Below are 57,671 nucleotides of genomic sequence, written 5' to 3'. Positions count from 1 at the left end.
TTCTCCTTTCGTTGATGGGTCTAATTTGCTACTGACCAAGCTGTCAGTAAGCTTTTGAACACATTACTAAGTCCTTTACTTCTATTATACTTGATTTCTAGTAAAATTCCGCTTATTTTATCATTAAATAAAAAAAGCTGATTGCCTTATTTCGATTGAGAAACATTACATTTTCATAACAACTTTTTTGATAGCGCTCTAATCCTTTACTTAACTTAGTGTTAAGTTTTTTACTTATGTCAGCAAAAAACCATGTAACAAGCTTTCATGACCTTCCTTTTTAGAAAGAAAAAGTTGAATATGTTTTTCTGTCATTTTGTTACGCTAAAAAAACTTAATGATAATTAAAAATAATTTTTTCAAAATGAAAACGCCAGACATTTTAAAAAAATTTTCACCAAATAGCTCTAAAAAATAGGTTTTTTCTACTCTATTTTAAAACACTTTCTGAGGAAGAATTATAGGTGTAACATATTTCTAATTTTTAAGCCAGTAAAACGACTTCGTGCCAGTAAAAACCTTGCTTTTTCCCCTTAATTTTTTCAAAAATTTGAAACCAAAAACCCATTTGACGTCAAAAGTTTTTTACATTATAATTGACGAGCTGTTGTTTCCGAATGTCTTTTTTTAGACCAATACAGCAATAAAAAAATTTATAGAACAGGAAAGGTATAATGACAGTGCTAGTTTTAGCTGGAACAATTGGAGCGGGCAAAAGCTCGCTTACAGAAATGTTGGCGGAAGAATTAAACACGCAAGCTTTTTATGAAAGTGTCGATGACAATAAAGTCTTGCCCTTATTCTACGAGAATCCTCAAAAATATGCCTTCTTATTACAAATATATTTTCTTAACAAACGCTTTGATTCTATCAAAAAAGCGTTATCCCATAATAACAATGTCTTGGATCGTTCCATCTACGAAGACAGTCTTCTCTTTCATCTGAATGCGGACTTAGGTCGAGCCGATGAAACTGAGGTTGAAGTTTACGATGATCTCCTCCAAAACATGCTCGAAGAAATCGATAGTCTTTCTTTCAAAAAAAGACCTGATCTCTTAATCCACGTCAAAGTTTCCTTTGATAAAATGCTTGAGCGCATACAAAAACGTGGCCGTGTCTACGAACAACTGGACTATGACCCCAGTCTCTATGACTATTATAAAGAACTCAACAGCAGATACGACAAATGGTTTGAAACATTTAATATTTGTCCCAAAATCCAGATAGATGGCGACCGGTATGATTTTGTTGAAGATCCTACCGCCCGAACAGAAGTTTTACGCCAAATCAAGGAAAAATTAAAAGAAATAGAAGGAGAAAGAGCTTAATGAATGTCACAGTATTTTTGTCGTCCCGCGATGGAAAAAATCCCCTCTACAAAAAAGCAAGCTCCCACTTAGGCGCACGCCTTGCCCAAAGCGGGCATACTTTAGTGTATGGAGGATCTAAAGAAGGTTGTATGGGCGCTATTTCTGATGCAGCACTCTTACATCATGGACGCGTGATTGCCGTTTACCCTGATGGCTTTCTCCCTCTTGAACCGCCCCGTCAAAATGCTAGTCAGCTTTATCTGACTAAAAGTATGGATGAGCGCAAACGCAAGTTGATCGATCTTGGCGATGCGTTCGTAGTAATGCCCGGCGGTTTTGGAACAATGGAAGAAGCTTTTCAACTTCTTACCGAAATGGCTATCAACCAAACACGCATACGCCCTGTCATCTTTGTCGGAAAAACTTTTTATTCTTCCCTCTCTCATTTTATTCAACTTCAACTTAAGGAGGGGATGCTTTCTTCGGAGGTAGCCTCAGCCATGCACTTCGTAGATAATATTGAAGAAACTATAAATCTATTAGGAGAAAATCATCTTGAACAAGCAATTTAGCCAACCTGTCAAAGTTTACCTTGCCGCTCCCTTTTTCAGTGCTCAACAAATCCAAAAAGTAGAGCAACTAGAACAAGCATTAGAAAAAAACCAAACCGTTGAAAGCTTTTTTAGCCCCATGCGGTGCCAACATCCAGAAGGCTTAGCTCCTGATGTTGCACAATATACTCCTGCATGGGCAAAAGCAACCATGGAAAATGATGTCAAAGAAGTCGATAAAGCAGATGTTATTGTCGCTATCACAGATTTTGATGGTCAAGATACAGATTCAGGAACAGCTTGGGAACTCGGCTATGCGATTGGTACAGGTAAACCAACTTATTTGCTCCGCTATATTGAGGATCTTCCTACCAACATCATGCTTACCGAACGCAATACAGCTTTCTTCACCCATCCCGAGCAAGTCGAACGTTATGATTTTCTCACTTCTCCATCTATCCCTTATGACGGAAAATATCAATAACCATTTATTTTTTATAGACCGGTTTCACCCAAGTCTTTATTCCCTTTATTAAATCGTCTTAAATTTGAAATTTAAGTTAATTTGTATTATACTGGACTCGGATATAAAAATAATGGAAAGAAGCGTAAATATGAAACTTATTGTGACACTTTTCTGGTCTCTTGCACTGGGGCAAGTCGTTGGTTATGTGGCAACTGCCCTTGCTGGCGTTCCAGACCCTGAACTTTGGACAACCATCGTTTCACTTGTCTTCGGTCTTTTTGTCTACCTTTTCCAAGCAGTAGCTATCGAAAAAGAAGCTAAAGCCAACTAAAAATACGACATTCATACGTATTAAAAACAGAAAAGAAAGTTTCTTCCCATAGAAGGAACTTTCTTTTTTTACATTATGGCTTGCAAATCTGAGAAAAAGCTTTATAATTTAATGTGGAACAAAATTCCGCTTAAAATAAACTTAACGAAAGGAGAGCGCTCAAGCTTTGAAAGGTCGACCCAAACCCGCATTAATAATTGCTTATTTTGTCAAATTGACCAAGTCTGGCGCTCTTCTTGCGCCGACTTTCTCTAAAAACAGTTAAACACTTGATCTATTTTACAAAACAAGATTTTATCGTTCAACTGAAGCTTGAACCATGCTATTAAATGGCTCCAACTCCAATAAATAAAAACAAAGTTGTTTGTCTCGTTAACGGACGGATTCACCGTGTATCAGGTGGTGACTTTCTCGAGAACCTCGATCCAAGTCTACAAACAGTTATCATGCGGGATTATCCCGAAGCAACACCTCATGATTTTATCTGTAATGAACACCAGGTTAAATTTCGTCTGGAGGTCTTAGACACCCTATTTCACCTTGATCTTCAAAAGAATTTCACGGTAAACGATCAACTTAATGAAGAACTCATGAAGGCTAATTTTGAGATTCATGACGTTGAAGAACAGCTTCAGACCCAAGAAACCATCGGTGAACGTGTCGCTGATAAAGTTACTGAATTCGTTGGCTCTTGGGCTTTCATTATCACTTATCTCGCTATCCTCGTTGTATGGATGTTCGTGAATGTTACAGGACTTTTTGGAGTAGAATGGGATAAATATCCTTTTATCTTACTCAATCTTTTCCTATCAATCACCGCAGCCATGCAGGCCCCACTCATTATGATGAGTCAAAATCGTGCTGCTCACCACGACCGTCTTTCAGCTAAGAATGACTTCCAAGTCAATGTCAAATCTGAAAAAGGAGTCGCAGCACTTCATGAAAAGCTAGATCACTTAATGATGGATGACCAAGCCTCTAATATGCAAATCCAAAAAATCCAAACTGAAATGCTTGGGGATATCCAGATTTTGCTTAATGAAGTTTATCAACAAAATCAAGATATTCGTGAGCGTCTAGATGACGTCGAAGATCAACTTGATGATTTTGAAGAAACGCTTGACAACATTGAGGAAAACACTGATGATGAGGAAGAAGAAAATCTCAATACGAATTAAAAAATACTGCCTTTGCAGTATTTTTTATTACTCTCTAATAAAAAAACCTGACTTTCCGTCAGGTTTTAATTTCTCCTAATTCTCAACAGCAGCTTTTACAAATGCTGCATACAGTTCTTCTGCATGATTAGGACGAGATTGAAGCTCTGGATGATACTGAGCAGCCACAAAGAATTTATTTTCTGGGATTTCGACGATTTCAACCAAACGGTTATCAGGCGAAACTCCTGAGAATACAAAACCGGCTGCTTCGTATTGTTCACGATATTTATTGTTAAATTCATAACGATGACGATGGCGGCGTTGAATTACTTCCGCACCATTGTATGCTTCTTGTGCTTTAGAACCTTTTTTGAGTTTTGCAGGATACAGACCTAAGCGAAGGGTTCCACCCATCTCTTCCACATCCACTTGATCACGCATAATATCAATAACAGGGTATGGTGTTTCAGGGTCTAACTCAAAAGAATTAGCCTTTTCTAGACCGAGCACGTGACGTCCAAACTCCACGCAGGCCATTTGCATACCAAGACAGACTCCCAAAAATGGCACATCATTTTCACGAGCAAATTTGATAGCCGCAATCTTACCTTCCGTACCGCGATGACCAAAACCTCCTGGCACAATCACACCTGAGGCATCTTTCAACCGCATTGCCACGTTTTCATCGGTCAACTCATTCGCGTTAACCCAGTCTACATGCACTTCTGTGTCAAGTGGAAAGCCACTGTGTTTTAAGGCTTCAACCACAGAGATATACGCATCTGGCACCTCAATGTATTTACCAACCATCGCAATATTAACTTTTTTCTTCAAGTTCATAACTTTATCAACCATTGCTGACCATTCTGTCATATCGGCAGCTGGTGCAGTGAGGTTTAAGTGATCACAAACGACTTGATCCATATTTTGCTCTTGTAGATTAAGTGGGATTTGGTAAAGATGTTCCACATCTAATGATTCAATAATCGCTTCAGGTGCAACATCACAGAACATGGCAACTTTGTTTTTCATCTCAGTTGTTATTGGAACTTCGGTACGCAAAACAAGCATGTTAGCCTGAATTCCCATTTCTCGTAAAGTTTTAGTAGCATTTTGAGCGACTTTAGTCTTCAACTCTCCTGCTGCGCGCAAATTGAGGATAGGAACGGTATGAATGTACATCACATTATCAGCACCCATATCATTTTTCATCTGGCGAATCGCCTCAATCATAGGCATTCCTTCCATATCTCCAACAGTTCCGCCTACTTCTGTGATAATTACGTCTGCATCACTCGTGGTTGCAGCGCGCATGATTTTATCTTTAATCATATCGGTAACGTGTGGAACCATTTGAACTGTTGCACCAAGATATTCACCGCGGCGTTCTTTTTGAAGGATTTCATTATAAACTTTACCAGAAGATACAGAAGAATACTTGTTCAAATTAATATCGATAAAGCGTTCATAATGTCCCAAATCAAGGTCTGTTTCAGCTCCGTCATTTGTAACAAAAACTTCTCCATGTTGGTAAGGGCTCATTGTCCCTGGGTCAATATTAAGGTAAGGGTCAAATTTTTGGACTGCAATTTTAAGTCCACGATTTTTGAGTAAGCGACCAAGTGAAGCAGCGACAATACCTTTACCCATTGACGAAGTCCCACCACCAGTGACGAAAATATACTTTGTTGACATCTAAATCTCCTCTTATCTTTATACACAACAGAAATAACTGGGAAAAACAAAAACAGCTCCCCAGAGGGGAGCCTACCGTTACTGATTTTTTATAATAAAAAACCAGTGCCCGAAAATAATTATATCTGAATTTTTGTTTTTTGTCAAAAGGCAGTTTTTATCTTTTTTAGAAACCTGCCTTTTAGAGGCCAACAAGTCACTCCTTACTTCACCCTTGGGCGTGATAGGCATCTAAAAAATCTTCTTGTAAGTTATTTTTAAATGTCATACCCAAATCTTCTAAAACTTTTTGAAGCGCATATAGACTGTAAGCTACTTTATTGGGTCTCGCATTTTCTCCCATGTGCCCAATTCTTAAAACTTTACCTGCCAAATGATCAAATGATCCTGTGATCATTACTCGGTAATTCTCACGCATTTTTCTTAAGATTTCTTGGTCATTCAGACCTTCTGGCACTTTAATAACAGAAACGGTGTTTGAATAGCCATTCTGCAAATAAAGTTCCAAAGGAGAATTTTCAATGGCTTGTCTTGTCGCATGACCAATCATCGCATGACGTTTCAAAATTTCTTGGTCAGTAAGAAGATTATCTATCGCTTGGTCTAATCCATAGAGGTCAGAAATTGGCATGGTATATGGAAACCATTTTTTTTCATAATAATCTTTAAAAGTAAGGAGATTACAATAAAAACTTGCGATAGGGCTTTTTCTCTCTGTCATCGCTTGATAAGCCGCTGTTGAAATTGATGCAATTGTTAAGCCTGGTGGAGCTGAAATCACTTTTTGAGAGCCACCAAGAGCGATGTCAATTTGCCACTTATCAACTTGTAACTCTTCACCACCCATAGCCGCAACCGAATCAACAACGGTTAGAATGCCATATTTTTTTAAGAGAGGACAAATGCTTGAGAGGTCATTTAAGACGCCTGAGGGTGTATCACAATGAACGACTGTTGCATATTTAAAGTCATGATCTTTTTCTAAAAATTTTTCTAGAATTTCTAAGGAAAATGCTTCTTTTTGTGAACTTTGAAGTAAGACAGCTTCTCCACCGTAAAGCTCAATGAAATCACTAAAGCCATGACCAAAAATACCATTATCAAGCACAAGTACGCGGTCACCTTTTTCGGTTAACGAAGCACAAGCCGCTTCCAATCCTAAAATTCCCTCACCAGCTAAAACTCTGACATCGTTTTTGGTTTTTAAAAATTGAGCAAGTTTACTACAAGTTTTTTTGTAAAAGTCATAAAAGGCTAAATCAATATCCGGATTCGTTGTTGCCTTTGCTCTTGCTAATCGAACATTTTCAGCCACCTCAGTCGGACCTGGGGTCATGATGAGCATTTCTTTCATTTATTTGTACCTCGCACGTTCTCCACCAATGAGTTTAGGACGTGATTTAAGGGCAGTGACGTGTGCACCTCCAAGCTCCTTTAAAACTGGACGGACGGGAATTTGGACATGTTTTACGTGCATTCCAATACTCGTGTCTCCGATATCCAATCCTGCTTGGGCAACAATACGTTCTACCTCAACTGGAGATTTAAAGAGTTGGTAGGCGGCAACTTGACCACTTCCACCAGCGTGGAGTTGCGGAATCACAGAAACAATTTCCCAGTCTTTTTTTTCGGCTAATTCTTCTTCAATGAGCAAGGCCCGGTTAAGATGTTCACAGGCTTGGACCGCCAGATAAATTCCTTTGTCTGACAAGGTCTTGTGTATGACAGAAACAATGACCTGACCGATTTCGCTAGAACTGGCATGGCCAATTAAACCACCATTTACTTCTGATGAAGATAAACCAAGAACAAAGACTTGACCAGCTTTAATTTCTGTTTGTTTGATGACATCATCGATAATGGCTTGTGTGTCTTTTTTAAGCTTTTTTAAATCCATTTAAAATACCTGTCCTTTCAATGAGCGGGCTTAAGACTTTTGCTAAAACAAAGCCAACCACAACTTGAATAATATTTACCCAAAGTCCCGCAATGGCTGAACCCCAGCCATACATTAATCCACCAACAATAAAATATCCTCCAACCATAAAGACAAGACTGAGCAAAAAGTTAAGCCATTTGTATCTTGTCAATCCTGCAAGATAGCCTTGCCCGCCATGAATAATTAAGCTGAAAAACATGTAGTTACTGTAGCCTGCAGTCAAATCAAGTAGAAAGGCTGCAAAGCCCCCAATTATTGCCGCCTCTCGTTTACCAAACAGAAAGACTGCTGTATAAACTCCGACATCCAAAAGGGTTAAGATATTACCTGCTGAACCTGGAATAGGGAAGGTAAATAGGCGACCTAGAACAAAAGTGACTGCTGTCCAAATCGCAAGTAAAGTTAATTTTTTGATATTGCTGTTGTCCATGAGTTTCATCTCCTACTTTTCCTAGAAGTTTGGTTTACTTTTGGAAATTTATTTTTTATTTTGAAAAACACCATATTCATTTGCATTTTGAATGGCTTGATAAACGAAGTCTTTTGCATTCTTGACTGAATCTTTAAAGGGGTGATTATAAGCCATATTGGCCACAATTGATGAAGCAAAGGTACAACCTGCTCCGTTGTTATTATTTTCTATAATCGGGCTTGATAATTCATAAAAAGCTTTTCCATCATAAGCAAGGTCAATGGCTTGTTTTTGGTCAAAGCGATTTCCTCCTTTGATGACGACATTTTTTGCTCCAAAATCATGCAAAAGTTTGGCTGCTTCTTTCATCTCTGATTTACTTCTTACTGACAGCCCTGTCAGTATTTCTGCTTCTTTGAGATTCGGGGTAATTACAGTCGCCAAAGGAAAAAGTTGGCTGATGAAAAGGTCACGCATTTCATTGACCGAATAGTCAGCATTTTCTTTAAAAACAATGACGGGGTCTAATATAATTGGAGTATCAGATTTTACTGACAGAGCTGTCAGCCAGTTTTTGGTCAGTTCAAGTAGTTCTTTATTGGGTAATAGACCTATTTTTATGGCTGAAAAGTCCACATCGCTTAAACTTTCCAACTCTTCTTGAAAGAGTTCTTTTTCTACTGGATGAACAAAAAATTTATCTTCTTTGACAGTTACAATGCTTGTTAAGGCACAAAAGCCATAAAGTCCATTGGCTGCAAAAGTCGCTAAATCAGCTTGCATCCCGCCTCCGGATAGGATATCTGAACCTGCAATTGTTAGAATTTTTTTGCTTTCATTTAAATTCTTTGGCATCTTCTCTCCATTAATTTTACTGACAGTAGCTTTTAGATGTCAGTATTTTCCGCATATTTGACTTCTTTCAAATATAAACCTTCAGGTGCTGCTGTTGGTCCTGCAAAATCTCTATTTTTAGAGGTCAATATTTTATCTATTTGGCTGACAGGCATTCGGTCATTACCAATTTTAATGACTGTTCCAACCATGTTTCGCACTTGTTTATACAAAAAGCCATTGCCACGAAAAATAAATTTGAAATTTTCTTCGTCAAGACGGATAATTTCTGCCTGATAAATCGTTCTTACTTTGTCATCAACTGATGAACCCGATGCTGTAAAACCTGTAAAATCATGTTCTCCAACCAACTTTGACATGGCTTCTTGCATCCGCTCAAAATTAAGTGGATAGCGAAAATAGGCTTTAGAATGTCTTTGAAATGGACTTCGTGTAATTGAATTTTCGAGATAATACTCATAAGTTTTTTCATGCTTTTGATATCTTGCATGCCAATCATCTGGGACAAGTTCCACTTTTTTTACTGCAATATCTGCTGGAGTTTGCGTGTCTAAACCAAATCGCAAACGTTCCAAATCACGAACTTTACCCTTTAAATCAAAATGAATGACTTGGCCAAAAGCATGAACTCCAGAATCTGTTCGGCCTGAGCCTTGTAAAATAACTGGCTCAAAAGAATTTAACTTCGTCAGTACTTTTTCAATTTCTTCTTGAACGGTTCTTTGATTTGTTTGGCTTTGAAAACCTGCAAAATCTGTGCCATCATAGGCTATTGTGGCTTTGTATCTTGTCATTTTTCTATTATAGCACAATTTTTATTAGGACTTTATGTTGTTTTTTTAAGTCGGCTGTTCCTTTTTGATAAGAAAGTTATAATTTATTTAATACAAGATAAGAGGATAAAAAAATACCCCACTACGAAGGTGGGGCGAGGTTTGGCACCATGATCCGAGGGGGATTCGAACCCTCGACCGTTCGCTTAGAAGGCGAATGCTCTATCCAGCTGAGCTATCGGACCAAATCTTGTATCCGTAAGTTACTGACCAAATGGTCAGCACCGACAGAAACAAGTTTATCATATTCTTACTTTTTTTTCAATTATTGACCGGTGTAAGTACTGTAACCATTATTATACGTAGATGCACCATTATCACTTGTGTTGCCATAAGTTGACGTTGCACCACCATTTTGACTTTGGTCCTGATAAGTCGAATAATCAGTTGACCCCTCATTATAGGTTCCTTGTTGATTGGTCGTCGTATCCGAAGTGCTCTGGGTGGTAGAATCACTTTGGGTCGTATCATTAGCTGTGTTAGAAGTTTCTGAGCTCTCTGATGTGTCATTTGAAGATTGGACAGAACCCCCACTTGTTGAAACATACTTTCCAGAGTTGCTAGAATCAAGTTTCACCAAAGCTCCTTTGGTATCAATCCCATAAACCACTGCATCTTTTCCTTTTTCAGTCACGGTAGCAGAAGGCATGTAATAAAAAGGTGTTGAACTAGAGCCAAACATGGTCTCGTAAGTAATCAAATTACTTGGTAAAGAGGTAACCGTATCTTCACCAAGCGATTTTTTCATTGCATTTTGCATCGCCAGATAAATATTTGTTGGCATAAATTGGTAGGAACCACCATTGACCATCTCTCCAACACCCTCGTATTGGATAGAGACAATCTTATCAAAACAGCTCTTATAACCTAGCAATGAAGTAATGGTTGCTGTATTGATAGGTATATTTGTCCGAAAGTCTTTCGAAACTTCATTCAAAAACTGCTCATAACGCGTAATGTTGTCAAGCGCAAGAATTTTTTTCATCAGAGCAGCAATGACTTCACGTTGATGAGCCGCCCGACCATAGTCGCCGTTCGGAAGATGATGACGATCCCGGGTATAAACTAGCGCTTGGTCTCCATTGATATGTTGCTTACCTGGTTCCACAGTAGCGGTGTATTCTGGCTCCGTATCAGAGATGTAGAGGGTTTGTCCTGTCGTGTTATTGATATCAATCCCACCAACATTATCCACCATATTGACCAATCCATCAAAATTGACTGTCGCAAAATTATCAATTTTAATCCCAGTCTGCTCCCCAATCGTGGTCATCGCATAACTTACTGCATTCTTTAAGCCATCGCTGTCAGATCCTGAGTTATAGCCAAGCGGGTAGGCTGCATTCATTTTTTCGGTCGAGACAACTTTCCCATTGCTATCTAAAATATTGGTCATGGTATCTCGCTCAAGCGAGACCATCGTGGTCGTATGAGTTTTAGGGTTCAGCGTCATCAAAATTTGAGAATCTGAATTTCCGTTCCATGAGTCTGAGGTGCCTCGTCCAGCACCCCCGGTATCTACACCCATCAAGAGGATAGTCAGCGGTTCTGTTGCCTGTATAGCTTGCTGGGTGTTCTTATCACCAACTTGAGTATAGGTTGTTTTGAAGGCCTTCGTCGTACTGTTAAGGACAGTCATTGTATAACCTCCCGCAGCAATCGCCGTTACCAAAATGATACTCCCTAACATAAGGAGTGTTTTTATCCATAGCTTCATATTAGCATTATATCAAAATTCTGATTTTTCTCAACAAAAAAACAAAAAAGTGCTTCCTTTTTTATTAAAAAATAACTGACAGAGCGGTCAGTTATTTCGAGCTCAAAACAGCATTATTGAATAAAAAGCACGTATTCACAGACATCTATCAATTCGCCCTGTTCATCACGAGCGCCCCATTTGCGGATGCTTTCTAATTGAAAACCAAATTTTTCATAAAGGTGTCTTGCGCCCGCATTGCGTGCCTGCACAGTCAATTCTAAACGTTTAATGATTCCATTTTTCTTGAGCCAGGCCAGTACATGTTCAAAGAGCACCGAAGCCACACCTTGCCCTTGAAAGTTTCCCCCAACTGCCACAAAAAGCTCTCCAATATGTCGAATGCGGTAATGAAAATCAGCACTGACCTGAATCACTCCAGCAATCTCATCATTAATTCGAGCTATAAAATAAACTGTATTTAATGTTTGAGCTTGCTGCACCAAAAAGTGAGCCATTTCTGACTCTGTCATCAAAATTCCTGCTTCATCCATCGTCAAAAAATGACTCTCTTTTCCGACCTGATTTAAAAACGTGATTAAAGCACGACTATCTAAAGGACGTGCAATGCCAACCTCTATCTTGCTCATAATTGACTGATCAACTCCTCATACCTTTTGCCATGCGGGATCAACCGTATAGCTCGCGTTTCCTCGTTAACCAGCTCAGGCGCATACTTATCAAAAACGACCTCTAAATAATGCTCTGGCAAGTCAGCTCCTAAAAGCTCTCCCCATTCAATCACTGACACGCCATCTCCAAAAAGATAATCATCCAAATCAAAACTATCTGGATCATCACCTACTCTGTAGACATCCATATGATGTAAAGTCAGTCGCCCTTCTAGACTTCTGACAATCGTGTAAGTAGGACTTTTTACCATTTGGTGAATATCTAAGCCCAAAGCCAATCCTTTTGTAAAAGTCGTTTTTCCCGCACCGAGCTCTCCTGTCAGTACAATGACATCCTGAGCTTGCAACAAACGCCCCAATTTTTCTGCAAACTGTAACATTTCTTCTTCGTTATATTTCATGCTTTTATTATAGCACAAGTTCTTTCTTGCCTACAGCTTCATTTACTGCTCCAAGCATTTTACTCTAAAGAGAAAAACCATAATGAAAAAAACCGTAAAATCACGGTTTTATCTTCTTCTACGACTGAAACTTTTTTCTTTTTTATACTTCTTAAGCACTGCATCCGCTTGCATATTAAGCTGAGAAGTTTCAGAAAGCGGCTGTGTGGCCCCTGTAGTAGATGGCTCTGATTGACCGGAAGTTACTGACGATGCCGTCAGCGAATCCTCCGAACGGTTTTTGACCGCTGTAGAAGCTTTTGCTGGATTTGAACGGTTTTTTTGTTTTCCTTTTGTTGCCCCTTTACCTTTACCCTTTTTTCTAAGATGGCGCACAAAGGCAGTAACCCCTCCAATGATAGTAAAGGTTGCTGACGTACCTGTCAGTGTCATTAAAAGAGCATTGGTTCCTTTAGAGTTGTTATTGACTGTTTCATTAATGATTGTTGTTGAATTTTTTGTGCCACTTTCGCTTGAAGAAGCTTTCGTATGTGAAGTTTCAGTATTTCCTACAGCAGGGGCAGTCTGGGTTTGATTTTGTTCAACATTATTCGTATCGTTTTGTGTGGTCGTGCTACTTTTTGTTTCAGTTTGACTATCCGTTTGATTGGTAGTAGCTGTATCTTGTGATGACTCTGAGGTTTGCGTTGCACTACTCTCACTTGTATTTGATGAGCTAGACTCGGCTGACGAAGAACTTGATGCAGCAGTCTGCGACGAACTTTGAGCTGTCGTGTCTGCTACTGCTGCTGAAGTTCCTGTCGCTGTCTCGGCATAAGCAGGTCCACTAAAGCCAAGCAATAAAACTGCTCCAACACTATAAATAATTTTCTTCATGTTTAAAATTTTATGATAGTTTCCTTAACCTAACTTAAAACTTTCCTGAAAGAAAGCTAAGCCTGCTTCCAATATTAATTTTTGGTACAATGAAATCATGGAAATCCAAAAACACGTCATCAATGAGACTGCCTGGGTGGAACTCTATCATCAAAACTCCCCCGCTCTTTCTCAAGATAATCCTCTCCCCGCTCTAATCATCTGTCCTGGCGGAAGTTATGAACACATTTCTGAGCGCGAATCAGAACCTTTAGCTTTTGCCTTCCTTGCTCAAGGCTACCAAGTATTTATTCTCAACTATACTGTGATGAATAAAGGAACTCATCATAACTTCCTCAACCAAAATTTACAAGAAGTGCGTGCTGTTTTTGAACTCATCAACAAACATCATCGTACATGGAACATTGATCCACAAAAGGTTTTTTTACTTGGCTGCTCTGCAGGTGGACATTTAGCCGCCTCGTACTGTACGAGTCACCCTTTTTATCAAGCCAAGGGCCTCTTACTTTGCTATCCTGTGACATCATTTTCCTTGGGCTGGCCCAAAGAACATCCACATTTCAATTTTCCCCTAGAGGATTGCTCAATCTATGATAGCAACTTAGCAATCAGCGCACACACGCCTCCTACCTTTATCTGGCACACGGGTAGTGATTTAACCGTCCCTATTGCTAATAGTTTAGTTTTCTGTGAACATTTAGCTAAAGTTCAAGTTCCATTTGAAGCACATTTCTTTGAAAAAGGTCCTCATGGATTGGGGCTTGCCAATCGCGCAACGGCTCCAACTGAACGTCACTTCGTTCCTGATGTGCAACGGTGGTTTCCTTGGGCACTTAACTGGCTAGAACGTCATTTAAAAAAATAAAAAACACCATCAACCCATGGTGTTTTTTATAGCTTTCAAGCATGTGACTTTTCCCAAACTGTCTTTAAAAAATCCAAAGTATACGCAGATGTATCAGGAACAACTACAATATCATCTCCTAGGTCTTCCACTCGCCCCACCCCAATAGGTAGAGCTCCTGCCGCCTTAATTGCCTGGATGCCTGCTAGCGAATCTTCAAGTCCAATTGCATCAACGGGATTAACTCCGACCGCTTCAGCAGCCGCTATAAAAATATCAGGCGCTGGCTTTGAAGCAGTTACTGTAGCTGGATCTGCAATTGCATCAAAAGCTGAGGTCAATCCCATTTTTTCTAGGAGAAAAGGCCCATTCTTAGAAGCAGATGCCAAAGCAATTTTTATACCCTCTTCTCTGAGATCAGTCAATAAATTGCTTATCCCAGGGTAAATATCATCTGGCGTCACTTCTTGAATCATTTGCACATAGTTCTCATTTTTTCGAGCAGCTAATGCTTTAAACTCTGTCGCAGAAACATCTTTATTTCCTAGAGCCAAGATTTTTTTAAGGGATTCTTCACGCGATACCCCTTTTAGTTTCTCATTGAAAGCTCGATTGACCCCTTTAATCCCGATTTCTTCGGCTAGTGCCCGCCACGCACGATAGTGGTATTCGGCAGTATCGGTAATTACCCCATCCAAATCAAATAAAACAGCTTTAAACATCTTTTCACCTCTCAGTAGGCGCTTGATTCTTTTTTTGAAAACGCCTTCGTTTTAATCATTTTAGCAAACCTTATCCACTAATGCAAGCGTTTGCGCTATTTTATCTTTTTCCAAAGTTTTTTACACTATTTCACTTTTTTGTTGCTTTTTCATTTCAATAAGCGTACAATGTTTTTTATAATCTAATTATTCAGAAAATTGCGAGGTAATTTATGGATTTAACTACTGAAGTACGTCCTGGAGCAAATCGTTATGTCTCAGGGAAGGGAATTTTAAAAGAAATATTACAATATTTGTCTAACTATGAAGAAGTTGTTATTGTTACAGGGAAAACCGCTTATCAGGTTTTTTGTGATTACTATGGGAGTGAACTCCCCTTTCCTGTCCACTTCTATGATGGTTCTGCTTCAACTGAAAATGGACTAAATATTGCGCAAAATATACAGAAAGCGCAAGCTGTCCTTGCTATTGGTGGGGGACGCGTAATGGATACTTCTAAAGTCACCGCTCAAGCACTATCAGCAGATCTCATCTTAGTGCCAACACTTATTTCTAATTGCGCCCCTTATACTCCAGTTGGCGCGCTCTATTATAAGGATCTTACCTTTGATAAAGTCGCTTACTTCCCTAAGGCCAGCCTTTTGACATTAGTCGACTTTGAATTCTTACTCTCTACACCTAGACCATATCTTGTGGCAGGTATTGGCGATACGCTTGCCAAATGGTATGAAATAGAAGGTATTGTCCGTCGTTTAGATTGGAGTAGTTTACCTGCTTCTGCCCGTCTTGGTTATGTTGCCGCTAAGGAGATTTACAAGATTTTGTTTGACGATGCACCGAACGCGCTAGAAGCCCTGTCACAAAAGAAAGTTACTCCCGCTTTTGAGCGCATTGCCGATACCATCATTGAACTTTCGGGCACAGTTGGTGGATTTGCAGGGGCGTATGGGCGTATGGCCGGAGCACATGCTTTACACAATGGTCTTTCTCTGCTCACTAAGACACACTGCATCTTACACGGTGCAAAAGTTGCTTATGGGGTGTTAGTTCAACTCGCTTATACTAAAGATTATGATGAAATAACCCATCTTTTGCCTTTTTATAAAGCTTGTGATCTCCCTATTCATTTGTCAGAGCTTGGCCTATCACATGTTTCGCATCACCTCCTGAAACCCGTGGCTGATTTTGCTGCTTCATCTTCTGAAACTTATAATCTCATTGATCCCCATGTAACAGGAGAAAAAATTCTCATCGCGCTTGATTCTTTAGAATCACTTACCGAACAAACAAAATAATAAAAAAAAGACCTTGCGGTCTTTTTTTTATATACCAATCTCTTCTTCGACGACGGTGACGATTGTATCTACTACATGATCTACCTCTTCATGAGTAGGTGCTTCAGCCATGACACGCAAGAGTGGTTCAGTTCCTGAAGGACGAACTAAAATACGACCTTTCCCGTTCATCGAAGTTTCCATTTCTGAAATGACTTTTTGAATCGCTGGCACATCCATTGCTGATTTTTTAGCTGCATTATCTTTTACTCGAACATTAACTAATTTTTGTGGATAAATCGTAACTTCGCTTGCTAATTCAGATAACGTCTTGCCCGTTTCACGCATTACTTTTAACAATTGAATGGCTGAGAGTTGCCCATCTCCTGTTGTGTTGTAATCAAGGAAAATCATATGACCCGATTGTTCACCACCGAAGTTGTAATTATTTTTCTTCATTTCTTCAACAACATAACGGTCACCAACTGCTGTAATTACTGAATTAATTCCTGCTTCTTCAAGCGCTAAATGGAAACCAAGATTAGACATGACAGTTGTTACTAGTGTATCTTGAGCCAATTTTCCTTGAGAAAGAAGATATTTTCCGACAATGTACATAATCTTATCGCCGTCAACAATCTCTCCCTTTTCATCTACCGCTATCAAACGGTCAGCATCGCCATCAAAGGCAAGCCCCAAATCGCTTCCAGTTTCTACTACCGTTTGAGCCATTTGTTCTGGGTGAGTTGAACCAACTTTAACGTTGATATTCAAACCATCAGGCATTTCACCAATCACCGTTAATTCTGCATTGAGATCTGCAAAAACTGCTCGGGCAGAGGTACAAGCTGCTCCATTTGCTGTATCTAGTACCACCTTATAACCTTGAAAATCACCATCAGCAGTGGTTTTAAGGAAGGCCTGATATTTACGAACTCCTTCAATATAATCATGCAGCATTCCTAATCCTGCAGCTGAAGGACGGGGCAAAGTATCTTCTTTAGCATCAATCAAAGCTTCAATTTCAAGCTCTTTTTCATCTTCTAATTTATAACCATCACCACCAAAGAACTTAATACCGTTATCTAATGCAGGATTATGACTTGCTGAAATCATAACCCCGGCTGAGGCTCCATCTTTTTTCACCAAATAAGCTACACCTGGAGTTGCAATTACCCCCAAATCATACACTTCAATCCCTACAGAAAGAAGACCTGAGATCAGGCTTGTTGCTAGCATCTGTCCTGAAATCCGAGTGTCGCGTCCAACATAAACTTTAGGCGTTTCTGCTTCATGCTGGCTTAAAACATATCCACCAAAACGTCCCAATTTAAAGGCCATCTCTGGCGTTAATTCAACGTTTGCTTCACCGCGAACACCATCTGTTCCAAAATATTTACCCATTATTATCTCCAATTTTGTTTTGTTTTATTTAGTACTTACTGACAGAGCTGTCAGTACAGTGTTTATTTACTGTCCGATTTTTTTACTGGTGTCAGTGTAACTTGAACTTCGTCAGGATCAATGCTTACCCCTGAGGCAGTCAAAGGAACTTTAATTTTTGTTTGTTTTGTAATTCCTGTCAGGCTAACACTAGCAGTTACACTATCAATTGCTTCAAGACTACTTTGCTCGCCATAGATAGTGACTTCTTTATCAGCAAGTTTTGTCTTCATTCCAGAAAGCGAGCTATCAAGCGTTCCTGTTGTTGTGAGTTTAACAGGAACTTTTTTACTTGGTTTTTTTACTGTTGCTTTGAGGTGGGTTGTGGCTGGTTCAATCTGCGCAGGAACAATCTTACCTTCACTATCCACAGCATGCAATGTTACTGTACCCGCATAATTTTCTGTCAAGTTGACATCACTAGGAAGAGCAGCTTCGATAGCGGCAATATTTTTGATGCTTTCTTCGCCAGCGATCACTTTCACTTTCGTATCTGTCACTTCAAGGTTGTCAATGCTAAATCCAGTAGGAAGTTGTGTGGCTTCAACCTTAGGTTTTACTTCGAATTCATCCGAAACTCTTTTTTCCACCGTAATATTCATTGTTTTGGGGGAAATCGTAGCACTAACACCACCAGGGAGTTGTTCAATCCGCACAGGAACATCGAACTTCCCTGTTTTATATTTGGTCAAATCGATCGTTAAGAAGAAATTACGGGTGTCCGTATTTTCTTCATTATTGATTGTTAAACGATTATAACCCGACAAATGCACCGTAGCAGTACTGCTATAACCACTTACAAAGTACTTGTCAGAGTTATATTTAATTTCAATGGGAGCATTATTAATCGTTGCAGTATAGACCTCGCCTGATTGATTCGTCCCTTGGTTACGAATGGAAGTAGCATTGGCATTAAAAAACAGGACAATGGCAAAAAAGACAGACGCTAAAATATAAAATACTTTTGAGTTAAAAAATTTATTTGCCATTTTTCTCCTCCTCTGCTTTTTTCCGCTTATGCCATTTCGAAGGTTTTGTAACTTTTTGCACTTTTGGTGTCAAAAGTGCTGTCAAAATGTCATGGAATTTATCTTTCGAGATGTCCGCGAAAAACTCTCCATTGTGTGCAATCGAAATGCCGCCTGTTTCTTCAGAAACGACTAATATTAACGCATCAGAAACTTCCGATAATCCAATCGCGGCACGGTGCCTTGTCCCAAATTGTTTGGAGATTCCCGATTTTTCAGTAAGGGGCAGATAAGCACTTGTTACCGCAATTTTATTCCCTTGTACGATGACTGCGCCATCATGCAAGGGCGTGTTGGGAATGAAAATATTGATAATCAGTTCACTTGAGATATCTGCATCCAAGGGAATACCTGTACTGACAAATTCATTAAGGTTTTGTGCCTGTTCAATGGCAATCAAAGCCCCGATCTTTCGCTCGGACATGTATGCAAAAGATTTTTCATAGGCAGCAATGTGTCCGTCAATACTTCCCTTTTTCGTTGGTGTAAATAAAGTAGTTGTTCGTCCTAAACCTTCCAACGCACGCCTAATTTCGGGTTGGAAAATAATGACTCCAGCGATTACCCCATAAGTAATCACTTGATTAAGGAGCCATTCGACGGTAGTAAGCCCGATAAGTCCAGCAATGATCCGAATAAAAATGAAGATAATTACACCACGAACGAGCGTCACTAACTTTGTCCCTTGCACAAACCGAATCGCATGATAAAGGAAATAGCTGACAATCAAAATATCCAATATTGCAATGACAATTCGTAAAGGAGATTCATTCAATTCAAAAATCTTTTGCCAAAATTCGGGGTTAAAAAATTGATTGAAATCGTTCAAAAAATTCCCCCTCCTTTTCGTATGATTACATTAATTATACCAAAATTTTAAGTGAACTGCTTTGTTCCCGCAAATTCACTTTACTGACGGGGCTGTCAGTAGCTTTATGGCCTAAAAAACCTCACCTAAAAAGATGAGGTTTTTCTATGACAACCTTATTATCCTTACTGACGGCATGGTCAGTAAAGATAAGGCGTTTATCAGTCTTTTCCAGCATTTTTCTTGCTTTCTCGCTCAGCTTTACGTGCAGCCCGACGTGCTTCGCGCTCAGGGTCAATCGCACGTGCTTTACGTTCACGAACTTTTGGTTCAGAAGCGATTTCTACTGTACCGCTCTTTTTGGCCTGAGCTTTCGCTTCACGAGCTAAGAATTTTTCCAAATCTCCTGACCACCGTGCATAGCGCATAAAGCGTTTGCGGGCATCTGCGGCCGCTTTAGCATACAAACTTTCCGCATGTGCTGCATCAACTTTTAATAAATTGGCAAAGCGCGCTTGGCCTAATAAGAAGGGACGGACTTCATCAAAATCTGGTTTTTTAAAATCAAGCGTCATCGGATTTTTTCCAGCCTCTTCCAATACGGGGTTATAGCGGTAAAGTTGCCAGTAGCCTGAGTTGACTGCTGCTTTTGCTTCTTCGAGTGCGAGCTGCATCCCGCCATATAAACCGTGTGAAATACATGGTGTATATGCAATAATGACTGAAGGGCCTTGGTGTTTTTCAGCTTCATCGAAGGCTCGGATGGTTTGCATCATATTTGCTCCAGAAGCGATTTGAGCGACATAGACATTTCCATAAGTCATGAGCATCGCTCCAAGATCCTTCTTCGCCCCGCCTTTACCACCAGCGGCAAATTGAGCAATAGCAGAAGCTGGAGTTGCTTTGGAAACTTGACCACCTGTATTAGCATAAACTTCATTGTCCATCACTAGGATATTGATGTCCGCTCCAGAAGCAACCACATGATCCAAACCACCAAAGCCAATATCATAAGCCCAACCATCACCACCAAAAATCCATTGAGTTGGCTTAACAAATTGGTCTTTTTGTTGGTAAATTGCTGCTAATTTTGGTGAATTGAAGTGTTCAGAAGCTAACATTGCCTTCATTTTTTCAGCACGTGCCCGTGTTCCTTCTGAGTCGTCTAAATGTGCGACCCAATCCTTGGCTAATTCTTGCAAAGCTGGTGACATCTCTGAATAGGCATTTATCACCTCACGCGCTAATTTTTGACGACGTGTTTGCGAAGCAAGCCACATTCCATAACCATACTCGGCATTGTCTTCAAAAAGTGAGTTCGACCATGCTGGCCCTTGTTCTAACTCATTTGTAGTATAAGGAGTTGCTTGAGTTCCCCCATAAATAGCCGAACATCCTGTTGCATTAGCAATCATCATCCGATCCCCAAACATTTGGGTCAACAATTTAATGTAGGGTGTTTCACCACAACCTGAACATGCCCCAGAAAATTCAAATAGTGGCTTTTCAAATTGAGTCGCAGCTATTGTCCCTTTTCGCGCAGGATTTTCTTTAGTTTTAAGTGTTTGTGCAAAAGCCCAATTGACAGACTGCTCTTGTTGTGTTTCGTAAGGGACCATCTTAAGTGCCTCACCCTTTTTAGGACAAGCTTCTACACAAAGCCCACAACCTGTACAATCTTCTACAGAAACTTGAATTCTATATTTGAGTCCATCTTTTCCTTTATAATCCATGACATGGAAGCCCTCTGGAGCCACATTCCATTCGTCTTCATCTGCAAGAAAAGGACGAATAGCTGCATGTGGGCAAACAAAGGAACATTCATTACACTGGATACAAGCTGAAGCATTCCAGAGAGGTACTTCAAGAGCAACTCCTCGTTTTTCTACTGCAGAGGTTCCAAGTGGGCTATCACCAAAAGTCATTCCATTGGCTACCAGATCCTGAACAGTAAGTTCGTCTCCCTCAAAGGCATTTGTTTTATTGACGATCTCAAATACATATTTTTTACGTGCGGTTTCAGTCCCAATATTTTTTGGAGCTACTGATTGACTTTGGGACCAGTCATCAGGGATGACCACTTCATGTAAACCTGTCAAAGCTTCTTGCATTGCCATCAGATTTTTTTCTACGATTGTCGGAGATTTCTTAGCATATTTTTGCGCATCTTTTTTCAAAATCTCATAAGCTTCATCAAAAGGCATCACTGCTGCAAGTTTGAAAAAAGCGACCTGCATGATTGTGTTAATGCGTTGTCCCATTCCAGTATTACGGGCAATCTTAACAGCATCAATTGTGTAAAATTTAATTTGATTTTCAGCAATAAATCTTTTGAGCTCACTTGGTAGGTTTTTAGCAAGCCGTTCATCATCCCAAGAGGTATTGAGTAAAAAGGTCCCCCCAGGTTTTAACCCCTTTGTCAGATTATACTTACGAACATAAGTTGTATTATGGCAAGCTACAAAATCAAGGGTGGCAGTCATGTACTCGGATTTGATTGGACTATCGCCAAATCTTAAATGGGAGATTGTCAACCCCCCTGATTTTTTTGAGTCATATTCAAAAGCAGCCTGAACATATTTATCCGTATGATCTCCAATGATCTTTATCGCTGATTTATTAGCACCAACAGTCCCATCAGAACCAAAGCCCCAAAATTTTGCTTGAAAAGTATCTGCTGGGGTCAAATCAATCACTGACGACGCCGTCAGTGATAATTGGGTCACGTCGTCCGTAATTCCAAGAGTGAAAATTCTTTTGGGTTCTGCCTGACGCAATTCATTGTAGACCGCAATAAGATGTTCTGGTCGCGTATCTTTTCCCCCAATTCCATAACGGCCACCGATGACTTTGATTTGGGAACGTGAATCACTTAATAGTGCCGATTGGACATCCAAAAACAGCGGTTCACCATTTGAACCGGCCTCTTTTGTCCGATCTAAAACGGCTATGGATTGGACCGTTTTTGGTAATTTTTCAAGAAAATTTTCAACTGGAAAAGGACGGTAGAGATGGATATTCAAAAACCCAACTTTACGTCCTTGAGCATTGAGATAATCCACAGTTTGCTCAGCTGTACCAGCAACTGACCCCATTGCAACAATAACCTCTGTTGCGTCAGCTGCACCGTAATAATTGACCAAATCATAAGCTGTCCCTCGTAGATCATTAATCTTACGCATATAGCTTTGGACGATAGCTGGCAATTTTTCGTAATAAGCATTGACAGTCTCACGTTGTTGGAAGTAGAGGTCCGCATTTTGGTTAGTTCCTGATACCGTAGGGTGATCAGGATTCATACCTCTTAAACGAAATTCAGCTAATTTTTCTTCATTAACCAAGGGTGCTAAATCTTGATAATCAATCACGTCAATTTTTTGAATTTCATGTGACGTGCGAAAACCATCAAAGAAATTCAAAAATGGCACGGAACCTTCTATAGTTGCTAAATGAGCCACTGCTGATAAATCCATCACTTCTTGGACAGATGACTCAGCAAGCATAGCAAAACCAGTTGAGCGTGCTGACATCACATCAGATTGATCTCCAAAAATGTTGAGCGCACCCGTAGCAACTGCTCGAGCAGCAACGTGAATTACTGCGGGAAGTAACTCTCCCGCCATCTTATACATGTTAGGGAGCATTAAAAGAAGCCCTTGTGAGGCTGTATAAGTCGTAGCGAGACTTCCCGTTTTAAGAATACCGTGCATGGCACCCACTGCACCGGCTTCTGATTGCAGCTCTGTTATTTTGACAGGCTGTCCCCAGATATTTTTACGCCCCGCCACCGACCAAGCATCTGTATAATCAGCCATCGGTGAACTTGGAGTAATGGGATAAATTGCGGCAATTTCCGAAAAAGCGTAAGCAATATGTGCTGCCGCCATGTTTCCATCCATTGTTTTTTTCATTTTTAAAACCTTTTTCAGGAGAGCATTTATTCCCTTTTTTTATCAGTAAAGAGCGGTGTCGGTGTTCTTTTCCGTGACCTTTTAGGGTCAAAAAAAGTGAGAGCTTTCCTATCATATATATTTTGACTTCTTTCATTTTAGCATTTTCACTCTAAAATGTTGCACAGTTTCAGTGTCAATTATCTTTGACATGCTAGGTTTTATACTTATCTATCAGCCCTTAGCCTTCTCTTTTTTCAAGAAATTTTTTTAATTCAAAAAATCCTGTCAAAATGACAGGATTTAATAAGAGGAAAATCATACAATTATTCAGTGATTCTTTGCTCAGTTACTGCATCAAAGAAATGTGCCTTATTTAAATTCAATGCCACGGTGATTTTTTCTCCAGGCGCTCGGAAATCACGCGCTTCAACGCGTGAAACGAATTCAGTACGACCAATTTTCAAATAAAGCATTGTTTCAGAACCTAACATTTCTGAAACCACCACTTCGGCTTCCACATTTTGATTCGGATAAGCTTGTTGAGCCAAATTACTTGATTGGATGTCCTCAGGGCGAATTCCTAAGATCACTTCCTTTCCTTCATAACCTTGATCTTTCAGTAACTTAACTTTTCCTTCTGGAAGATCAATATTAAGCCCATCTTTACTTGTCAATTTGCCATTTGTCATTTTGACATCAAAGAAGTTCATCGCAGGGCTACCGATGAAGCCCGCCACAAATTTATTCACTGGTTCATTGTAAAGCTCTTGTGGTGTCCCGATTTGTTCGACACGTCCCACAGTTCCTGTCTTGTCAGCATTGGGTGTAGAAGACATAATAACAATACGATCCGCAAGCGTCATTGCTTCAGTTTGGTCATGTGTCACATAAATTGTAGTTGCCCCAATACGACGGTGAATCTTGGCAATTTCTGTACGCATTGAAACCCTTAATTTAGCATCCAAGTTTGACAAAGGTTCATCCATCAAGAAAACCTTTGCGTCACGTACAATCGCCCGTCCCATTGCAACACGTTGGCGTTGTCCCCCAGAAAGATCCGCAGGTTTACGGTCGAGCATATCGGTCAGTCCAAGAATTGCCGCTGCCTCATTGACACGACGCTTGATATCATCTTTTTTAAACTTACGTAGTTTGAGGCCAAAAGCCATATTATCAAAAACCGTCATATGGGGATAAAGGGCATAGTTTTGAAATACCATTGCAATATCACGATCTTTTGGTGCTACATCATTCATTACCTTATCGTCAATTTTGAGTTCACCGTCGGTAATATCTTCAAGCCCTGCAACCATGCGTAAAGTCGTTGATTTTCCGCAACCAGAGGGACCGACAAAAACGATAAATTCTTTATCCTTGATGTCAATATTAAAATCCTCCACAGCGTATTGAGTCGCATTGGGATATTTTTTATAAATTTTCTCTAAACTTAGTGTTGTCATTACTAGCTCCTTGTTCTTTATCGTTAAATCCATTTTATTGCAAACGTTTTCTTTTCGCAATGACCAAGCTGCCTAGTTTTTTTGTACAACCTGCACAAAAAAAGTTACCAACACTGTCTCTTTTAGGGAGCATCGTCAGTAACTTTATATTATTCTTCATTTAGTTTTTTTGTCGCTTCCGCAAATTTTTGTGCCACTGCTTCTAAAGCCAAATCTTCTGCATCTCCAATGTAATGCTCGTCATTGATTTCATCAAGATTGACATACATATCTAAATGACCCTTGAGGTTATCAAATTTTACAGGAGCATCTCCGCCATATTCCCCATCAAGGTTGAGTAAAATATTTTGACCACCGAGTGGTTCGATTTCAATTTTATTTGTCTTGATATACTCCAGATTAATATCATCAAGGTGTTTGCCGTTGGCAACAATGGCGAGTAATGCCATTAACTCAAATAAATTGTCCGTTTTCACTAGGATCAGGGTAAATAGCCCATCATCTAGCTTAGCATCTGGTGCAATTTTTTCAAAGCCCCCTACTGAATTAGTGAGTGCTGCAAAAAACATTGAAATATCCCCTTCGAACACCCCGTCATCATAAGTCACCCGAACAGGTGCCTTACGAACACGCGGGAGAAGTTCAGCACCTTTGGCTAAATAGGCCAAATAACCAAAAGCTGTTTTTAATTTGCTAGGTACACTATAAGTGAGTTCAGTTAATCCTCCACCTGCTGCGATATTAATGAAATATTTTTCATGTCCGTCTTCTTCAGTCACGGCATGGCCTACATCAATATTTAAAATTTGGTTTTTGCCAATAATTTCAATAGCTTCAAGTGGTTTGCCTCGTGGAATTTTTAAAGCACGTGCAAAATCATTAGTTGTTCCTGTTGGAACGATGGCAAGACGTGGGCGTTTTTTATAAGGTGAAATTCCTGCCACCACTTCGTTTATTGTCCCATCACCGCCTGCTGCGATAATTAAATCAAATCCTGCTCGTGTTGCACGCGCAGCTTCTTTTTCAGCCGAGTTTTCCTCTGGCGTCGTGCGATAAGCACTTGCTTCATACCCATATTCTTCTAGTTTATCCAAAATATCCGCAATGTGCTTTTTAATAATTTCTTGACCTGAAGTTGGATTATAAATCAATCTAGCTTTCATCATTTCCTCCAAAAATTCCATCAAATAAATTACTGACAGCATTGTCAGTAATTTTAAGCCTTTTATTCAGTCTGTCAGCAACTTACAACTTCTATAAGTCAAGCAAATCCTGCTCTGACCAGATTTCGATACCCAATTCTTGAGCCTTCGTTAATTTACTGCCTGCTTCTTCACCAGCTACAACAAGATCTGTTTTTTTAGAAACAGAACCCGATACATTAGCACCAAGGCGTTCCAATTTTTCCTTTGCTTCAGTTCGTTTCAGACTTGTCAATTTTCCGGTAAGGACAACGGTTTTCCCAGATAAGATGCCGTCAGTGTTAACTGTACCCAAATAAGCAAAATTGACCCCCGCTTCTTCCAGTTCATCCAGTAAAATCTTTGCTCCATCTGTCTCAAAATAAGTTACCAGCGCCATTGCAATGACGCCACCAAGAGATGGAATCTCAGAAATTTCTTCCTGTGAAGCATGGGATAGCGTTCGCAAATCACCAAAACGTTCTAGTAAGAGTTTTGCCGCTTTGCTGCCCACATGTCGAATACCCAAACCAAATAATAGCTTTTCAGCAGAGTTGTGACGACTATCAGAAATTGCAGATACAATTTTTTGCGCTAAGGTTTCCTTCACTTTATCCAGTGTAAGTAAATCTTCTACTGTAAGATGGTACAAATCCGCCACATCCGCTACTAATTTTTTATCAAAAAGTTGTGCAATAACTGATGGTCCTAAGCCCAATATATTCATGGCTTCACGACTAGCAAAATGTATCAATTTTTCACGCATTTGTGCGGGGCATAGTGGGTTGACACAGCGAAGGGCAACCTCATCTTCAAAATGCAATAAATCTGAGCCACATTCAGGACAATGCGTTGGGATTTCTAAGGGTTTTAGCCCCTTTGGTCGCTGATCCAAGAGGACTTTACCGACCTTTGGTATAATGTCACCTGCTTTATAAATCAACACGTGATCCCCAATCCGTATGTCTTTTTCACGAATGTAATCCACATTGTGTAAAGTCGCACGCGATACTGTAGTTTGAGCTAATAAAACAGGTGTCATATTCGCCGTTGGAGTAACGACCCCTGTGCGGCCAACAGTCCAATCTACCGATAAGAGTTCTGTCTCTGCCTCTTCAGCTGGAAATTTATAAGCAATCGCCCACCGCGGAGCTTTCACAGTAAAACCAAGTTCTTCTTGAGCCGCAAGATCATTAACTTTAATGACCACCCCATCAATGTCATAAGCCAAGGTTTCACGCAAGCGTGTTGCCTCTTCAATAAACTGCCAAATCTCTTCCATATTTCGAGCAAATTGGCGCTCTGGATTAACCTGAAAACCGAGTGCTTCAAAATACTCTAAGACTTCTTCTTGAGTATCATTCGTTGCAGGGCTTGCTTCTTGATAAAGAAAGGTAGCTAGACCACGCTTGGCTACAACTTTTGTATCAAGCTGACGCAGAGTTCCAGCAGCCGCATTTCGTGGATTAGCAAAAGGAGCTGCCCCTTCAAGTTCACGCTCTGCATTAAGTTTGGCAAAACTTTGGCGCGGTAAATACGCTTCACCACGCACCACGATATCAATAGGTTCAGTCAACTTTAAAGGAACATCTTTGATTCGTTTGACGTTTTCTGTGATATTTTCGCCAATCGTTCCGTCACCTCGTGTCGCCGCTGTAACTAAAATACCATTCTCATAATATAAAGAAAGAGATAGACCATCTATTTTGAGCTCACAGATGTATTCAGGATGGTCAAGTTCCTTACGCACTCGTGCTTCCCAAACCGCCAACTCTTCCCGCGAAAAAACATCTCCTAAACTGTATAAGTTGTAAGGATGACGAAATTTCTCAAAACCTGATAGGACTACTCCACCGGTTCGGTGGGTTGGAGAATCTGTTCTTACAAACTGAGGATTCTCCTCCTCTAACTTCACAAGCTCCTGATAGAGCCGATCATACTCGCTGTCCTCAACGGAAGGTGTATCTAGCGTATAATATTCATAAGCATATTGGTTCAGTAACTCAGTTAGCTCATTAATTTTTGACTCGATATTCATAGTACTATTTTAACATAAAAAGAAGACCCCAAGGGTCTACGGAGCTATCCAAAATAGTAAATTTATCCTTTATAGAAGTTAGTTTTAAAACTTTTTTGAAAGTTATCCTACTTAAAAACAAAATAAAAAACGCTCCTAGGAACGTTCTATTCGAAAAACATTAAGGCGGCGATCGGATTTGAACCGACGATTAAGCTTTTGCAGAGCCATGTGTTACCACTTCACTACGCCGCCACAACATTAACTATTATAGCGGAAAAATAAATTTATAGCAAGCACAAACTCATCCTCTCAGAACTTACGCCTATCTCACTTTTGAGGCAATTTATTGCCCATTAGACTTTCTTCTTCGTTTCAAGACACTACTGATCTGCTTTTGTTCTGCAAGAGTTTTTTCTAAGTCAGTAGGAGAACCTTCCTTTATTAACTCTAAAGCACTTTGAGCTTTTTCTTTACTTAAGATACTGTACCCCATTTCTTGGCGTGCATCAAGGATTAAAAAATCTCCCACTAGCGCCAGATCTCCACTTTCTCCTCCAAAATCTAAAACATTTTTATTCCATTCGTTCCACGAAATAACATTGGATTGAAATGCTTCTTTTACCCACACTTCCTGCACAGGGCGGTGCGTAATTTCCCAAACCTCAACAATCTGCCCTTTGTATTTTGCCAGCATAGAGCCCCTTTCTCACACATAGCATCTTCAGTAAACTTATTTTAGCAAATTGAAATGTTTTTTCAAAATCTTTGTTACCTCTCATCAATTAAAATTATCATATCTGTAACTTTAGTTACAAATAAATATCGAAAAATCAAGTATTTTGTAGTCTATAACTTATCTCAAAAGCCTCTTTATATCTTTATAATACAATCAAAAAGCTAATAAAATACACTCGCTGTAAACACTCTCAATATATTACACTTCAGCAAAAATAAAAAGACACTTTCGTGTCTTTGTTTAGAGCTCTTCTCCATTAGAATTAATCACTTTTTGATACCATTCAAAGGAGTCTTTTTTCGAACGGTCTAAGCTCCCTTTTCCCTCATTATCTTTATCCACATAAATAAAGCCATAACGTTTTTTCATCTCTCCAGTCCCTGCTGACACTAAATCAATGAACCCCCAAGGCGTGTAGCCCATAAGATCCACCCCATCGTATTCGACAGCTTCCTTCATCGCTTGGATATGCGCCTTAAGATAGTCCACACGGTAGGGATCGTGAATACGCCCGTCTTCCTCTACTTTATCGACTGCTCCAAAACCATTTTCCACGATAAAGAGTGGCTTTTCATAACGTTCATTAAACCAGTTTAAAGCATACCGTAACCCCAAGGGATCAATCTGCCAACCCCATTCAGAAGCCTTGACAAACTCATTTTTCACGAGGTCTTTATCTTCATCATAATCAAATGTAGGGGCTTTCCCATGATCTTTAATGGCAAAACTCATGTAGTAAGAAAAGCCAATATAATCCACTTTACCTTTCGACAACAGCTCCTTATCTTCTTTCGTGATATCAAGGTCAAAGCCTTTACGCTCAAAGTAGGCTGTCAGATAGCTTGGATAGTGACCACGAACATGCACATCCGCAAACCAATAGCGACGTTGCATTGCCACAGTAGATGCCATCATATCTTCTGGTTTACAAGTAGCTGGATAAATCGGACACATGGCAATCATACAACCAATTTGGAAATCTGGATTAATTTTATGCCCAATTTCGACGACTTTAGCTGAGGCAACCAACTCATAGTGAGCCGCTTGATACATGATGACTTCCCTTTCTTCATCACTAGCTCCTTCTGGAAATTTCAATCCTGAGTTGGTAAAGGGCGCAAAATCGCGCATAAAGTTTGCTTGGTTATTAATTTCATTGAAAGTCATCCAGTATTTGACCTTATTTTTATAACGTTCCATGACTACTTCGGCGAAATGAACAAAGAAATCAATCAACTTACGATTTCGAAAGCCCCCATATTCAGTCACTAAGTGATAGGGAAGCTCAAAGTGAGAAAGGGTAATTACAGGTTCAATCCCATGTTTTAAACATTCATCGAATAAATCATCATAAAATTGCAACCCTTCTTCATTAGGTTCTGCTTCATCTCCATTGGGGAAAATACGAGTCCAAGCAATCGAAGTACGAAAGCAATTCAAGCCCAGTTCGGCAAATAACGCGACATCTTCTTTGTAGCGGTGATAAAAATCGATAGCTTCATGATTAGGATAGTTTTCTCCTGGTAGTACGCCGTCTGTAATTCGGCGCTCTACACCGTTACGGCCGGCAGTCATTACATCTGCAACTGAGGGCCCTTTTCCTCCAGCATTCCACCCTCCTTCAAGTTGATGTGCAGCTACAGCGCCACCCCATAGAAAGTCTTTTCGTAAAGTCATATAATCTCCTTGTAATTTTTAGAATTTTTAATTTTCAACATTTTAATAAGATAAGCTCAAGTCATCCTTGAGCTTATCACGCTTAAATTTAGTATTTTCTTATTTAGTAGCTTCGATTTCAGCTTCTGTTTCAGCTTCTTCTTTAAGCAAGATTTTATCGTAGGCACGAGCGAATGGCCAGTAGAGAACGACCGTCATTAACAACATGAGAATTTGCCAAACCATACCTTGCCAGCCACCGACCAAGAGACCGGATAGAATTGCTGGCGTTGTCCACGGAATAACCGCACCGTTAAACGGTGGAATGATACCGAGCCAAATGACTAAGTAAGTCAAGATACCAGAAATCAATGGTGCAAGAATGAATGGAATACCAAGCACTGGGTTCAATACAATAGGTAAACCAAAGAGAATAGGTTCATTGATGTTAAAGATTGCAGGACCAATTTCCATACGACCCAAAGTTTTACCTTGAACGGATTTAGCACCGATCAAGAGGAAGATAACCAAACCAATAGTCAAACCAGAACCAGTAACTGTCAAGTATTGGTCCATGAAGGATTGAGTAACGATGTGAGCTCCATGAGCCAGGTCAAGATGTCCAGCTTTGTTCAAAGCGGCATTGTCAGCTGCATTGGCTTGAAGCAAAGGTCCCATGATACCACCGATGATTGTTGCACCGTGTACACCGAACCACCAGATGAATACGGGCATAAAGGCAATAACGAAGACACCGACAGGACCGTCTGTAACGTGTTGCAATGGGGTTTGAATCCATTTATAAACGAGTTCGACGAAAGTGGTGTTGAAACCAATGGTTGTAATCCCGTGCACCACACCAGCTAATGTGATGATGACACCTGCAGGAACAAGGGCTGTGAATGATGCGGCAACGTTTGCTGGCACTTGTTCAGGCATCTTGATGGTAATATTACGACGCATAAAGCCTGTGTAAATCCAACCGACTAGAAGCCCAACGATGATGGAGAGCACCATCCCTTTACCACCGAGCCACGCACGGTCGATGACCCCACCAACTTGATAGGCTGTGGAAACTTTTGTGGGGTCAGTAACACTGGTTACTTGATGAACAGTGTCAGGTTGTAACAAAATATGGACAATAATACCAGTTAAACCTGCAGGAACACCTTCATAACCTGCATCACGAACCCACGCATAAGCAATACCGAAAACAGCAAGCAAAGCCATGATCCCAAATGACGCATTGTTAATTTGTAAGAAGAGTGGTCCCAATTTGATTTTGTTCATGAAATCTTGCCCTGCTTGGAATGGCAGCTGGCCAAGAATCAAGAACACTGATCCAATAATAATGAATGGAATGGGATAAATCATACCATTTTTGATTGCCGTAACTGCACGGGTATTCAAAAATTTCATCATTGGAGGCATGATTTTGTTTTGAATAAAATTGTTCATATCTGAACAGTCTCCTTTTCTATTTAGGCGCTCCTCGACATCAAACACTTGTTACTTAAGGCGCCCCTTATTTTTACACTCTCATTATAGCACCTCACCCTCAAATAAGAAAGCGCTATCTTTTATATTTAGAGCTGTTCTTTAAAACAGGTACAGTACCTCTTTTGGTACAGAATGTACCATTATTGTCATTTAAAAAGCCTGATTTTACAGGCTTTTTCTTTTTTATATTAATATTGAAATCTTTTTGACATCTTTTTTCGTTTGTACTTTAAAAGTATTCGGCATACATCAAGTGTTATTGTTGTATTAAAATAAATAAAAAAAGCCTTAGGGCTTTTAATAATTAATGTGACATCTCGTACACTAAGTCCGCAAGTTGCTCCGTCAAATATACTGTAGGAAGTTGACTCGTCAAATCAAAGTGAGTCGCAACACGCCGTTCTATAATCCGATATGAAATTACCGAGTCGCTCAATTCTGCAATCGTTGAATGGCGTTTGGGTGTAATACTCATGATTTGTACATCTTTATTTGTACGAAGGCTACTAAGGACTTCCACAATCTCATTGGTTTCGCCAGATATGGATAGGGCTATCACAAGATTATTGGTGGTATTACGTAATTTAGAAGATATGGGGTAGGTCACATCACTAAAAGAAAAAGTATTGATTCCTACACCAGCTAAACGTCGTGCTGCATAATCACAAATGAGCCCACTAGAGCCTACACCTGTAAAGATGACATTATCGCTTTCAAGGATCAAGCGGGCGAGTTCTTCAAGCTGCTGGTTAACATCAGCCGGAAAGATGTCGAGAGAAAAAGAGGTCGGACTAGTGGGTTTTTCTTCTTCAAGTTTTACTTTTCTCGTAACATCAGCTTTGAAATCTGTGTAAGAGTCATAGCCAATTTTATGAATCAGCCTCATAACGCTTGAAGAGCCCACATGTGCTTGTAAAGCAATATCACGAACATGCAAATAGGGAATTTTCTCTACATTATCTTTAAGATAAGTATAAATTGTCCGCTCCGTATAGGTCAGTTTTTGAAAATCAACTTTACCAAAAAAACTCATCTTTTACTCCTTTTCTTCTAAATTTTTGCTAGAAAAAAGTTGCGGTATCCGCAACTTTTCCGTCAATCTTATAAAGCTTATTTATTTTCTAAAGCCTGAATGCGTTTTTCTTGATTAACAATTTCGACAGCAAGATCTTTAAAAGTGATTGCATTCATCAAATGGTCTTGGGCATGTACCATATAGAGATCGATTTCAGTGTGGATACCTTGTGCTTCTTTAGTAAGCATATCGGTTTGGACATCATGTGCTTCACGGAGTTCACTATTTGATTCTTGCAAAGATTTTTCTGCTTCTTCAAAGTCTCCTGATTTTGCTTGTTGGATTGCTTGAAAAGCAAGCCCTTTAGCATTTCCACCATGCATAATAATGCCCATTACAATTTCCATACGTTCTTCGTTCAATTTATCTCTCCCTTTTTAGAAATACAACATCCTGGAGGAAAACCTCCGAGCTCTAGTAACCTCAATATCTTGATAGGTTATTAGTTCATCAAATTTTCTGCAGCAGCAAGTACTTTATCCCCACGCATCATTCCATAGTCTTGCATTTTAATAACGTCCATTGGAACACCTGCCGCTTCGGCTTTTTTCGATACTTCACCTTTCATAAAGGCAACTTGAGGGCCTAAAAGTAAAACATCTGGTTTTGGAGATCCTGATCCTGCAAGCATGTTATCAATATCAGCTGTTGATTTTGCAAAAATCTCATAATCTTTACCATTGTCTGCTGCTGCTTTTTGCATTTTTGAAACCAAAAGTGATGTTGACATTCCTGCTGCACATGCAAGTGCGATTACTTTATCTGCCATAATTATTTTCTCCTTTTTCTTAACGTTTTTTAATTTTCAACGTTTCTATATGGATAATTATAACGTTTTCATTTCAAGAATGCAAGCGTTATCTATTTTTTGAAAAGGCTTCATTTTTTAGACGAATTTCTCTCTAATCCCTTGTAACTATAGGATTAATCGTAGTTTTTAGCAAACAACAGTAAAAACGCTTAGCCATCGCCAAGCGTTTTAATAATTTGTTTCTTATTTTGAAACAAGTTCAACTTTTCTCAGTCAGTAAATCAATTGATTTATGAGACAAAATCTCCAGAATAGCAAGAACAGGAAGTTGAGTGGTTAAATTTCCAAGAGGATACTGTTTAGACCACTCATTAATCAAGTGATACGAAAGATTCAGGTCTGAGAGTTTAGCCACGGTACAGTCTTCATGGTTTGTGATAGAGATAATTTTGGCCCCACCTGCTTTAAACTCTAATTCTTTTTTTACTACTTGCTCTGTTTCCCCAGAGACAGATAAAATTACTGCGACAACTGTTCCCATTCCTCGAACTTGAACAGCTTGAAAGGGGTCTGAAATAACAAAGCTCCGTAGGCCCGTATTGACAAAATATTTCGTGGCATACTCACTGAGAGAACCAGAGGTTCCCAAACCAAGAAAGACAGTGTAATCGGCTTGAGCAATCATCTTGGCGGCTTGATTGAGCCGGGCTTGATAAGCTTCTGTATTCATTCGACGCAAAAACATATTGAACTCCAACATGTTATCATAATGCTGTTCTTCAGGAGTTTTTTCTCGCTCTTGACTTTTCAAATAAAACTTGAGATCAGCCCATCCCTCAAAACCAAGTTTTGTGCAAAGTCGGACAATAGTTGAGGTTGAAACATGCACTTTGCTGGCCAAATCTCGAATCGTCATTTGCTGAACTTGTTCGGGTGATTTGACGATAAAATCAAAAACTAAACTTTCAAGCTCATTGAGCTTACTGATTTGTTCTGGTAAAAACATAATTCCTCGCTTCAATTTAAAATAAATTGATTAGTACAACTTTATTACTGACAAAGCTATCAGTACTTCGTCTAGGAAATAGAGCCAAAGACAAAAGCATCCATCAACCCAAAGACTTCATGGCTATAATAACTTACGTAAGTCAGCGGAACGTCTACTGAGGTTACTGCTGCTTGACCCATCAGCTTTAATCCTTGACGCTTTGCCAAATAAAGCGCTCGGTAGAGATGAAAATCACTGGTGACCACTACCGTTTTACCGCAAAAATATTTTTTAGAATAATAAATATTTTCTGCAGTATTTTGGGCTTTTGTTTCAGCGATAATCCGCTCCCTAGCTATCCCGTGACTGACTAGGTAATTTTTCATGCTAGCTGCCTCACTGATTGGTTCGTCAGTCCTTTTTGCTCCCGAGACAATAATTGACGCTTGAGGATTTTTTTGGGCCAGTAGCCGTGCAGCTTCCAGTCTTTCTTGCATGATATGTGAAGGTTTTTTATTAGCTTCAACCTTTGCTCCTAGGACAAGAATTGTGTCAATCTTGTGGTCTTTAGCTACCGAAGTATTCGCTTTACTCAGTATTAAGCCAAGACAAATCAAGCAAAGTAAGAGAAAACTTGCTAAAATTCCTCCTGAAAATTTAAGCAGTTTGCGCATGTTTTGCTACCTTAAACTTAAAAACTTTGTTTACGTGATTCACGCTGTTTGCGCGCATTTTTGTTACGTTCAGCACGACGTTTTTTCTTATTATCTTCTTCAATTTGCCATTTAATGGCGCGTTTGTAGCCTGGCTTAACGTGTTTTTTCCCTTTTTTGAGGGCACCAATAGTTTTGGTAGATAATTCTTCTTGTTTTTTGGTCCGTTTTTCACGACGATCACGGTCATACGAGTCAACAATCTCGCCATTTTTTACTGCTTTAGGTTGGAAAGTAACACCCATTTTTTCAATTTCACGGATGCTTGAGTCATCGGAAGGGCTATATAAGGTGATAGCTGTTCCCCGCAAGCCATTGCGACCAGAACGTCCTACGCGGTGCACAAAGAATGTCAAATCTTTTGGAATTTCATCATTGATAATATGCGAAACTCCTTCGATATCAATCCCACGAGCTGCAATATCTGTTGCAACCACATATTGATAATCTAGATTTTTGATGGCGTTCATGATGCGTTTGCGTTCACGCGGAGGTACATCTCCATGAATTTTAGCCACTTTAAGTCCATTACTTGTTAAGAAATGGTGAATATCATCCACGCGCCCTTTCGTATTGGCGAAAATCATCGCCATATAAGGGTTGAGCGCTTTTGTTAACTGCAGCAAGAGCTGATTATGTGAACTCCCTTTTGTCGAAACCAACCAGTTTTCGATCGTATCTGAGATGACCGTTTTGTTAGCAATTTTTTGCATGACTGGATTATGAAGGTATTTTTTTAAGAAGGGTTGCAACTTTTGCGGAATCGTTGCTGAAAAGACCAACATTTGCACACGTTTACCAAATGAACTAGCAATTTGGTCAACATCTGCCAAAAAGCCCATATCTAAGGTCATGTCCGCTTCATCCACGACAAAAGTTTTGGCTGTGTGGACAATGAGTGCGTTAGATTTTACTAAATCATGAATCCGACCAGGTGTCCCAATAACGATATGAGGCTGAGCACTTTCCAATTTTTTGATTTGGCGCGCTTTGTCCGTTCCACCCACGAAATTAGACAGGCGGATTTTATCATTGACTTTGACAAACTCTTGAGCAGCTTTGTAGATTTGGGTTGCGAGCTCCCGTGAAGGGGCAGTGATGACGGCTTGCACTTCGTCCAAATCTGTGTCCAAATTTTGGAAAATAGGAAGCAAAAAAGTGTGTGTTTTGCCGGAGCCAGTCTTAGATTCACCCACTAAGTCTCGTCCAGAAAGAACGATAGGAATCAATTTTTCCTGGACTTCAGTTGGGTTTTCAAATTTGATATTTTCTAGTGTTGTATTAATATAGTCTTTAAAGTTAAAATCTGTAAATTTCATGTTTTTCTTTCATTGTCAAGCTTGAAACAGATGCATTTTCGCAATGCGTTTGTTCCTTTTAAATGTTGATTTATCCATGGAAGGGACTTTTTTCTATTATATCAGAAAATGAACATTTAAGAAACCTGTCTTTTTTTTGTAACGCTGATTATTTAATGGTGGGAGAAGTAGGCTTCTCCCTTTTTGTCAACAGGTATGGCTTACTTACAAAAAAAGTTACTGACGAGACGGTCAGTAACTTTTCATTAATGTTTTATACGTTTATTTTGTTTTTGCATAAAGTTCGTTCACTTTATCCCAGTTGACAAGATTGAAGAAAGCTTCGATGTAGTCTGGACGTACATTATGGTATTTGAGGTAATAAGCATGTTCCCAAACATCAAGTCCCAAAACAGGAACTAACCCTTCAGAGATTGGGTTATCTTGGTTAGCTGTAGAAGTGACTTTCAATTTGCCATCGCCATCAACGACAAGCCAAGCCCAGCCTGAGCCAAAACGTCCAGTTGCGGCTGCTTTAAACTCTGCTTTGAATGTTTCAAAGCTACCGAATTCTTTGGCGATTGCATCACCAATTTCACCATCGGGATGGTTTTCAGAGCCTTCTGTGTTAGGACGGAGCCAAAGCCAAAATTGGCTGTGGTTCAAATGTCCACCACCATTATTGCGGACAGCTGTACGAATGTCTTCTGGGATTGCTGACAAGTCTGTCAGTAATTCTTCAAGACTTTTATCATCCAACTCATTATGTTTTTTAATCGCTGCATTGAGGTTGTTAACGTAAGTTTGATGATGTTTTTCGTGGTGCAAGTGCATCGTTGCTTCATCAAAGAAAGGTTCAAGCGCATCATAAGCGTAGGGAAGTTCTGGTAATGTAAATGCCATCGTTATTTCTCCTTTGTTTTCATTTTAATTCTATTCTCATTATAGATGATTTCGATTACATTGCCAAATAATTTGTTTACCAAATCTTCCCAGAACGTTGCTCAATAAAGCTTAAAGCACGTGGTGAAAGGAGTGTGTCAACTTGTTTTAAGTCTATTATATCTACGACACCCAAGAGTGTCATCCCTTTTGCTAAATCCGCTTTCCATTGTTCAAGTAGAGCTTCCACTGCTTCTACGCCGGACTCATTCAAAGTGGAGAGTAAAAAGCCTGCCGAACTAGCAAGATCTGCTCCCAAGATTAAACTTTTGACTATATCTTGCGCCGAAGTAATCCCACCTGTAGCTATGAGGGGCTTGGTGGGTGGGGTGAGTTGGGCTTCCAACAAACTCTCTACTGTGGAAAGTCCAAAATCATCAATATCAAAACCATTTTGACTGCGTTTGCGCTCAATCCACGCAAAATTTGTTCCCCCGTTTCCACCGATGTTAATAGCCGACACCGCAGTTTCTGAGAGTTGTTTAAAGGTTTGCTGAGACATGCCAAATCCAACTTCTTTTACAATGACTGGTACCTCTAGCTTTTCTGAAATTTCATTAATATTGTCTAACCAGCGAAAGGCCCGATCCCCTTCATCCATAGGTAACTCTTGCGCTGTATTAACATGTATTTCTAAGGCATTAGCCTCAATCATCTCTACAGCACGCTTAGCATTTTCCAAAGAATGCCCAGCCCCTAGATTGGCAAAAAGAAAGCCAGAGGGATGGAGTGCTCGGACATTTTTAAAGCCTGCAGCCAGTTCAGGGTATTTTAGGGCAATTGATTGTGAACCAACAGCCATAGCCAGACCTTGACTTTTTGCAATTTGGGCCAGTTGTGCATTAAGCTTGTCAGCGCGTGGTGTCCCTCCCGTCATCGCCTCAATGTAAAAAGGAAATTCAAAGGACGCACCCAAAAAATTGCTGGACAGCTTAATGTCCTCAAGAGCAATCTCTGGGAGCGTATTGGGAATAAGGCGTAAATCAGAAAACGTTAAGCCTGCTGTCTTGTTTCGTTGATCACGCCAGTATTTGATTGCTAATGAGAGGTGCTCGTCTTTGCGATGTTGATGAATTGCTTTTTCGTTTTTTATCATGTGTTCTTTTCCGAAATTTCTGCTTTAAACAAGTGTATACCATGATCCTCTAATTTTTTTTGCAGTACTTTGATAGGTGCCTCATTTTCTGCAAATAAAATCACATTTTCTCCGAAACCTGCTCCGGAAATTTTACCTGCAAACTCAGGGTAGGCATTAATCATTTTTAAGGCCAGTGACAACTTATCCGTCATGTAACCTTCAGGAATGTGATGTAAAAGAAGCTTTTGATTTTCTAAAAGTTTTTCTTTAAAACATTGAAAATCTTGTTGAGCAATCGCTGCTGTCAGCGCTCTGACCAAGTGATCAGAAGTCTGATAAAAATCATCAGACAGTTCAATTTTTAATTTTTCTGATGTTTTTGCAGCTTTTTGCGTTTGTACCACATAAGTTGCCCAAGGCATATCAAGGGGGAGCACTTGAGTACGGTTTTTATATAATACACTTCCCCCATACATTATGGCTGCAATATCCCCCATAGAACCTGAGCCTTGCACTTCGTAATGGGCTTCTGCGGCAATCACAAAGCGCTCTGCTAAAGTCAGTCCTAGCTTAAAGTAGGTATTAGTAGCATTTACCACACCACAGACCACAGAGGCGCTAGATCCGTAACCTTTTTTTCGATCGCCAAAGCCCATATCACTTGTAATTTCAATAGTCACCTCAGGCCAGACATTTTTGACTTTACTGATAGAACCGTCAGTAAAGTCCAAGGTTTTTTTCAAAGCGGTCAGAGCAAAATTCCAAGGGTTATCTGATGTTACACTAATTTTATTTATTGAAAAGTCATAATCTGCCATTGCAACATTGGTTTGGAGATGTGATGATCTGTCTCCTGCTGAGATTTTGACTGTAAAATCCGTCGCAATGGTTGTCACCAATGCTAAGCCTTCTGGTCGTGTTACTGCATATTCCCCTGCAAAAAACAACTTTCCCGGTACATTGACAATGACTGCTTCATCAAAGGTACTCATAAGCCCCTCCTGCATGTGCGACGTCAAAAGTTAGTTCGGGAAATTCTGCTCGAAATTTAGCAAGCAGTTTTTTCTCAGTCGCATGATCAGTAATAATTTTTACATTTGGCCCTGCATCAATTGTGACAAAAGCAAGTAGACCTGCTCGGTAGCACTGCGCAGTAAAATCCACCACGCGCTGTGTCTCTTTTGTAAAATAATCAAAGGGCGCTTCACACCGACGATTTTGCTCATGCATCCCCAAAGCATTGTCTTGAGCAATTAAGCCAATTTTTTCAATGTCTTCTTTAAGAATAGCGGACTTCATCTCTTCCAATTGATAAGCAGACTTTTCCACCCAGGCCCCATAGGTCGGGGCGGTTTGAGCTAGTTGCATTCCTTTAGTAGAGGACATTTTTTTCTTTTCTGAGGAGATTTCCGCCACAATCATTGAAAGTCCAATGTCTTGATTATAAAAAGACTCTGCAAAAGATGAACGATCGTCTGTCCCTTTATTCCAGATTGCAAAATTACCAAAAAGAGAACGCGAAGCCGATCCTGATCCGCGTCGTGCAATCCTAGAAAGTTCCGCATCATCTTTTTCTAACTCGAGCAATCCAAACATGGCTGCCGTCAATGCTGCAAAGCTCGAAGCACTTGATGCAAGTCCCGCTGCTGTTGGCACATGGTTTTCGGAAGTAATCTTTACATTTGGAAATTGTCCGTATTTTGCGCGCATCATCATCAAAAATTGGCTCACGCGTGTCGCATCTGTTTCTTGCTGATTTAGAATCAATCGGTCTGCTGGCGATTCCGTAAATTCGACTGCCGTGGTGGTATAAAATTGATCCAAGGTCATAGACAAAGAACTTGTCGTAGGAATATTTAGGGTTGAGTCTGCTTTCCCCCAGTATTTAATCAAGGCGATATTTGTGTGCGCCCGCGCTGTGACAATATTTTTCATGAAACTATTATATCATAAAAGCCAATAGAGCTACTTGTACACTAGCAGCAAAAAAAGACAACCTACGTTGTCTTTTAATAGTTTAGTTTCGATCTTTTAGGGTTAAAGCAGATCTCAGAATGAATAAATCCACGTGTTCTTCGCGCCATTTTTTAGCAAACGCTGACTGATGCGAATCGCATCTTTTTCATTTTCAGCCAACGCTACCATGACACCCCCTAAACCAGAACCCGTTAATTTAGCTCCGAGTGCCCCGTTTTTAAGAGCTGTATCCACCAACGTCTCAAGACGAGGGTGTGAAACGCCAAGCTCAGAAAGAATACCATGGGCTTTATTCATCACTTTACCAAAGGCACTTAGTTGGTTAGTCATCAAGAAATTTTTTGAGGCTGTTGCTAATTCCCCTAATTGGTTAATATGTGCCTGCGTTTTTTTCTTTTCTTCGACTAACTTTTCACGTACAATATTGATCGCTTGGCTTGTAAAGCCATGAACACCTGTATCTCCGATAACAATAAAGCCATGCAAATTCAGCTCAAAAGGCTCAATGGCGGTATCCTTGATAAACCAGAGCGGCTGCTCTGAGTTTACGGTCGCTACATCTATCCCCGAGGATTTACCATGTGTAATATTCTCAGAAAAATTAGCATAAAACATCAGATCACTTTGGGGTAACTCAGTTTCGAAAAAGTCATAAAAAGCTCGCGTGATTGCCGTAGCCAAAGAAGCTGATGCGCCTAAACCACGCCCTTGTGGAATATTTGAATCAATTTCTAATGAGAAAGGCATCTTTGAAGAATGAAATTTACTAAGCAAACGCATAATTAACTGGCGAATCCCTTCAAACTCATCTCCCATCAAATCAATTCTTCTACGGAACTCATTATTTTCAATATATTGCCCGTATTTTGACGAGGTCAATGTCGCAGTTGTCTTGAGAATAGTGACAGGTAAGGCAATTGCTGGTTGACCGTATACGACGGAATGCTCTCCAATCAAAATTAACTTGGAATGGGCGATTCCGACACCCATTTTGTTTATAGTCATTTTTTAACAGTTCTCCCGCTACATAAGTTCTTTGAGCATCTGCATTTCAGCTTGCTCTGAACCCATCATTAGCATCTCCTAGATGTTCTATCCAAGAGCTGGTGCGAAGCACCGTCGTACGGTAGTTATTTTTAGATAACAAGATTCGTTATCAAAACGTACCTGACAATTTTATAAAAATTCTCTCTGAAAATCAAGCTTTTACCGTTATTGCTCAACTTTTTACTCAATTTGAAGTATAATAAACGCATGGAGAAACAATACAAAGCACTTCAAGAAGGCCTAGAAAAAATGAAACTTGTTACCGTGAGTGCGGCAATAAAAGAAACACAACTTTCCAGAGAAGAAATTATTAACTTTGTTAAAGCTCATGAAAAGCTAAGAATTTTTGATGATCTCCAACACCATTGGATCAATGAAAATGTAGATGGGCATTGCTAAAAAGTTACTGACCAGTTGGTCAGTAACTTTTTTGTTCATAAGTCATGAAATTCTGCATATAAGGCTTGTCGATTGAGCGAACGTTCTTTAGCAACTTGCTTAATCGCCGCGTTTGGCTTTGAGCCTTCTTCAATCAGCATCTTGACAGCTTCTATCGGGGACAGCTCTGGCGCAATGGTTTCAAGGACTTGCTCTTTTGCTCCCGACACAATAATTAAACACTCCCCTTTGAGCGGATGTTGGGTCAGAGAATCTAACACCTCAGAAATAGTCCCGCGTCGATATTCCTCGTAAATCTTTGTCAACTCACGTACTAAAACAACTGGACGATCACCGTAAACTTTAAGTATATTCTCAAGCGTATCAGCAACACGAAAAGGGCTCTCATAAAAAATCTGTGTTTCAGGATAATTGACCTTACTGCTAAGAAATTTCTGTTGTTCCCCTCGCTTACGGGGCAAAAAGCCATAAAAAACATGTGGTTGTGGTGCCAATCCTGAGGCAATCAAGGCTGTGATGCCGGCAGAAGGACCAGGAAGAGCCACTACTTCAATCTCCCGTTCAATGCACGCTCGAACTAAATCATGACCAGGATCAGAAATAGAGGGCATGCCTGCATCTGAGACTTGAGCAATGGATTGTCCTGCTTTTAAGAAGTCAAGGAGCTTGGGTATTTTCTCTTGCGAGTTATGCTCATGAAAAGATTCTTGTGGAACCTTAATCTCAAAGTGATTCAAAAGTCGCAAGGTATTTCGCGTATCTTCTGAGCATATTAGGTCAACACGCTTTAAGGTTTCTAAAGCACGTAATGTCATATCCTGCATATTGCCAATCGGAGTGGGGACAAGATATAAGGTTCCCATCGTCTTTGCGCCTTTAAAGGACTGTTGAATAGTAAATGTTTTATCCATTAGCGATACAATAGCTCCAAACAATCTAAGCAAGACTCACCTTCAGCCAAGCGTTCTGCATAATGTAAGTGGCAGACATGGAAACCTTCATTAAAAATCTGAATCAGATTCGGATTAGGTTGATCTTTGGGTGTTTCTTTTTTTACTTCTTTCTTTTCAAATTCTGCTAAGCGCTCACGGAGCTTTTCGAGTTCCATCCGTAAAGTCGCATTTTCCGTAATGGAAGTTTCAAGAACTTGCCGAATGTGAGCCACTTGCGCCAAAGTCATTGTCAGTGTCTTCTCTAAATCACCTAATTGTTCAAAAACTTCATATTTGTCAGCCACGATTCACCTCAACTTCTGCAAGTTCAAATTCCTTGCTATATTCTCCAAACCTAATTTTCACACTATTTTTTAAAACGTTTAATCCGATAACTTTTCCTGTTCCTTCAGCAGTCACAACTTTTTCACCAAAATCTGGGAAAATTTCTTGCGCTTCTTTGTAAAAATCCTCTTCATAAGTCAGACAACACATCAAACGTCCGCATAAACCGTTCAATTTACTTTGCTTCAAAGAAAGATTTTGATTTTTAGCCATTTTGATTGATACATTAGGAAATTCATAGACAAATTCAGAACAACACAGTGGACGTCCACACGGTCCTAATCCCCCATAGATTTTTGCAGCATCACGTGGTCCAATCTGCCGTAATTCAATCCGAATGCGAAAATAAGCAGCTAACTCTCGCAAAAGCACTCGGAAATCAACTCGGTTTTCTGCTGTAAAGGAGATAAAAAGTTGAGTTTGATCATAGTTATATGCCACCTCGATAATTTTCATTTCGAGTTTTTGATCTAAGACCAACTGACGGACACGCGTTTTAGCTTCCAAAGCTAAGTCATTAAGTGTTTTAACTCGTAACTCATCTTCTTCGTTGGCTTTGCGAAGCACCTTATGTTTTACCTCAAGCGCCGTATCTGTTGGAATTTCTCGAATAATTCGTCCATAATTCATTCCTTTATCAGAACGGACAATGACACCTTCTTGGACCTCCAAAGCAGTTTCCGAATCGGCAAAAGCATTTGTTTCACCATGGCCAAATTTTACTTCATAAATCATCTTTCCTTCACCCTTCTTCTTAAGGTTGTGTCACGCTAGAGTACCATAAAAGTCAAACAGGACTCAAATCTAACATTACTTTTCCACATCTCGATGGCACGAAATGTTTTGAGCAACTCATCGCGCATCTTTTCCTGACGAAACATTTGTAATAAAAGTTCAAAAGCCATATTCTGCTTCTCTTTATCATCAAAAATTTCAACAAGTTCCTTGAGGTACAAAAAAGCTTCTGATGGGCTAGTGGCGCATAATTTAACAAACTGTTCAAGCCGTTGTACGCCATCGCTAAACCATACCTGTTGACTTAATTCCATCGCTTTTTCGGGCGAATCACAAATTTGTGCGAGCCACTCTGCTTGTGTTTTCAAAAGTCCACTTTTTTCTAGGAGATGCTGAAAATGATGGCTATTCTTTGTGAAATGGACGACTTGTGTACGTGATTTTATGGTAGGTAAAATCATATTTTCATTAGTAGTTAACAAAAAGATAACTACTTCACTCTCAGGTTCTTCAATAGATTTCAAAAGCGCATTTGCGGCATTTGGATGCATCTTTTCAGCAGCTTCTATAATAACTGCTTGCTGTTTTCCTTCGTACCCTGACTCACTAAAGACTTGAGTGAGCGTACGTATTTGTGCGGTTTTTATAGTTTGTCCCTCTGGCGAAACTACATGTAAATCAGCAAAATCTTCTGTAGCAACTAAGCGACAAGCTCGACAGATACCACAAGGAAGACCTTCTTGCAAGTTTTCGCAAAACAAAGCCTGACTTAACCAAATCGCGAACTCAAATGATCCAAAGCCTCCTGAAAATAAGTAAGCATGACTCAAGTGCTTACGTTGCAAAATATTTGAAAATTGCTGATAAAGCTGGGGCTGAATTTCTGATACTTTCACACAAAACCTCTCTCAAAACCACTGACCCCGCCGTCAGTAATTAAAATATACTCGCAAATCGCTCCTTGATTGCTTCAATTGTATCGGACACCACTTTTTCGACTGATTGGCTCGCATCAATTGTAACAAAGCGTTGCGGTTCTTTTTCTACCATTTTAAGATAACCTTGTCGAACTTTTCGATGCATTTCGGCACGTTCCAAATCCAAACGATTTACTTCATCTGCCCGATTACTCATGATGCGATCAAGGGCAACATCTGTATCAATATCAAAATAAAGTGTCAAATCAGGCTTCAAACCATCCGTCGCAAAATTGTTGAGCCAGTCTACAACTTCAACACCCAATTCACGCCCATAACCTTGATAAGCCACTGATGAATCTATAAAACGATCGACAATTACAACTTTACCAGCTTTCAGAGCTGGAAGCATCTTCTCTTGCATATGCAAGCGGCGTGCTGCAGCAAAAAGGAGCATTTCTGTCTTAGAATCAATCTCCGTGTTCTTAGGGTCCAAAATTAATTGACGAATTTCTTCAGCCAAACGGACGCCACCGGGTTCACGTGTCGAAATAATGTCGCGTTTCATTTTTTTGATTTCCGGCAAAATTTCTTTTAAAACTGTCGTTTTTCCTGCGCCATCAGGTCCCTCAAGGGAAATTAAAATTCCATTCATAGCCTCTATTATACCAAAAAACAAACTTTTTAGCTTTTTTCTTAAAATAATAACATCACTTTTTGCGTAATTTTACTAAAAATTGTATAATATATCTGAAACAGCTTACTTTATTTGTCAAAACTCATAAATGTAAGAAATTTTAAATATTTAAAACTCACCACCTGAAAGGACAACATATGAAAAAGATTCTCGTTGTTGACGATGAAAAACCAATCTCAGATATTGTAAAATTTAATTTGACCAAAGAAGGCTTCGAGGTTTTTACCGCTTTTGATGGCGAAGAAGCACTTGAATCTTTTAAAGAAGTGCAACCCGATCTTATTTTACTTGACTTAATGTTGCCTAAACTTGATGGTCTTGATGTTGCTCGTGAAATTCGTAAAACTTCTGAAACACCTATTATAATGGTGTCAGCTAAAGATAGTGAATTTGACAAAGTCATTGGTCTTGAGTTGGGTGCTGACGACTACGTCACTAAACCCTTTTCCAACCGCGAATTGTTGGCTCGTATCAAAGCCAATTTACGTCGTGTAAATGCTACTCCAGCAGAAACTAATGATAATGTCAAAAAAGAATTGGTTATTGGAAATCTCCGCATCAATCCAACACACTATGCCGCTTATAAAAATGATAAACAGCTTGATTTGACGCATCGTGAGTTTGAATTGCTTTATTACTTGGCACAACACTTAGGTGAAGTCATTACCCGCGAAAACCTCCTCGAAACAGTTTGGGGCTATGATTATTTTGGTGATGTCCGCACTGTGGACGTGACTGTACGTCGCTTGCGCGAAAAAGTTGAAGATACACCAAGTCGCCCGCAATATGTTTCAACACGTCGTGGAGTGGGCTACTATATGAGTAACCCTCATGATTAAATTTTTTAATTCAATGATTTTTAAAGGAGTAGTGGCCCATCTACTTCTTTTTGTCATCCTTTTTATGAGTAGTTTTGACTATAATGTCGCCCATTTTAATTCTGTTTTAGCCAATTACTTTTTTTCACTGCTCTTTGTACTCGTTTTTTTAATTCATCAACACCGGATGATTGTAAATGTTTCACGCCAAATGAATCAGATCAAAAATGGTTATTTAACTAAAGATAAACTTCCTAAAGGCACCAGTGAAATTAATGAGTTATATGGCGAAATCTTAAAACTTGGCGAAGATATTGTCAGAACCCAAAACAACTTAGAAAATCAACGGAATCAACTTGATAGCATTCTAGCTTATATGATTGATGGAGTTATCGCTACTGATCGCCGCGGGAAAATTATTATGGCAAATAAGTCTGCCCTCCATTACCTCAATACAACTGAAGCTGAGTTGATGCAAAAAAACATTGTGGAAACCCTTCAGATCAGTGAGCAATACAACTTCTATGATCTGCTCGAGAAAGAACCCGAAGTGGTGATTGAAACTCATGATGCTGACAATGAAGCCGTCTCACTTCATATTAAATTTGCACTTTTTCGTCGTGAATCTGGTTTTATTTCAGGTATTATTGCCGTACTTCATGATATGACAGAGCAAGATAAATCTGAACGGGAACGTCGTCTTTTTGTATCCAACGTATCACATGAATTACGGACTCCTCTGACGTCAGTGAAAGCTTATCTTGAAGCTTTAGAGGATGGGGCTCTTGATGACAAAGAAACTGCTGCTTCGTTCATCAATGTTTCTTTAACAGAAACTAACCGCATGATTCGCATGATTTCGGACCTTTTAACCCTCTCAAGGATGGACCAAGACCGAATCGTTTTAGATAAAGAAATTATTAATCTCACTGCTTTTTTAGACCACCAACTTAATCGACTAGATCAAATTTTGGAAACTGACTCTAGCGGCTTACTCACCTCTGATTTTACTTTAGTACGAAATTATAGTAATCGCCCCATCTGGGTTGAAATTGACACGGACAAGATTGCCCAAGTAGTGGATAACATTATCAGCAATGCTTTTAAATATTCTCCTAAAGGTGGGGTAATTACTATCTCGGTAGAAACCCGTGAGAAAGATGTCCTTATCTCAATCAGCGACCAAGGGATGGGTATCCCGCGTGCTGATCTCGTCAAAATCTTTGACCGATTTTACCGTGTAGATAATGCTTCACGCAATTCCAAAGTTGGAGGGACAGGACTTGGACTTTCAATCGTCCATGATATTGTCAAAATGCATGGTGGAAACATCTTTGCAAACTCTGAGGGGGAAGGAAAAGGGACGACCTTTAGTTTTACACTTCCTTATTCTTCCGAGAACACGGAGGTGTGGGATGATTTTGATGATAGCTTCTGATTTTTTTACTGATCAGTCTGTCAGTAAAAATAAAAAGAACGGATTCTCGTTCTTTTTATTTTTAAAGTCATCAGCCCACATGGCAATCCCCACGCTTTTTTGCTACAATGGTTCTTATGACTGAACAAAATGGTTTTAAATATTCAATTCTGGCATCTGGTTCTACTGGAAATTCTTTTTATCTAGAAACACAAAAAAAGAAAATCCTTGTTGATGCTGGTCTTTCGGGAAAAAAAATAGAAAGTTTACTCTCAGAGATTGATCGCGATATTCACGATATTGATGCGCTGTTGATTACGCACGAGCATAGTGATCATATCAAGGGAATCGGCGTGCTGGCACGTAAATATGGAATAGATCTTTATGCCAACGAGGACACTTGGACCGAGCTTGATGGGAAGAATGCCTTAGGGAAAATCCCAAAAGAACAAAAACATTTGTTTGAGATGGGAAAAACAATGACTTTTGGCGACATTGATATTGAGTCGTTTGGCGTAAGCCACGATGCTGTTGCCCCTCAATTTTATCGCTTCATGAAAGATAATAAAAGTTTTGTTATGTTGACTGATACAGGATACGTTTCTGACCGCATGCGTGGTACTATTGAAAATGCAGATGGTTATCTGATGGAATCTAATCATGACATTGAGATACTACGCATGGGAGCTTATCCTTGGAGAACTAAGCAACGTATTCTAAGTGATCAAGGGCATTTGTCAAATGAAGACGGTGCAGAAACTGCTTTTAATGTTTTAGGAAACAAAACAAAAAAGATTTTTCTGGGTCACTTAAGCCTCAATAATAATATCAAAGAATTAGCACATCTGACAATGGATGGCTATTTACAACAGCATGATGTGGATACCAAAAAAGAACTCCATATTATTGATACTAGCCATGAGCATGCGAGTCAGCTTTATGATATTTAAAAAATAAATAAAAAGTTACTGACAGAACTGTCAGTAACTTTTTATTTTTAATTCATTTTTACTTTACATCATGCCGCCCATTCCCATGCCTGGATCCATTGGAGGCATAGCTGGTGCAGCTGGTTCTGGTTTATCCGCAACTACTGCTTCAGTTGTTAAAATTAAACCAGCTACTGAAGCTGCATTTTGCAAGGCTGAACGAGTAACTTTCGCTGGGTCAACGATTCCTGTTTCAATCATGTTTACCCATTGTCCCGTAGCAGCATTAAATCCTGTGCCTACTTTTTCAGAGCGAAGTTTATCTATAATAACAGATCCTTCATAGCCTGCATTCGCTGCGATTTGGCGAACAGGTTCTTCCAAAGCACGACGAACAATATTGATTCCTGTTTGAACATCCCCTTCTTCTGAGAGTTGATCAAGTGCACTCATCGCATTGACGAGAGCTGTCCCCCCACCTGAAACAATACCTTCTTCTACAGCAGCACGTGTCGCATTGAGAGCATCTTCGATAAGAAGTTTCATTGCTTTAAGCTCTGTTTCCGTAGCAGCACCAACTTTAATCACCGCCACTCCGCCTGCCAATTTCGCCAAGCGTTCTTGTAATTTTTCGCGATCAAAATCAGAAGTTGTTTTTTCAATTTGGGCTTTGATAATAGCAACTCGATCAGCGATAGCATCCGCAGCGCCAGCACCTTCCACAATAGTGGTATGATCCTTGTCTACAGTTACCTTCGCTGCTTGACCAAGTGCTTCAATTGTTGCATCTTTAAGATCAAGTCCAAGTTCTTCCGTAATAACCGTACCACCAGTTAAAATAGCCAAATCTTCCAATTGGGCTTTACGACGATCACCAAAACCTGGCGCCTTCACAGCTACAACATTGAATACCCCTTTGATTTTGTTTAGAACGAGCGTTGGTAAAGCTTCACCATCCACATCATCTGCAACGATAAGCAATGGGCGGTTTGTCTTCAAGACTTGTTCAAGAAGAGGTAAAATTTCTTGAATATTTGAAATTTTCTTATCAGTAATTAAAAGATAAGGATTATCAAGTTCTGCAACCATTTTTTCGGTATCTGAAACCATATACTGGCTCAAATAACCACGGTCAAATTGCATCCCTTCAACCACATCAAGTTCTGTTTGCATTCCTTTAGATTCTTCTATAGTAATGACACCATCAGAACCTACACGCTCCATCGCATCTGAGATATATTCTCCCACTTTTTCGCTACGAGAAGAAACGGTAGCAACCTGAGCAATTGCTGATTTATCATGGACAGGAATAGCCATTTCTTTAATCGCATCAACTGCAGTTTGGGCAGCTAATTCAATCCCACGACGGATACCCACTGGATTAGCTCCAGCTGTCACATTTTTCAATCCTTCACGTACAATAGCTTGTGTCAAAACAGTCGCTGTTGTTGTTCCATCTCCTGCAATATCATTTGTTTTGGAAGCTACTTCTGAGACAAGTTTAGCTCCCATATTTTCGAAATGATCTTCCAGTTCAATTTCTTTGGCAATTGTAACCCCATCATTTGTAATCAAAGGTGACCCATAAGATTTTTCAAGAACAACATTACGTCCTTTTGGTCCAAGTGTTGTCTTTACAGTATCGGCAAGGATATCAATTCCTCGCATCATTGAAGTTCTTGCATCACTTGAAAATTTAATTTCTTTTGACATATCTGCTCCTTTTAAATAAGAATTATCGTGTTATTATTTTAAACTGTCATGACAGCAATCAAAAAAGATCGCTCCCTACTTATTATTCTACAATGGCAAGAAGGTCTGAATCTTTGAGAATCAAGAATTCTTCACCGTCCATTTTTACCGTCGTCCCTGCAAATTTTTCAAAAATTACAGTATCTCCTACTTTTACAACTGGAGAAATCAGCGTTCCATGATTGGTAGTTTTCCCTTCGCCGACAGCAACAACTTCCGCTGTTTGAGGTTTTTCTTGTGAGGCACTCGTTAAAACGATACCACCAACTGATTTTTCCTCTTCTTCTTTAACGCGCAAAACCACGCGATTCTCTAAAGGTTTCAACATTTTTTGTTTTTCCTCCATTTTATTTTTTTAGCACTCTATTAGGTTAAGTGCTAACCCAATTCTTATTTTATCTCAATGGTCAGATTTAGTCAAGAAAAAACACCAGATTTTTTTATTTTTATTCTAATTAAATGAAGCCGTTTTCAATAATGAGGTCATGAAGACCTCCAATCACTAACGAATACGCATAACTCCTTCCTCTAAAATTATTGTCTGCTTAAAAAGGAAGTTCTTCTCCTTCTAGCATCAACTTTTCAGTATGTGCTGAATTTTCTCGCAAGGCGATTGTTGCTCGACTTTCTAGCAAATCATAATTTAAAGCGAGCACCTCTGTCATATAACGTTTTTGATTTTGCTTGTCCATGTAGCTATGTGTACGAATCTCCCCTTCAACTGAAATGAGAGCCCCTTTTTTAGCGTAAGAAGCCAGCGTTTCTGCCGTCTTCCCCCATAAAATAATCCCAATAAAATCAGCATCACGCCCCCCGTCTTCATTTTTAAAGCGTCGGTTCACTGCAAGTGTGGTTCTCACATATGTTTTACCATTAGTTGTTTTGGTAACTTCTGGATTTTGAGTAAGGCGACCAATTAACATTGTTTTATTCATTTATTTTCCTCCTAACCCTCTATACGGAAAAAATGAATACTTGTCACTTTCGATAATAAAAAACCTCTCAGCATTTACTGACAGGTTGTGTATGATTATTTTGCATTAAGTGCCGCAACAGTCATATAGTTATACGGGCTGTTAAAGTGAGGTAAAAAGAAAAGATCAAGCAGGGCCAGTTCATCAATTGTTTTTTGGTCCTGTATCGCTAAACTAAACATGTTAATGTTACCAGCAATGATTTCGCTATAGCTAGCTAATTGAGCTCCAACCACACGACGACTTTCTTTTTCATAGACAATTCGGATTTTGACCGTATCATTGTCTTCATGTAAAAACCAAGCTTTTTGTTTATCTTCAAAATCAGAATAAGCAACTTCTAGGCCAGCCTTTTGAGCAGCTTTGACAGAAAAACCAGTCGAAGTCATGTGAAAACCAAAAATAGAGATGCCGTTGGATCCTTGTACCCCTGGTGCTTCTAGAGGTGTCCCCCCAATATTATGACCAGCTACAATACCTGAGCGTACAGCATTCGATGCCAAAGCAATATAAGTAAAATCTTGCAATGCATTCGAATAAATAGTAGCCACATCACCGACAGCATAAACGTCGGGATTGCTCGTTTGTTGATGTTTATCAACTTTAATCGCTCCATTTTTAAAAGTAGCTAGGTCATCTTTGGCTAGAGCACTATTTGCGGTGAAGCCAATACAGTTAATCACCAGATCAACATCATAAGCCCCTTTGTTGGTTACAATTTGAGTGACACGACCATCGCTTCCTTTAAATTCTGTGGCCAACTCCCCAAAGTGTAATTCGATACCATGGTGCGCTAAATTTTGATCCATCTCTTTAGCAAAAGTCTCATCATAATAGGAAGCAAGTGAAGTAGACTCAGCATCAAACAATAGAACTTCTTTACCGCGTCGTTTGGCTGCTTCAGCAATCTCTGTACCTATATAACCTGCTCCAATCACAGCAATACGTTGCACTTCTGGTTTTGCAAATTCAGCATCTACTGCCTGTCCCTCTTGAAAAAGTTTCAAGAAATGAATTCCTTCAAGGTCATGACCTGGTAATTTGGGAATGATTGGGCGAGATCCTGTAGCTAAAATTAGTTTGTCGTAGGTTTCAACGAATGTTTCGCCAAATTTCGTTTTTGCATGAATGACTTTTTGTTTAAAATCAATTTCAGTCACTTCAGTTTCTGTCAAGATTTTGGCGCCTTTTGCTTCAAAATCTTCTGGTTTCGCATAAAATAATTCATCGGGCTTTTCAATTTGGCGTCCCACCCAGATAGCTGTTCCACAACCAAGATAACTCATGTTACTATTTCGATCGATCATCACGATTTCGTGGCCTGGATAATGATCAAGTAATGTATTTGCAGCGGCAATCCCCGCGTGATTTGTTCCTATTACAACGATTTTCATGAGGAAAATCTCCTTTGTTAAAATGTTTTTACATTTAATAGTTTAACACAATTGACTTATTTCCTTTGTGTAAGCGCTTGTGAACTTTGTGAATTTTATACTTTGTAAATTTTTAGTAAATTATTCTAAAATTTTGAGCATTAAAAAAGCCCCTGATTAGGGACCTTCTCATCTTGTTATCCTTTTAGTTAGGCTTGCCACATGGTTTTACCATCAAAAGCTGCTCCTACAGGTAATTGTTCTGAAAGTTCAATAATCCCTCTTACTTCAGGGGCATTGGGTAACTCCAATTCACGCGCCGAGCAGAGCATTCCATAAGAAGGAACACCTCTCAAAGCACCAGGAAAAATCAGTGCCCCATTTGGCATCATCGCACCTGGTAGAGCTGCGACTGTTTTGAGTCCAACCGCTGCATTAGGTGCGCCACATACGATTTGTACTGGGTCCGCACATCCAATATTAACTTTACAAATGTGCAGATGATCAGAATCTGCATGGTCTTTCATTTCAACAATTTCGGCAACTACAAATTTAGGTTGAGCGTCATGGACCAGTACATCGCTAAAACCAGCTTTTTTAAGTTCTTTATTCAAAACTTGAACATCACTTGCTGAAAGCTTGATTTGACCATTGGCTGACAGATTGGTCAGTAATTTTTTAGCCCCAAAAATATTCCATGCTACGGTTTCTCCTGTCTCTTGCAAAAAGACACGTGCCACTTTTCCCTTGCGTTCAAAGTTCACTTTTTGACCCTTATCATTTGCTACGATCAACATTAAAACATCGCCAACATGTGTATTGTAAGTTGCAATCATTTTCTTAAATTTCCTTTAAATTTCCCATTATTCAATAAGAGAAGCGTAAGTCAGGCTTACGCTTTTCTGTGTATTTTGTGTTCCCTTGGTTAACCCTGCTGACAGGTCTGTCAGTAAATTATTTAGCGCTCGCCAAGAAGGTGTTAACTTCTTCTTTAGTCTTACGTAGTTTATTGACAAGACGGGCTTTTTCTTTACCATTCTCTAATACAACAAAACTAGGAATCCCCATGATTCCCCATTCGATAGCCACATCCATAAACTGATCACGATCAACTTCTACGAATTCAAATTCTGGATTTTCAGCTTCGATTTCAGGCATCTTAGGTTTAATAAAGTTACAATCTCCACACCAACCAGCAGTGAAGAAGAAGACTCTTCTACCTGGAGCCTTCACAAGTTCCGCTAAGCTTTCCATATTTTCTGGAATAATCATTTTCTTTCCTTTCTTAATTAACTTCTACAAGAAGTATAAAACTTTCTTAATCATAAAGCTACTTCTTTTATTTCTAAAAGTTCTAAAGTTTGAGCGTTAATTTGAAACATAACGGCGTGATTCCCACTAACAACGCCTCCCTCAAAGTAAGCGCCTTGCTTGGGTTCTTCAAAAATCCAAACGGCATCAATCTGACGAGCTGAAAAGTGCTGACGTGCTGTGTCAGTAAGCTCTCGTAGTAGATTTTCTTCCATGGTTTTATAGCCATGATAAACTACATGAGCAGCTGCTGCACTCGCTACAACGCCCAAACCAAACTTTAGTATTTTTTTCATATGGAAATTTTAACATATTTCCTGTTATAATTATAGTGTAAATCATCAAAAGTTGACCGAATCATCAGAAAATGTGACGCTCCTTTGTAGAGGAGCTGGTACCCAGCCTTAATTTTACATTGACTGACCGCGCCATCAGCCAACTTTAACAATTTTTGGAGGAAAAAATGGAACTCTTTGACAAAGTAAAAGCTCTGACGGAAATCCAAGCCACATCTGGTTTTGAAGGACCTGTCCGTGATTATTTAAAAAAACGTATGGTGGAGTTGGGCTACACCCCCGAATTTGACGGTTTGGGTGGTATTTTTGTAACGAAAACCTCGAAAGTGGAAAATGCCCCACGAATTATGGTTGCCGCTCACATGGACGAAGTAGGCTTTATGGTTAGTGCCATCAAATCGGATGGAACACTCCGTGTTGTGCCACTTGGTGGCTGGAATCCATTAGTGGTCTCAGGTCAACGTTTTACACTATTTACGCGCACGGGCCAAAAAATCCCTGTCGTCACAGGTGGACTTCCTCCTCACCTTTTAAGAGGGACTGGTGCAACTCCACAAATGCCAGCGCTCTCGGATATCGTTTTTGATGCGGCTTTTGAAGACGCTGCTGAGGCTGTACAATACGGCGTGGCTCAAGGCGACGTCATCATCCCTGAAACAGAAACTATCTTGACAGCAAATGGTAAAAACGTCATGTCAAAAGCTTGGGATAATCGCTACGGTTGTTTGATGATTCTTGAACTTCTCGAATTTTTAGCTGATAAAGAACTTCCCGTGACACTGATTGTAGGTGCGAACGTCCAAGAAGAAGTTGGCTTACGTGGTGCAAAAGTTTCCACCACGAAGTTCAAACCTGAGCTTTTCTTTGCAGTCGATTGCTCACCAGCTAGCGATACCTTCGGTGATGATAACGGTCAACTGGGGCAAGGAACGACTTTACGCTTCTTTGATCCAGGTCATATCATGCTCCCCGGCTTAAAGAATTTCCTCCTCGACACAGCTGAAACCGCAAAGGTCAAAACACAAGTTTATATGGCCAAAGGCGGGACAGATGCTGGAGCAGCCCACTTAGCAAACGAAGGCATTCCTTCAACTACCATCGGTGTAGTGGCTCGTTATATCCATAGTCATCAAACTATTTTTAACTTAGACGACTTTAGTCAGGCTCAAAACTTTTTACGCGCCATTGTCACACATCTAAACGCTGATCAAGTAGCCCAAATCAAAAATTACTAATAATTTCGCTGAAAAAGGTCACTGACAGCTTTGTCAGTGACCTTATTCTATGAGAGGGTATAAAAAATACATCAGAAACTTTTCTGATGTATTTTTTTATCGTTTTTTAACTTGTAGAAGGCTAGTTAAAGTTAAAATTAGGTAATATCGTTTTCCAACCTGCTGCTCTATCAGCCGCTGTACCGCCTATAGCGTAGTCGTACGTTGTAGTAGGTGCACCAGATTTGGTTGCCCAAAAGCTTGTCGTCGTAGCCCCACCCAGATTAACCGTTTGTGTCTTACCACTTGCAAGTTTCACAGAAACTTTACCTGGTTTTTGTCCAGTGGAGACTAAGACCTTACTCTTGGTTACATTAGAATCTTTGTTGGGATCTGTAAACTTCTTACCTGGTCCAAAAATATTGGGATCAGCAGCGTTGATTGCGTTAACCAACTGAGCAGTGAATGCCGCATTATTGATATAGCCAGAGTTTTTTGACATCCCTGAGTTATCATCGTGACCAGCCCAACCCCCTAAGGTTACCGTTGGAGTTGAAAGCATCATCCAGACGTCCGTATAATTATCGGTTGTCCCAGTTTTACCCGCCCAAGCAACATCTGTTGCCAGGGTAGGGTTGATCGTTTGCAAATTCTCATAAAACTTACTTGTTTTTTGAGATTTCACAACATCTTGCAACATGTACTCCATGATTGTAGAGGTAGCCTCAGAATAAACCTGAGTTCCTCCAGTATCTTTATGTTGGTAAATCACATTTCCCGCATCATCTTTGATACTTTCAACAACGTACCACGGCTCGTACTTTCCACCATTTGCTAAGGTTTGATAACCGTTTGTATGCTGAACAACAGTCGGGTCAATTCCCCCTCCTAAGGGTAAAGATTCAACAGAGTAATCCGAAACTTGGTAACCCATTTTAGTCATATAAGGTTCAACAGATTTTCCCTTATCTTGAATCATTTTGTAAGTCCAATATGCTGGAATATTGTAAGAGACATTTAGAGCTTCAGAAAATGGCATCATCGCGGTTCCTTTGGAACCCACGTGTTCTATATCTTGACCACTGGAATACTTGGCAGGATAGTTAGATAAAACACTCGCTGAACCCATTAGTCCCATATCGATAGCTGGACCATAAGCTAAAATCGGTTTAATCGAAGAACCTGGGGAACGTTCAGTATCAAAGGCATGATTGACTTGACTTTGAGAATAATCGAGCCCACCAATGAAACCATAAACTGCTCCAGTCTTATTATCCATAAGTACATTCCCTGTCTGAATAAGCCCCGTTCCATCTTGCATGAGGCTACCGTAGGTCGCAACAGCATTTTGCATCGCATTATAGACTGACTGATTAATCGTAGTAGTAACGGTATAGCCTTTATTTTGTAAGGATTGTTCAGCTAAATCTTTATAGTGCTGTTTTGTACTATCATTACCGAGCTCCGTAGCTGAGACTTTATCACGCTTGATGAGATAGTTATAAACCTCTGTAACTGCCTCATTGTACACTACATTATAAAGATAACCATGTCCTTGGGATTGCACTTGCGCTGGTTGCAGGAACTCTTTAGAAATGTCTTCAGCTTTATATTTCTCATAATCAGCTTTATTAATATACCCTCCACGATAAAGGTTAAATAAAACCTCTTTTTGTCGAGCAATCCCGTACGCCATATTTTCTTTAGATTTCAGAGAACCATCAGAAGCATAAGGCGAATAAACGATTGGGCTTTGCGGAAGACCTGCGATGAAAGCTGCTTCGGGAACCGTTAAATCTTTCGCAGACTTGCCAAAAATTCCTTTGGCCGCTTCTTGAACCCCAGCAATATTTTGTCCCTTGTTATTCCGACCAAAAGGTGAGACATTAAGATAATCGGTCAAAATTTGAT

57 protein-coding genes and 2 tRNA genes (1 of these 59 running past the window's edge) are annotated in these 57,671 nt (G+C 39.7%); 12 read left to right on the top strand and 47 right to left on the bottom strand.

Annotation, left to right across the window (positions count from 1 at the left end; all coding sequences use genetic code 11):
• Positions 1–674: 674 nt before the first annotated feature.
• The 5 genes from JKP71_RS03970 (at position 675) to JKP71_RS03950 (ending at position 3,836) form a co-directional block, all read left to right on the top strand.
• Positions 675–1,328, top strand: a complete 654-nt coding sequence (locus JKP71_RS03970) for a deoxynucleoside kinase (RefSeq protein WP_075524696.1) — start codon at positions 675–677, stop codon at positions 1,326–1,328.
• Positions 1,328–1,882, top strand: a complete 555-nt coding sequence (locus tag JKP71_RS03965; RefSeq protein ID WP_200407102.1) for an LOG family protein — start codon at positions 1,328–1,330, stop codon at positions 1,880–1,882. Before JKP71_RS03970 ends, JKP71_RS03965 begins: the two co-directional genes overlap by 1 nt.
• Positions 1,866–2,345: a nucleoside 2-deoxyribosyltransferase gene (locus tag JKP71_RS03960; RefSeq protein ID WP_200407101.1), complete on the top strand. Its 480-nt coding sequence runs from the start codon at positions 1,866–1,868 to the stop codon at positions 2,343–2,345. The genes JKP71_RS03965 and JKP71_RS03960 overlap by 17 nt, the downstream gene beginning before the upstream one ends.
• A gap of 112 nt (positions 2,346–2,457) precedes the next feature.
• The gene (locus tag JKP71_RS03955) at positions 2,458–2,658 is read left to right on the top strand and encodes a YjzD family protein (RefSeq protein ID WP_082272282.1); all 201 of its coding nucleotides are present in this window, start codon (positions 2,458–2,460) and stop codon (positions 2,656–2,658) included.
• Positions 2,659–2,987: 329 nt separating this feature from the next.
• A complete protein-coding gene (locus JKP71_RS03950) occupies positions 2,988–3,836 on the top strand; it encodes a DUF1003 domain-containing protein (protein WP_075524700.1) in 849 nt (282 codons plus the stop codon).
• 75 nt (positions 3,837–3,911) lie between these two features.
• Here JKP71_RS03950 and pyrG read toward each other — a convergent pair whose 3' ends face one another.
• The 11 genes from pyrG to JKP71_RS03895 all read right to left on the bottom strand — a co-directional run bounded on the left by pyrG (position 3,912) and on the right by JKP71_RS03895 (position 13,217).
• The gene (gene pyrG, locus JKP71_RS03945) at positions 3,912–5,513 is read right to left on the bottom strand and encodes a CTP synthase (RefSeq protein WP_075524701.1); all 1,602 of its coding nucleotides are present in this window, start codon (positions 5,511–5,513) and stop codon (positions 3,912–3,914) included.
• Between the two features lie 208 nt (positions 5,514–5,721).
• The gene (locus JKP71_RS03940) at positions 5,722–6,867 is read right to left on the bottom strand and encodes a pyridoxal-phosphate-dependent aminotransferase family protein (protein ID WP_200407100.1); all 1,146 of its coding nucleotides are present in this window, start codon (positions 6,865–6,867) and stop codon (positions 5,722–5,724) included.
• Positions 6,868–7,410: a TIGR01440 family protein gene (locus JKP71_RS03935; protein WP_200407099.1), complete on the bottom strand. Its 543-nt coding sequence runs from the start codon at positions 7,408–7,410 to the stop codon at positions 6,868–6,870. It lies immediately after the preceding gene.
• Entirely contained in the window at positions 7,391–7,891 is a 501-nt protein-coding gene (locus JKP71_RS03930; protein WP_200407098.1) for an ECF transporter S component, read from the bottom strand. Before JKP71_RS03930 ends, JKP71_RS03935 begins: the two co-directional genes overlap by 20 nt.
• 39 nt (positions 7,892–7,930) lie before the next feature.
• A complete protein-coding gene (locus tag JKP71_RS03925) occupies positions 7,931–8,719 on the bottom strand; it encodes a bifunctional hydroxymethylpyrimidine kinase/phosphomethylpyrimidine kinase (protein ID WP_200407097.1) in 789 nt (262 codons plus the stop codon).
• A 32-nt stretch (positions 8,720–8,751) separates the two neighbouring features.
• A complete protein-coding gene (gene truA, locus JKP71_RS03920) occupies positions 8,752–9,513 on the bottom strand; it encodes a tRNA pseudouridine(38-40) synthase TruA (RefSeq protein WP_015425872.1) in 762 nt (253 codons plus the stop codon).
• A 150-nt stretch (positions 9,514–9,663) separates the two neighbouring features.
• Positions 9,664–9,737: transfer RNA gene (locus JKP71_RS03915), tRNA-Arg, on the bottom strand.
• Between the two features lie 80 nt (positions 9,738–9,817).
• Complete coding sequence (locus tag JKP71_RS03910; RefSeq protein WP_200407096.1) at positions 9,818–11,269, bottom strand: LCP family protein; 1,452 nt, start codon at positions 11,267–11,269, stop codon at positions 9,818–9,820.
• Positions 11,270–11,382: 113 nt separating this feature from the next.
• Positions 11,383–11,901 carry a GNAT family N-acetyltransferase gene (locus JKP71_RS03905; RefSeq protein WP_200407124.1) on the bottom strand — a complete coding sequence of 173 codons (519 nt, stop codon included), beginning with the start codon at positions 11,899–11,901 and terminating at the stop codon, positions 11,383–11,385.
• On the bottom strand, positions 11,895–12,341 hold the full coding sequence (gene tsaE / locus JKP71_RS03900; protein WP_200407095.1) for a tRNA (adenosine(37)-N6)-threonylcarbamoyltransferase complex ATPase subunit type 1 TsaE: 447 nt from the start codon (positions 12,339–12,341) through the stop codon (positions 11,895–11,897). Before tsaE ends, JKP71_RS03905 begins: the two co-directional genes overlap by 7 nt.
• Before the next feature lie 108 nt (positions 12,342–12,449).
• A complete protein-coding gene (locus JKP71_RS03895) occupies positions 12,450–13,217 on the bottom strand; it encodes an ATPase (RefSeq protein ID WP_200407094.1) in 768 nt (255 codons plus the stop codon).
• A 97-nt stretch (positions 13,218–13,314) separates the two neighbouring features.
• On the opposite strand from JKP71_RS03895, the gene JKP71_RS03890 reads away from it, so the two are divergent.
• Positions 13,315–14,082: an alpha/beta hydrolase gene (locus tag JKP71_RS03890; RefSeq protein ID WP_200407093.1), complete on the top strand. Its 768-nt coding sequence runs from the start codon at positions 13,315–13,317 to the stop codon at positions 14,080–14,082.
• A 35-nt stretch (positions 14,083–14,117) separates the two neighbouring features.
• Here the strand turns inward: JKP71_RS03890 and pgmB are convergent, their stop codons facing one another.
• The gene (gene pgmB / locus JKP71_RS03885) at positions 14,118–14,783 is read right to left on the bottom strand and encodes a beta-phosphoglucomutase (RefSeq protein ID WP_200407092.1); all 666 of its coding nucleotides are present in this window, start codon (positions 14,781–14,783) and stop codon (positions 14,118–14,120) included.
• Positions 14,784–14,995: 212 nt separating this feature from the next.
• Between pgmB and JKP71_RS03880 the strand changes: the two genes are divergently transcribed.
• Positions 14,996–16,078: an iron-containing alcohol dehydrogenase family protein gene (locus JKP71_RS03880; RefSeq protein WP_200407091.1), complete on the top strand. Its 1,083-nt coding sequence runs from the start codon at positions 14,996–14,998 to the stop codon at positions 16,076–16,078.
• Between the two features lie 27 nt (positions 16,079–16,105).
• Here the strand turns inward: JKP71_RS03880 and glmM are convergent, their stop codons facing one another.
• The 22 genes from glmM to mvk all read right to left on the bottom strand — a co-directional run bounded on the left by glmM (position 16,106) and on the right by mvk (position 41,609).
• Complete coding sequence (gene glmM / locus JKP71_RS03875) at positions 16,106–17,461, bottom strand: phosphoglucosamine mutase (protein ID WP_200407090.1); 1,356 nt, start codon at positions 17,459–17,461, stop codon at positions 16,106–16,108.
• Positions 17,462–17,523: 62 nt separating this feature from the next.
• Positions 17,524–18,489 (bottom strand): CdaR family protein, encoded by a 966-nt coding sequence (locus JKP71_RS03870; RefSeq protein ID WP_200407089.1) that lies wholly within the window; start codon positions 18,487–18,489, stop codon positions 17,524–17,526.
• Positions 18,479–19,357, bottom strand: a complete 879-nt coding sequence (gene cdaA, locus JKP71_RS03865) for a diadenylate cyclase CdaA (protein ID WP_075524768.1) — start codon at positions 19,355–19,357, stop codon at positions 18,479–18,481. Before cdaA ends, JKP71_RS03870 begins: the two co-directional genes overlap by 11 nt.
• Before the next feature lie 200 nt (positions 19,358–19,557).
• A complete protein-coding gene (nifJ, locus tag JKP71_RS03860; protein WP_200407088.1) occupies positions 19,558–23,247 on the bottom strand; it encodes a pyruvate:ferredoxin (flavodoxin) oxidoreductase in 3,690 nt (1,229 codons plus the stop codon).
• 305 nt (positions 23,248–23,552) lie between these two features.
• The gene (locus tag JKP71_RS03855; protein WP_075524770.1) at positions 23,553–24,689 is read right to left on the bottom strand and encodes an ABC transporter ATP-binding protein; all 1,137 of its coding nucleotides are present in this window, start codon (positions 24,687–24,689) and stop codon (positions 23,553–23,555) included.
• Positions 24,690–24,838: 149 nt separating this feature from the next.
• Positions 24,839–25,855, bottom strand: coding sequence for a diacylglycerol kinase family lipid kinase (locus JKP71_RS03850; protein WP_200407087.1), 1,017 nt, complete (start codon positions 25,853–25,855; stop codon positions 24,839–24,841).
• Positions 25,856–25,943: 88 nt separating this feature from the next.
• Entirely contained in the window at positions 25,944–27,908 is a 1,965-nt protein-coding gene (gene ligA, locus JKP71_RS03845; RefSeq protein WP_200407086.1) for an NAD-dependent DNA ligase LigA, read from the bottom strand.
• Between the two features lie 163 nt (positions 27,909–28,071).
• Positions 28,072–28,142 (bottom strand) — tRNA-Cys (locus JKP71_RS03840).
• Positions 28,143–28,233: 91 nt separating this feature from the next.
• Positions 28,234–28,584, bottom strand: a complete 351-nt coding sequence (locus JKP71_RS09565; protein WP_231097831.1) for a hypothetical protein — start codon at positions 28,582–28,584, stop codon at positions 28,234–28,236.
• Between the two features lie 282 nt (positions 28,585–28,866).
• Positions 28,867–30,303, bottom strand: coding sequence for a 6-phospho-beta-glucosidase (locus JKP71_RS03830; protein WP_200407085.1), 1,437 nt, complete (start codon positions 30,301–30,303; stop codon positions 28,867–28,869).
• A gap of 99 nt (positions 30,304–30,402) precedes the next feature.
• On the bottom strand, positions 30,403–31,740 hold the full coding sequence (locus JKP71_RS03825; RefSeq protein WP_075524775.1) for a PTS sugar transporter subunit IIC: 1,338 nt from the start codon (positions 31,738–31,740) through the stop codon (positions 30,403–30,405).
• 346 nt (positions 31,741–32,086) lie between these two features.
• Positions 32,087–32,815: a MurR/RpiR family transcriptional regulator gene (locus JKP71_RS03820; protein WP_200407084.1), complete on the bottom strand. Its 729-nt coding sequence runs from the start codon at positions 32,813–32,815 to the stop codon at positions 32,087–32,089.
• A gap of 77 nt (positions 32,816–32,892) precedes the next feature.
• On the bottom strand, positions 32,893–33,219 hold the full coding sequence (locus tag JKP71_RS03815; RefSeq protein WP_075524777.1) for a PTS lactose/cellobiose transporter subunit IIA: 327 nt from the start codon (positions 33,217–33,219) through the stop codon (positions 32,893–32,895).
• A gap of 80 nt (positions 33,220–33,299) precedes the next feature.
• Positions 33,300–33,626 carry a PTS sugar transporter subunit IIB gene (locus JKP71_RS03810; RefSeq protein WP_075524778.1) on the bottom strand — a complete coding sequence of 109 codons (327 nt, stop codon included), beginning with the start codon at positions 33,624–33,626 and terminating at the stop codon, positions 33,300–33,302.
• A 241-nt stretch (positions 33,627–33,867) separates the two neighbouring features.
• Positions 33,868–34,614 (bottom strand): MurR/RpiR family transcriptional regulator, encoded by a 747-nt coding sequence (locus tag JKP71_RS03805; RefSeq protein WP_200407083.1) that lies wholly within the window; start codon positions 34,612–34,614, stop codon positions 33,868–33,870.
• 71 nt (positions 34,615–34,685) lie between these two features.
• A complete protein-coding gene (locus tag JKP71_RS03800) occupies positions 34,686–35,270 on the bottom strand; it encodes a YdcF family protein (RefSeq protein WP_200407082.1) in 585 nt (194 codons plus the stop codon).
• Positions 35,271–35,287: 17 nt separating this feature from the next.
• Complete coding sequence (locus tag JKP71_RS03795) at positions 35,288–36,628, bottom strand: DEAD/DEAH box helicase (protein WP_075524780.1); 1,341 nt, start codon at positions 36,626–36,628, stop codon at positions 35,288–35,290.
• A gap of 261 nt (positions 36,629–36,889) precedes the next feature.
• A complete protein-coding gene (locus JKP71_RS03790) occupies positions 36,890–37,510 on the bottom strand; it encodes a superoxide dismutase (protein WP_075524781.1) in 621 nt (206 codons plus the stop codon).
• A gap of 76 nt (positions 37,511–37,586) precedes the next feature.
• Positions 37,587–38,645 (bottom strand): type 2 isopentenyl-diphosphate Delta-isomerase, encoded by a 1,059-nt coding sequence (gene fni / locus JKP71_RS03785; protein WP_200407081.1) that lies wholly within the window; start codon positions 38,643–38,645, stop codon positions 37,587–37,589.
• Complete coding sequence (locus tag JKP71_RS03780; RefSeq protein ID WP_200407080.1) at positions 38,642–39,619, bottom strand: mevalonate kinase family protein; 978 nt, start codon at positions 39,617–39,619, stop codon at positions 38,642–38,644. The genes fni and JKP71_RS03780 overlap by 4 nt, the downstream gene beginning before the upstream one ends.
• The gene (mvaD, locus tag JKP71_RS03775; protein WP_200407079.1) at positions 39,606–40,562 is read right to left on the bottom strand and encodes a diphosphomevalonate decarboxylase; all 957 of its coding nucleotides are present in this window, start codon (positions 40,560–40,562) and stop codon (positions 39,606–39,608) included. Before mvaD ends, JKP71_RS03780 begins: the two co-directional genes overlap by 14 nt.
• A gap of 114 nt (positions 40,563–40,676) precedes the next feature.
• Positions 40,677–41,609, bottom strand: a complete 933-nt coding sequence (mvk, locus tag JKP71_RS03770; protein ID WP_075524785.1) for a mevalonate kinase — start codon at positions 41,607–41,609, stop codon at positions 40,677–40,679.
• A gap of 249 nt (positions 41,610–41,858) precedes the next feature.
• On the opposite strand from mvk, the gene JKP71_RS03765 reads away from it, so the two are divergent.
• Positions 41,859–42,050, top strand: a complete 192-nt coding sequence (locus JKP71_RS03765) for a hypothetical protein (RefSeq protein ID WP_200407078.1) — start codon at positions 41,859–41,861, stop codon at positions 42,048–42,050.
• A 35-nt stretch (positions 42,051–42,085) separates the two neighbouring features.
• Here the strand turns inward: JKP71_RS03765 and rsmI are convergent, their stop codons facing one another.
• The 5 genes from rsmI to tmk are packed head-to-tail and all read right to left on the bottom strand — an operon-like array spanning position 42,086 to position 45,634.
• Entirely contained in the window at positions 42,086–42,961 is an 876-nt protein-coding gene (gene rsmI, locus JKP71_RS03760) for a 16S rRNA (cytidine(1402)-2'-O)-methyltransferase (protein ID WP_200407077.1), read from the bottom strand.
• The gene (yabA, locus tag JKP71_RS03755; protein ID WP_200407076.1) at positions 42,961–43,287 is read right to left on the bottom strand and encodes a DNA replication initiation control protein YabA; all 327 of its coding nucleotides are present in this window, start codon (positions 43,285–43,287) and stop codon (positions 42,961–42,963) included. Before yabA ends, rsmI begins: the two co-directional genes overlap by 1 nt.
• A complete protein-coding gene (ricT, locus tag JKP71_RS03750; protein WP_200407075.1) occupies positions 43,280–44,062 on the bottom strand; it encodes a PSP1 domain-containing protein in 783 nt (260 codons plus the stop codon). Before ricT ends, yabA begins: the two co-directional genes overlap by 8 nt.
• A gap of 35 nt (positions 44,063–44,097) precedes the next feature.
• The gene (locus tag JKP71_RS03745; RefSeq protein ID WP_200407074.1) at positions 44,098–44,958 is read right to left on the bottom strand and encodes a DNA polymerase III subunit delta'; all 861 of its coding nucleotides are present in this window, start codon (positions 44,956–44,958) and stop codon (positions 44,098–44,100) included.
• A 40-nt stretch (positions 44,959–44,998) separates the two neighbouring features.
• The gene (tmk, locus tag JKP71_RS03740; RefSeq protein ID WP_075524791.1) at positions 44,999–45,634 is read right to left on the bottom strand and encodes a dTMP kinase; all 636 of its coding nucleotides are present in this window, start codon (positions 45,632–45,634) and stop codon (positions 44,999–45,001) included.
• Between the two features lie 179 nt (positions 45,635–45,813).
• Between tmk and yycF the strand changes: the two genes are divergently transcribed.
• The 3 genes from yycF to walJ all read left to right on the top strand — a co-directional run bounded on the left by yycF (position 45,814) and on the right by walJ (position 48,861).
• Complete coding sequence (yycF, locus tag JKP71_RS03735; RefSeq protein WP_075524792.1) at positions 45,814–46,515, top strand: response regulator YycF; 702 nt, start codon at positions 45,814–45,816, stop codon at positions 46,513–46,515.
• Complete coding sequence (locus JKP71_RS03730) at positions 46,508–47,932, top strand: ATP-binding protein (protein ID WP_200407073.1); 1,425 nt, start codon at positions 46,508–46,510, stop codon at positions 47,930–47,932. The genes yycF and JKP71_RS03730 overlap by 8 nt, the downstream gene beginning before the upstream one ends.
• 116 nt (positions 47,933–48,048) lie before the next feature.
• Positions 48,049–48,861: an exodeoxyribonuclease WalJ gene (gene walJ / locus JKP71_RS03725; protein ID WP_200407072.1), complete on the top strand. Its 813-nt coding sequence runs from the start codon at positions 48,049–48,051 to the stop codon at positions 48,859–48,861.
• A gap of 63 nt (positions 48,862–48,924) precedes the next feature.
• On the opposite strand, the gene groL is transcribed toward walJ, so the two are convergent.
• The 7 genes from groL to JKP71_RS03690 all read right to left on the bottom strand — a co-directional run bounded on the left by groL (position 48,925) and on the right by JKP71_RS03690 (position 54,546).
• Positions 48,925–50,553, bottom strand: coding sequence for a chaperonin GroEL (gene groL, locus JKP71_RS03720; RefSeq protein WP_075524795.1), 1,629 nt, complete (start codon positions 50,551–50,553; stop codon positions 48,925–48,927).
• 82 nt (positions 50,554–50,635) lie between these two features.
• The gene (groES, locus tag JKP71_RS03715; RefSeq protein ID WP_075524796.1) at positions 50,636–50,920 is read right to left on the bottom strand and encodes a co-chaperone GroES; all 285 of its coding nucleotides are present in this window, start codon (positions 50,918–50,920) and stop codon (positions 50,636–50,638) included.
• A gap of 217 nt (positions 50,921–51,137) precedes the next feature.
• Positions 51,138–51,527: a single-stranded DNA-binding protein gene (locus JKP71_RS03710; RefSeq protein ID WP_075524797.1), complete on the bottom strand. Its 390-nt coding sequence runs from the start codon at positions 51,525–51,527 to the stop codon at positions 51,138–51,140.
• 95 nt (positions 51,528–51,622) lie between these two features.
• Entirely contained in the window at positions 51,623–52,960 is a 1,338-nt protein-coding gene (nox, locus tag JKP71_RS03705; RefSeq protein ID WP_075524798.1) for a H2O-forming NADH oxidase, read from the bottom strand.
• Between the two features lie 188 nt (positions 52,961–53,148).
• Positions 53,149–53,775, bottom strand: coding sequence for a YtpR family tRNA-binding protein (gene ytpR / locus JKP71_RS03700; RefSeq protein WP_075524799.1), 627 nt, complete (start codon positions 53,773–53,775; stop codon positions 53,149–53,151).
• A gap of 118 nt (positions 53,776–53,893) precedes the next feature.
• Entirely contained in the window at positions 53,894–54,211 is a 318-nt protein-coding gene (locus tag JKP71_RS03695; protein ID WP_075524800.1) for a thioredoxin family protein, read from the bottom strand.
• A 50-nt stretch (positions 54,212–54,261) separates the two neighbouring features.
• On the bottom strand, positions 54,262–54,546 hold the full coding sequence (locus JKP71_RS03690) for a hypothetical protein (RefSeq protein WP_200407071.1): 285 nt from the start codon (positions 54,544–54,546) through the stop codon (positions 54,262–54,264).
• Between the two features lie 167 nt (positions 54,547–54,713).
• On the opposite strand from JKP71_RS03690, the gene pepA reads away from it, so the two are divergent.
• A complete protein-coding gene (pepA, locus tag JKP71_RS03685; RefSeq protein WP_200407070.1) occupies positions 54,714–55,781 on the top strand; it encodes a glutamyl aminopeptidase in 1,068 nt (355 codons plus the stop codon).
• A gap of 121 nt (positions 55,782–55,902) precedes the next feature.
• On the opposite strand, the gene JKP71_RS03680 is transcribed toward pepA, so the two are convergent.
• A protein-coding gene (locus JKP71_RS03680) for a transglycosylase domain-containing protein (protein WP_200407069.1) crosses the window boundary here: on the bottom strand, positions 55,903–57,671 show its 3' portion. 667 nt of this gene lie beyond the right edge of the window; 1,769 of the gene's 2,436 nt are visible here — the last part of the coding sequence; its start codon lies off the right edge, out of view; its stop codon occupies positions 55,903–55,905.

Source organism: Lactococcus taiwanensis (assembly GCF_014905395.1).
Classification (GTDB): domain Bacteria; phylum Bacillota; class Bacilli; order Lactobacillales; family Streptococcaceae; genus Lactococcus; species Lactococcus taiwanensis.
This window is presented reverse-complemented; position numbering and strand designations above follow the sequence as displayed.

Coding starts and splice junctions, on each gene's coding strand:
- JKP71_RS03810 (WP_075524778.1), bottom strand. CDS start 33,626: ATGGCAGATAAAGTAATCGCACTTGCATGTGCAGCAGGAATGTCAACA.
- JKP71_RS03780 (WP_200407080.1), bottom strand. CDS start 39,619: ATGAGTACCTTTGATGAAGCAGTCATTGTCAATGTACCGGGAAAGTTG.
- JKP71_RS03825 (WP_075524775.1), bottom strand. CDS start 31,740: ATGAACAATTTTATTCAAAACAAAATCATGCCTCCAATGATGAAATTT.
- JKP71_RS03950 (WP_075524700.1), top strand. CDS start 2,988: ATGGCTCCAACTCCAATAAATAAAAACAAAGTTGTTTGTCTCGTTAAC.
- JKP71_RS03830 (WP_200407085.1), bottom strand. CDS start 30,303: ATGACTTTACGAAAAGACTTTCTATGGGGTGGCGCTGTAGCTGCACAT.
- JKP71_RS03805 (WP_200407083.1), bottom strand. CDS start 34,614: ATGTTTTTACCAGAACAAATCAGTAAGCTCAATGAGCTTGAAAGTTTA.
- JKP71_RS03800 (WP_200407082.1), bottom strand. CDS start 35,270: ATGCGCAAACTGCTTAAATTTTCAGGAGGAATTTTAGCAAGTTTTCTC.
- fni (WP_200407081.1), bottom strand. CDS start 38,645: ATGATAAAAAACGAAAAAGCAATTCATCAACATCGCAAAGACGAGCAC.
- JKP71_RS03925 (WP_200407097.1), bottom strand. CDS start 8,719: ATGCCAAAGAATTTAAATGAAAGCAAAAAAATTCTAACAATTGCAGGT.
- JKP71_RS03690 (WP_200407071.1), bottom strand. CDS start 54,546: ATGAAAAAAATACTAAAGTTTGGTTTGGGCGTTGTAGCGAGTGCAGCA.
- JKP71_RS03930 (WP_200407098.1), bottom strand. CDS start 7,891: ATGAAACTCATGGACAACAGCAATATCAAAAAATTAACTTTACTTGCG.
- JKP71_RS03895 (WP_200407094.1), bottom strand. CDS start 13,217: ATGAAGAAAATTATTTATAGTGTTGGAGCAGTTTTATTGCTTGGCTTT.
- mvk (WP_075524785.1), bottom strand. CDS start 41,609: ATGACTATAAACAAAATGGGTGTCGGAATCGCCCATTCCAAGTTAATT.
- JKP71_RS03855 (WP_075524770.1), bottom strand. CDS start 24,689: ATGACAACACTAAGTTTAGAGAAAATTTATAAAAAATATCCCAATGCG.
- JKP71_RS09565 (WP_231097831.1), bottom strand. CDS start 28,584: ATGCTGGCAAAATACAAAGGGCAGATTGTTGAGGTTTGGGAAATTACG.
- mvaD (WP_200407079.1), bottom strand. CDS start 40,562: ATGAAAAATATTGTCACAGCGCGGGCGCACACAAATATCGCCTTGATT.
- nifJ (WP_200407088.1), bottom strand. CDS start 23,247: ATGAAAAAAACAATGGATGGAAACATGGCGGCAGCACATATTGCTTAC.
- JKP71_RS03710 (WP_075524797.1), bottom strand. CDS start 51,527: ATGAATAAAACAATGTTAATTGGTCGCCTTACTCAAAATCCAGAAGTT.
- JKP71_RS03765 (WP_200407078.1), top strand. CDS start 41,859: ATGGAGAAACAATACAAAGCACTTCAAGAAGGCCTAGAAAAAATGAAA.
- pgmB (WP_200407092.1), bottom strand. CDS start 14,783: ATGTTTAAAGCTGTTTTATTTGATTTGGATGGGGTAATTACCGATACT.
- rsmI (WP_200407077.1), bottom strand. CDS start 42,961: ATGGATAAAACATTTACTATTCAACAGTCCTTTAAAGGCGCAAAGACG.
- groL (WP_075524795.1), bottom strand. CDS start 50,553: ATGTCAAAAGAAATTAAATTTTCAAGTGATGCAAGAACTTCAATGATG.
- JKP71_RS03850 (WP_200407087.1), bottom strand. CDS start 25,855: ATGATGAAAGCTAGATTGATTTATAATCCAACTTCAGGTCAAGAAATT.
- JKP71_RS03970 (WP_075524696.1), top strand. CDS start 675: ATGACAGTGCTAGTTTTAGCTGGAACAATTGGAGCGGGCAAAAGCTCG.
- tmk (WP_075524791.1), bottom strand. CDS start 45,634: ATGAATGGAATTTTAATTTCCCTTGAGGGACCTGATGGCGCAGGAAAA.
- JKP71_RS03955 (WP_082272282.1), top strand. CDS start 2,458: ATGGAAAGAAGCGTAAATATGAAACTTATTGTGACACTTTTCTGGTCT.
- JKP71_RS03790 (WP_075524781.1), bottom strand. CDS start 37,510: ATGGCATTTACATTACCAGAACTTCCCTACGCTTATGATGCGCTTGAA.
- yycF (WP_075524792.1), top strand. CDS start 45,814: ATGAAAAAGATTCTCGTTGTTGACGATGAAAAACCAATCTCAGATATT.
- JKP71_RS03965 (WP_200407102.1), top strand. CDS start 1,328: ATGAATGTCACAGTATTTTTGTCGTCCCGCGATGGAAAAAATCCCCTC.
- pepA (WP_200407070.1), top strand. CDS start 54,714: ATGGAACTCTTTGACAAAGTAAAAGCTCTGACGGAAATCCAAGCCACA.
- JKP71_RS03695 (WP_075524800.1), bottom strand. CDS start 54,211: ATGATTATTCCAGAAAATATGGAAAGCTTAGCGGAACTTGTGAAGGCT.
- ricT (WP_200407075.1), bottom strand. CDS start 44,062: ATGATTTATGAAGTAAAATTTGGCCATGGTGAAACAAATGCTTTTGCC.
- truA (WP_015425872.1), bottom strand. CDS start 9,513: ATGACAAGATACAAAGCCACAATAGCCTATGATGGCACAGATTTTGCA.
- groES (WP_075524796.1), bottom strand. CDS start 50,920: ATGTTGAAACCTTTAGAGAATCGCGTGGTTTTGCGCGTTAAAGAAGAA.
- JKP71_RS03730 (WP_200407073.1), top strand. CDS start 46,508: ATGATTAAATTTTTTAATTCAATGATTTTTAAAGGAGTAGTGGCCCAT.
- JKP71_RS03890 (WP_200407093.1), top strand. CDS start 13,315: ATGGAAATCCAAAAACACGTCATCAATGAGACTGCCTGGGTGGAACTC.
- pyrG (WP_075524701.1), bottom strand. CDS start 5,513: ATGTCAACAAAGTATATTTTCGTCACTGGTGGTGGGACTTCGTCAATG.
- ytpR (WP_075524799.1), bottom strand. CDS start 53,775: ATGATTGCAACTTACAATACACATGTTGGCGATGTTTTAATGTTGATC.
- JKP71_RS03795 (WP_075524780.1), bottom strand. CDS start 36,628: ATGAAATTTACAGATTTTAACTTTAAAGACTATATTAATACAACACTA.
- walJ (WP_200407072.1), top strand. CDS start 48,049: ATGACTGAACAAAATGGTTTTAAATATTCAATTCTGGCATCTGGTTCT.
- glmM (WP_200407090.1), bottom strand. CDS start 17,461: ATGGGTAAATATTTTGGAACAGATGGTGTTCGCGGTGAAGCAAACGTT.
- ligA (WP_200407086.1), bottom strand. CDS start 27,908: ATGAATATCGAGTCAAAAATTAATGAGCTAACTGAGTTACTGAACCAA.
- JKP71_RS03935 (WP_200407099.1), bottom strand. CDS start 7,410: ATGGATTTAAAAAAGCTTAAAAAAGACACACAAGCCATTATCGATGAT.
- JKP71_RS03820 (WP_200407084.1), bottom strand. CDS start 32,815: ATGAGTTTTTTTGGTAAAGTTGATTTTCAAAAACTGACCTATACGGAG.
- tsaE (WP_200407095.1), bottom strand. CDS start 12,341: ATGAAATATAACGAAGAAGAAATGTTACAGTTTGCAGAAAAATTGGGG.
- JKP71_RS03910 (WP_200407096.1), bottom strand. CDS start 11,269: ATGAAGCTATGGATAAAAACACTCCTTATGTTAGGGAGTATCATTTTG.
- nox (WP_075524798.1), bottom strand. CDS start 52,960: ATGAAAATCGTTGTAATAGGAACAAATCACGCGGGGATTGCCGCTGCA.
- JKP71_RS03870 (WP_200407089.1), bottom strand. CDS start 18,489: ATGGCAAATAAATTTTTTAACTCAAAAGTATTTTATATTTTAGCGTCT.
- JKP71_RS03940 (WP_200407100.1), bottom strand. CDS start 6,867: ATGAAAGAAATGCTCATCATGACCCCAGGTCCGACTGAGGTGGCTGAA.
- JKP71_RS03880 (WP_200407091.1), top strand. CDS start 14,996: ATGGATTTAACTACTGAAGTACGTCCTGGAGCAAATCGTTATGTCTCA.